The following is a 57,671-nucleotide window of genomic DNA, read 5'->3' on the forward strand; positions in this document are numbered from 1 at the left end:
CCGGCGTGGGAGTGTGAGGTGTACAAGGTAAACGAAATCAGCACCGGCATCGAGCGCGCCGCAAAGCTGTTTTTCCCCCAACGCAACGTGCGCAACAAGGCGGCGCGGGTGTACGCGCGCAAATTGCACAAACTCCGCCGATGCTCCATCCTCATCCAGTACCACACCAAGGAGATCATCACCTACCGGCGCATTCCCGTCACCGCACTCATATCCGATTACGTCGAGGGTATCCTGCTCTCCGAGTTTTTGCAGAAGTTGCCCGGCAAGCGCCTGCCGCCGTACCAGGCGACCCACCTGCTGTACGCGCTGGCCAAGGGTATCGAGGAAATCCACCTGCTGAACGAGTACCACGGGGACCTTCACAGCGACAACATCATCGTCAATAAATTCGGTCTGAGCTTTGAAATCAAACTGCTCGATCTGTACAACTCCACCGATGCCAAGCTGGCCAACATGCGCGACGATATCTGCAGCCTGGTGCAGATTTACCACGAGTGCATGGGAGGCCGGAAGCATTACCGCAAATTGCCGCCAACGGTGAAGAAAATCTGTTGTGGTCTCAAGCGGTCCCTGATCATGAAAAAATTCCGCACGGTCTCCCAACTGCGGGAACACCTGGAACTGCTGGAATGGGAGTACGATTGGTGAGGTGGAGCGGATGGATGTGCCTCGGAGTGTATTTGGTGCTGGGCCTTTGGACGGAGCCCGCGCAGGCGCAGCGGCAGGAATTCGATCCGGATAAAGCACGGCAGGAATGTTCCAACGGGGTCACCATCTACTGCCTGGCCCTGGGCATGGAAGCGGAACGGGCGGGCGACCGCGACCTCGCCCTCGAGTATTACCGCATCGCCTGCACCAGCCACCCGACGCCCGGCCACCTGCGCGCCTGCACCCCTCTACTGCACCTGTCTCGCCAGATGGAGCGCTTGCAGGAGGAGGTGCGGCCCCTGGAGAAGCGCTGCCAGGACGGGAACAAGCAAACCTGTTTTTACCTCGGCAAGGAGTACCTCAAGATCGGGGAATTGAACCGGGGAAGCGACCTGCTTCTGCCCCTCTGCCGGGAAGGGTACCCCTCTCCCGATCCCAATGATTACGGCGCGTGTTACCATATGGCGCGCGGTTATGAGCGGTCCCAGCACTATGGCCGGGCGCAGGAGTTGTTCGAACTCGATTGCAATCGCAACCCGGGCAAGGCCCGTGCCAGTTGCGAGGCGCTTTTGCGCATGGTGTACGTTCGCAAGGAAAGTGAGAAGGTGGCCTGGAGCCAGGTGCAGGAGTTCCGGTGGCTGGAAATCGCGCTTGGAGTTCTCGCCGTGATGCCGCTGGTGGGCACGTGGTTGTGGTACCGTCAAAAACCGTGGGCCTGGCAGTGCCTGCGGGCGGGACCCGTTATCGCCGGAATCTGCCTGGTGTTGTGGGAACTGTCGCCGAAGGAAGGGGACCTGCCTCCTGCCGACCGCATCGTGGGCGTTCTATCGTTTCTCGCGGTGGTGGGGCTGGCGGCGATGGCGCACCAGAAACTGCAGGAGCATCAGGACATCTCCCCTCCCAATCCCCCGGAGCCGCCGACTCCCGATTCTAAGGTATGAAATTTTTTAACCCCCGGCTTTTTATTCCATTGGATGCGTTGATACAAAAAAGCCCGGCCTTCAAAAGGCCGGGCTTGTTGCGTTATCCGGTAATGCGAAAAAAGCAGGTTACTGGATGCTGACCAGCTTGATGTCGAAGATCAGGGTTTTCCCGGCCAACATGTGGTTTGCATCCAGTGTGGCCATTTCGCCCTGTATGTCCTTGACGGTCACGATGTTGCCTTGTCCGTCCATCAACTGGGAACCGGATTGCACCTGCGGCGGCAATTTGCTTTTCTCGATCTGGAACACCAGTTTGTCGTTATAGGGACCGTAGGCTTCGTCCGGCACCATTGTGACGGTTTTGGATTCGCCCACCTTCATGCCCATCACCGCCTTGTTCATTCCGGAAATGATCTGTTCGGTGCCGACGGTGAACTTCAGGGGGTCGCGGCCTTCCGATTTGTCAAACACCGTGTCGTCCTTCAGTTTTCCGGTGTAATGGATCTCGATCACGTCGCCTTCCTTTACGGTCCGATCTTCCGCCCACACCGGGGACGTCACCAGCAACACCGCAATGAGCGCGAGAAACCATACCGACCGGGTCATGCTTGCTTTTTTCATAAATCACCTGATTTTTAGAGTGAGGGTTGACAGACCGGGATGCCGCCATCCCAATCTGCGCCAAAGAAAGTGGAAGCCGCACGGTCCCCCGCCTTCTTGAAAAAACTATATCCATTCAACCAAAAGGGGAAACAAGGAAATGAAGGGGAGAGTCCGCCTTCAATACCGCCTGCGCGGTTTCCCAAAATGAGGTCGATTTAGGTGAATTTAGGGTAGGGTCGGTGCAGCGAAGGGTGGCTAAAGGGTTCGAGTTCCGGATACCCTACCGGGTGCTCCAATGAATCCAATCTTTTATGATTACTTTGACAGCAATGATATCCGATTTCAAGCGAATTTCAGGTGGTGAAAGGCTGTTTTATCTCACGTTAAACGTGATATCGATCGTTATTTCCAACATTTAGGCGCCCATGGCGGATCTCAGGTCTGTGGCGGATCCTCTATGTGTTTTTCCAGTTCCGGCTGGTGCGGGAAATCGGCGAGCGGCCCCAAAAGGTCACGGTCGCGGGTGAACGTCGGTGGACTCTGAATGTACATCGACAACAGGTCGGCCAGCGACATCAGGGATTGGATGTGCGTGCGTTCGTACCCGTGCGATGCATCCAGGCCGAAACAAAGAAGCGCGGTGCGGATGTCGTTTCCCGCTTCCATGGCGGCGGCCGCATCGCTCCGGTAATGGTTGAATACGTCACGCGCGTGCTCGATCTTGTATTTTTGACAGATTTCAATGACCTTTGAGGTCAGGTGGCGGTCGAAGGGGCCGCTGGAATCCTGCATGGATATGGTGACCCCGAATTCGCTGGTGTTCTGTCCCGGGGCCAGGGTACCGTTGTCCACGGAAACCAGCTCGGCCACGTCTCCATGAAGGACATGTGAGGCGCCGACGCCGACTTCTTCCGAGATGGTGAACAGCAGGTGGCAGTCAAGATCCAGGGGCACCTTGGCTTCCACAATGGCCTTGGCTGCGGTGAGAATGGCGGCGACCCCTGCCTTGTCGTCCAGGTGACGGGAAACAATGTAGCCGCTGTCGGTGAACTCGGGATCGGCATCGATGGCGATGAAATCGCCGACGTTGAACCCCGCTTCTTCAAGGTCCTTGCGGGAATTGCTTTCCATGTCCACCCGCACTTCCAGGTTGGACCACGCGGTGGGCTGGGTGTCGACCTCCTCGTTATAGGTGTGCCCCGAGGCCTTGAGCGGCAGGATCGTGCCGCGGCAGGAGCGGTCGTCATCCATGTACACCGTCACGCGCGCGCCTTCGGCGAAGCGCGGTGACCAGGTGCCGATGGGCACGACCTCCAGCCTTCCGTTTTCACGCAAATTTTTCACCATCGCACCCAATGTATCCAAGTGGGCGACAATGGCCCGGTCGGGGCTTTGAACCTTTCCGGACATGTTGGCGCGAATGGCGCCGCGGCGCGTCAGTTCGAAGGGAATGCCTAGTTTTTTAAGCTCGTGACACAAAACGTGCACGATCGTATCGGTCAGTCCGGTCGGGCTGGGAATTTCCAGCAGACGGAAGAGGATGCGCATCAGGTAACTTTGATCGAGATTGAGACGCTTCATATATTTAAATTCTTTCGGTCAGGATAAGGTTGTGTGGATGGCCGGCCCCTCGCCGTGCGTATCGATGCGGGTTTGGGGAAACAGGAGATCGATGAATTTCTCCGCCGTCGGTTGCGGTTCGTGATTGGCCAAACCGGGCCGTTCATTGGCTTCGATGATTTTGAACTGTTCGCCGTTCACCGTAGGCACCATGAAATCGAAACCGACCACGGGAATGTGAATTGCCTTGGCGGCCCGTATCGCGGCTTCCGCCAGCTTCGGATTCAGGTCCGTGGTGACGTCGAAGATGGTGCCGCCGGTGTGCAGGTTCGCGGTTTTGCGCACGGGGATCACCGTTCCGGATTCCGGTACGGAGTCGAAGGTGTATCCTGCGTCACGAATGCATTGTTCCGTTTCCGCATCGAGGGGAATCTTGGCCTCGCCGCCGGTTGCGGCGGCGCGTCTTCGACTTTGCTTTACGGTGAGCTGTTTTACCGTGGACCGTCCGTCGCCTATGATCTGTGCCGGGTGCCGCACCGCGGCGGCCACGACTTCAAAATTGATGACAATGATGCGCAGGTCGATGCCTTCCACGAACTCTTCCAGAAGAACGTGGTCGGAGACCCGCTGGGCTTTTTCAATGGCGGCCCTGAGCTCGGTGTCGTTTGCGGGTTTGATGGTGATGCCCGTGCCCTGCTCGCCGTCGGCGGGTTTCACTACGATGTCACCATATTTCTTTAAAAATTCGCGATTCTTTTTCGCGCTGCCTGCGGGCATTTGGTCGGGCGTGGGCAACCCCTGCCGTTTCAAAAAGCGGCGCGTCACCGCCTTGTCCGCGCACAGGCTCATGGCGATGGAGCTGGTCAACTCGCTCAAGGATTCACGGCAGATGATGGTGCGCCCGCCAAAGGTGAGAGAAAAGTAACCGGCCTTTTCGTCCATCACGTGCACGCCGATGCCCCGCCGCCGGGCCTCGTTGATGATGATGCGGGCGTAGGGATTGAGGTTGTTTTCCGGCAATGAGCCGATGAAAAGCTTTTCGTTGATCGGGTTTTTCTTTTTAATGAAAAACAGCCGTGCCACTTCGAAGCCCAGTTTTTCATACAGGGCCATGGCCTGTTCGTTGTCGTGGATCACAGAAAGGTCCATGTAGCTGCGGCCCTGTTGCTTGAAATATTCCGCCACGCTGCGCACCAGTGCTTCGCCGATGCCGGGATGTTCCGCATGCGGGTCCACGGCAAGCGACCACAGGCTGGAACCGTTGTCGGGGTCGCCGAACGCTTCTTTGTGGTCCACGCCCTGTACCATCGCCAGTATTTTTCCGGAACGGTTGTCCTCTACCACGCGAAAGATCAGGTGCGGTGAATCCTTGTGCTTCATGGTGAAGCTCACCGGAATTTGCACCATGTGATGGGCTTTGTAAATGCGGTTGGCTTCCTGGATATCGCGTCGGCTTTGAAGGGGCCGTACGGTGAAGCCGCGCGGGGAAAGGCCGCCCTCCTCGTACTTGTTCAGCCAGAGGCGAAGGGTGTGCGATGGATCGAGAAACAATTCCTGCGGTGCCAGTGACAACGCAACCTGGGGGTCGTGAATGTACAGGGCGATGTCGCGCTTGCCCTGGCGTTCCTGGCAGATGGTATGAACGAGTTCGTGGCTGTCCATAAAGGTGTTGGCGAAAACCAAACGCCCCCACCCGCAATCGAGCGCAACATTGCGCGAGGCTTCTGAATCCGAAACCTTCTTATGGACGTCCCGAAACTCGCTGATGGGTAAGAAACGCCGCGGAGATTTTTCCGAGGTTCTCATCATGGACGAATAAAACGTTCCTTATTTATTATAACGCACGTGCGTTACTCATTTCTGGTGAACCTGAAGCCACATCTCCAACAATGCCATCTGCCACAGTTTGGAGCCTTGCAGGGGGGTGATGTGAGCTTCCGGATTTTCGAACAGTTGGTCAAGATACGGTTTTTTGAACAGGGCGCGTTGCTGTGCCGCCGTTTGTGAAAACACTTCGCGAACAAAATCCAGGTACTCCCCCTGGATGTATTTGAGCGCCGGCACGGGAAAGTATCCCTTTGGCCGGTCGATGACTTTGTGCGGAAGGATGTCGCGTCCCACGTCTTTCAGGATGCCTTTTCCCCCATCCTTGATTTTCAATGCAGGTGGGATGCGTGCCGCCAGTTCCACCAGTTCGTGATCGAGGAACGGTACGCGGGCTTCCAGGCCCCACGCCATGGTCATGTTGTCCACACGCTTGACCGGATCGTCGACGAGCATGACGGTAGTGTCCATCCAGAGCGCCTTGTCGGTGCCGCACACCGCGTCGGTTTCGCCGAATCGTTTTTGCAAAAAGGCGAGACTGTGGTCTTCCGTTACGTACTTGTGATGAACGGCGGTGCCGTATTCTTCATGCGTCCGGTCGAAGAACAGTTTCGAATAATCGGCAACAGGGTCCTCCGTGTCGAGAAGCGGTGGATACCAGAAATAACCGCCAAACACCTCGTCCGCTCCCTGGCCGCTCTGCACCACCTTCAAACTCTTGGCCACCTCGCGTGACAGAAGAAAAAAACCGATGTTGTCATGACTGACCATGGGTTCGGACATCGCCTCGACGCAACGCATGAGATTGGGGAGAACCTCTTCCGTCTGAACGAAAATCTTGTGGTGATCGGTGGAGAAGGTTTTGGCGATCAGGTCGGAGTATTCGAACTCGTCGCCCAGTTCTCCTCCCGCGGCTTCGAACCCGACGGAGAATGTGTTGAGCCCGCTTTGCCCCAGTTCACTCAGCAGGGAAACGATGAGGCTGGAGTCGAGACCGCCCGACAAGAGCACCCCGACTGGAACATCCGCCACCAGGCGGCGGCGTACCGCGGTCTTGAGCGCCTCCATCACGCGTTCCTTCCATTCGACCTCGTCGCAGACTTCGTCTTCTTTGGTGCGTGCGTAGGACAGCGACCAGTACGGTTCCATTTTTTGGGAGCCGTCGGGATAGATTTCCATCAGGTGACCGGGAGGCAGTTTGCGGACTCCCTGGAAGATGGTGTGAGGCGGCGGTACCACGGCGTGAAAGGTCATGTAGTGATGCAAGGCGACGGGATCGATGGAGGTGTCTACCTGCCCTCCGGCGACCAAAGCCGGAAGGCTGGATGCGAAACGGAATCGGCCGCCGGAACTGGAAAAGTAAAGCGGCTTGATGCCCAGGCGGTCGCGACCGAGAATCATTCTGCCGCTGTCGCGTTCCCAGAGGGCGAACGCAAACATACCGTGGAACCGCTTGACGCAATCCTTGCCCCACGCGTGGTACGCTTTCAACAGCACTTCGGTGTCGCCGTGCGAGAAAAAGGAATACCCCTTGTCCTGCAGTTCTTTCCTCAGTTCCTTGTAGTTGTACAAAATTCCGTTGTACACGACCACGAGACCAAGGGCGGAGTCGATCATGGGCTGGTGCGAGGCTTCGGACAGGTCGATGATTTTGAGACGCCGGTGGGCGAACGCAACATTCCTCTGTGAAAAATTTCCATTACCATCAGGCCCCCGCGGCGCCAAAGCTTCTGCCATGGCCCCAACCGCACGCGTGTCGGGAAGGGTCCCGTCCGTCCGGTACTCACCACAAATGCCGCACATGCATGACTCCCGTATTGAAAAGAAATGAAACGAAACCCTGGATGGCTGAAACGAAATAAAACTCCCTGGAGGAGCCGCCCGACATGCGGAGGGGACCGATGGGTTCGGCCCGATCCACGGCGATTTCACGGGTAAAACAGCCGGTTTCGTTGAGATTTAAGTCAAATGAACTGGTTGTTCGTTAATTTTGGCTTTTATTATGCATCATCATATGGATAATAAAAACTGAATAAACTGGAAGGTATACATCATAATTTTCTGATGTATTGAAAAGAGCTTTAAAATAGGGAGTTTCGAGTATGCGGGAGCTGCCCAATTTCCGGCACTTGTACCATTTCTGGACGATCGCCCAGGAGGGATCGATCAAGAAGGCGAGTGAGAAGCTGAATGTCAGCCCCTCCGGGATGAGTACCCAATTGAAGGAGGTTGAAGAATTTTTCGGTAAAAAGCTGTTTGAGCGCAGAGTGCGCCGGTTGGAATTAAACGAGGCTGGAAAGATGGTGGCTGATTACTGCACGACGATCTTCCGCCAGTGCGATGAAATGATCGAGTCTGTCCGCCAGGCCCGCCCGCGAAAACGCCAGCACATCCGGGTCGGGGCGCTGCCTTCGTTGTCATCAATGAACGTGCACGAATTCACGCTTCCTTTATGGAAAGAACGCGACATATCGCTGAGTGTGATCGAAGGATTTCTGGATGAGTTGATGTACCAGCTGAACAACGGCGGTTTGGAGATCGTGCTGAGCGACCGGAATGTCGAACGGCGTGAAAAAAACGTGGTCAGTTACCGTTTGAAGCCGCAAAAGATCATTGCCGTGGGTGCCGAAAAGTACGGCTGGGCAAAAAAAGGATTTCCTTTTTCTCTGAGTGCTGTACCCCTGATGCACCTGACCGGAAAGAGCCAGTTGCGGATGGAAGTGGACCGGTACCTGGCGCGGCACGAAATCCGCCCGCATACCGTCGGCGAGGCGGACGACATCACCTTTCTGCGCCTCGGCGCGGAACGCGGTTTGTGCGTGGTCATCCTGCCACAGAACAGTGTGCAGGATTCCATACAGAAAAAGCGCCTTCTCAAGCTGGGGGAACTGAAAAATGTAACCTCTGAAATGTGGGCCCTGGTGAGGCGCGACACCAGCCGCCTTCCTGTCATCAAAAACACAATCTACCGTTTTCAGAATCGCAGTTGACCGCAACCCTGCCAAACGTCCCCGGAAGGCCGGCCGAACGAGGCCGCCCACCCCCACATTCCACATCCATCAAACCTGCCTGGCAAAAGAGGTGCTCGGCACGCGTCCTTTTTCCCGGATTCCGTTGCGGTTCCGTCCTGGAGCCCCCATATTGAAGGCATATGGGTGGAGATAACGTTTTTGCACGGAACCGTTGAAGCTCTTTCTCTTTTGAAATTATTCCTATCCAACCTGCGCGCTCTACGGAATTGCCTCCCCCGATACTTTCCAATCAAACGCTAAGGGAGGTATTCCCATGAGATCGATATTACTGGCAGGAATTGCGGGTCTGGTTTTTCTGATGAGTGTCGGACTGGAAACCGGACCGGCGGCGGAATCGGAGTCAGTGAAGAACAACGAAGGGGTGCGTGCTCGAATAGCGGCGGATTATATTTATGCGGTCATCGAAGCAGGCAGAATGGCGTATTCCCGCTACATTGTGGATCGTTTCAACCAGGACGGCACCTTCAAAGTGACGGAAAACTGGAAGGCTGAAAAAGGACTGTTACTGCCGGCGCAGTTTTTAAAGCTTTCCTCCAGCGAAACCAATTCAAAAGGCATTGGGATGCGCTACCGGTTGAGTAGCGTGTGGCCGTTGAATACCGACAACCTGCCCAGATCGGAAACCGAAAAGTCCGGTTTGCTGGAGGTTCTCCGTAACCCCGATGAACCCTTTACCTGGATCGTGCAGAAAAACGGATTGTGGTATTACCAGGCGATTTATCCGGATAAAGCGGTTTCGCAGACCTGCGTGGAATGCCATAACCAGCATCCGGCAAGCCCCAAGCGTGATTTTAAAATAGGGGATGTGATGGGCGGCATTGTGATCGATTTGCCTCTGGGAAGCCGGTTCCGGAAAAAACCGGATGAAAGCATTGCCCTCCCTCCGGAAGTGGTGGCCGACTACGTGCATGCGGTGCTGGAGTCGGACCGGACGGTTTACGCCAATCATGTTGTCCAGCATCTGGAAAATGGAGAACTTTTGAAAACCAGCGGCCCGGTTAAAACGGGCCCCCAACTGATGTTACCCGCCCAATTTCTTAAAAAGGTTTCCCAGATTGCGGCCCGGAAAAGCATCGGTCTGGAAATGAATTTATTGAGCTTGTGGCCGATCAATCCGCAGAATGCCCCGAGCAATGAATTCGAGCGCGATGCCCTGGAGTGGGTATCGATTCATCCCGTCCGTCCCTTTGTCCGCTGGACCCGGGCGGGGAATGTACGTTACTTCAATGCGGTGTATCCGGATTATGCGATTTCCACGGCTTGCGTCGAGTGCCACAATCAGCACCCCACCAGCCCCCGCAATGATTTCAAACTGAATGATGTGATGGGAGGATTGCGGGTGAGTTTTCCGGTAAAGTGAAGCGGGATTCAAAATAAAACCCACCGGGAAAACCCGGTGGGTTTTTTTGCAGAAACCGAATCCGGTCTTTGCATTACTGCGGTGTGGTCAAATGGGTCTGCAGGACAGGGGAGTTGAGGATCAACTGGTTGCCCCTGGCGTGTTCCTTCGCCTGCTCGAACCTCAAGGTGGCCTCACGGTGCCGGTCCAGTTTAACCAGCGTAATGGCTTCGTTGTAAAGCAGGATCCCGTTATCCGGATCCAACTGGGCGGCCATCTCGAAATGGTCCAAGGCATCGCGGAACTTGCGCGTCAGAAAGGTATCGATTCCCTTCTCGTTGTGCAGACGAACGTCTTCAGGAATCTTGCCGAAGTTGTTTGACGGAAGCGGCAAAGGACCTTCACCCGGTTTGAACCAATAGGGCGAGCTTTCCTTGCTGACCTTATGCGGGTCCTCCCCCGCATTGGCCATCATGGGCACTCCCAGAGTCATAAGGGATATCAAAAAAAATCCGAGGATCTTCGAAAGCTGTCTCATAAAAAAACCTCCTTTTTTGTGAGCGCCCCGTATTTCCCAACGGGGCACTCAACAGTATGGAAGCACATGAATGAAATCCATATGCCATCCAAAGATGCCTGCAAGTTTTGGCCTCTTTAGTATTTGAGATGCGGCGACCCCTGCCCGGGTTTTAAAAAACGTTTTATAAAAAAACTCACAACAGCCAAAATGTGCTTAAAAACTTTAAGGCCCTAATGGGCATTATTATAAATATGAGGTATTTGGGAATTTAGGAGGTGGCGGAAAATCGCCGGTCAAATGGGAAAACCTGGAAAAAATGGTTAGAGAACCCAAACCCTGCAAGTTGATTTAATTTTCATTTTCAACCAGGCGGGGTCCCCGGCAGTGTTGGTCAGGATATGCGTGGATCTTAAGCTTTGGAAACGGTGTGCGCCCGTTCCTGGATTCTGGAGGCTTCCTTCACCAATGCGGAAAATAGTTTCTGCTGGCGGTGCAGTTGTGGCAAATATTCCGGGTGCCACTGCACGCCGATGCAGAACGGCTGGTCGGACACCTCGATGGCCTGCACGATTTGATTATGGTCTTCCCGGGCAACGATTCTGATTCCTCGGCCAAGACGATCGATGGCCTGGTGGTGAAGGGAGTTTACTTTTGCCGTGGTGGTGTTCAGCACCACGCCGAGATGGCTGTCCGGCTCGATCTTGATTTCCTTTTTGGGAAGCAGGGTCCACACGTGTGGTTTGTCCACGTAAAAGTTGCGTATGTCCCGGTGCAGGGTACCGCCGAGCGTGGTATTGAGGATTTGGGCCCCTCGGCAGATACCGAGGAGGGGCAGGTTGCGATCCAGTGCGGCGCGAATGAGGTCACGTTCCATCTGGTCCCGGTCGGAATCGGAGCTGACGGTGGATGCGGCGGTGAACCAGCGGAACAGGAAGATGAGCGGCGCCAACAGAAAGTCCCGCCACCGGAGACCGCGTTCTTTTTTCAACTCGCCCGGTTGCGGCATGTCTTCGATGGGCAGGGGATCGGTCTTGTCCGGAGCGACGTCCGCACCGCCACCAATGATCAATCCATCCAGCCGTTCGATCGAAACGGGTTGCCGCGTGTGAATGCGCCGGGCCCTGGCGCCGGCCCTCCATAAAGCGAGCCGGGTGAACACCCACGCTGCCGTGCCACCCTGCGTTGGGCCCGTCACTCCAATCACGGGTTTGCGTTGCATGAAACCCACCTCCTCAGGAAATGGTTCGTAAAGGCAACACTCGAATGCCGCGATATGGTCATGAACACTTATTCTATTTCAGAACAATGAATGAAGGCAACCGAACTCCGTGGGGTCAGATTTTATCTATTCCTTATATATAGGGAAAAAGGATGCCGTCGTGACAAATGAAAACAGCGAACAGAAAAAATCATGCGGAATCTTGGGACCATTTTTGAATCAGTTGATGAATTTGGGTGACGCCGTCCGTCAGCGCCGCGGGGCCGGGTTGGAGGATATTGGCGGACTTGATTTCGTAAACATGCGATTGTTGCACGGCGGGGATGGCGTCCCATCCCGGACGCTCTTCCAACTTTTCCGGGCGGAACCGCTTGCCGCACCAGGAACCGATGATGATATCCGGTGCGCGGCGAACGACCTCTTCGGGGTCGTGAATGGTGCGTTCCGCCGCGAAGGAACAGGATGCAAGCTCCGGAAAACAGTCGTCGCCTCCTGCGATGTGAATCAGTTCCGACACCCACCCAATGCCCGAAATCAACGGATCGTTCCATTCCTCGAAATAAACGCGCGGACGGCGTGGGAGTTGCGCGGCGGAGTGTTTGATGCGGTCCAACCCTTCTTTCAACTCCACCATCAACGAATCGGTTTTGGCCGATTCACCGATCATCGCGCCCAGCATGCGGATCATGTCAAAAATCCCGGCAACAGTGCGCTGGTTGAACACGTGCACTGGAATGCCTGCCCGTACCAGTTGCGTCATGATGTCCGCCTGCAAGTTGGAAAAACCAAGGACCAAGTCAGGTTTAAGGTCGAGGATCTTGTCGATTTTGGCGTTGAGGAAGGCCGACACCTTGGGTTTTTCTTTTCGTGCCTGCGGCGGGCGCACGGTATAGCCGGAGATGCCGACGATGCGGTCCTGCTCCCCGATGCAGTAGAGGGTTTCGGTGGTTTCCTCCGTCAGGCAAACGATGCGTTGCGGGGTTTTTCCCAAGTCAATATTCATGGTTCGGCCTTTATGGTTTTATTGAATGAATCGGATTTGGAAGCAACGCCCGCCTGTTCGACCGTGGTCATCTCGTTATAAATTTTAACGGCCGCTTCGATGGCGTGCATTGCGAGCACCGAACCCGTGCCTTCTCCCAGACGCATTTTGAAATCGAGCAAAGGGTCGAGAGAAAGAAGATCAAACCCGACCCGGCATCCGGGCTCAATGGAGTTGTGCGATGCAAACAGGTAGTCGCCAATGTTTGGGTTCATACGATGGGCAATCGCCGCGCCCGCTATGGAAATCACTCCATCCAGAACCACCGGCAGATTCTGCGAGGCGGCGCCAATACAGAGCCCGGCGATGCCTGCAATCTCGAATCCACCCACCTTGGCCAGCACGTCCACGGGGTCCGCGGGGTCGGGTTGGTTGATGCGAAGAGCGTCTTCGATGACAGCGATTTTATGTTGAAGAACAGCGTTGTCGATGCCGGTGCCGTGCCCCGTGGTCTGGGCCGGTGGCCGTCCGCTTAATACGGACAGGATTGCGGCGCTGGGGGTGGTGTTGCCGATGCCCATGTCGCCGGTGCCGAGTAGGTCGAATCCATCTTTCTTCGCTTGCGCCGCCAATTCGACGCCTGCCATCAAAGCGCGTTCGGCCTGGTCGCACGTCATGGCAGGACCGCACCGTATGTTACCGGTGCCATTGGCGATCTTTTTAGCCACCAATGCGAGGTCGGAGGCGAAGTCGTGGTTCACTCCCATGTCGATCACGGTCACCCCCGCACCGCCATGCCGCGACAGCACATTGATGGCCGCTCCCCCATTCAGGAAATTGCAAACCATCTGCGCTGTGACTGCCTGCGGATAAGCGCTGATGCCTTCCGCCACCACGCCGTGGTCGGCGGCAAACAAAAACACTCCGCGTTTATGAATGCGGGGTTTGCCCGCTGGATGCATCGCCGCTAGGCGGGCGGCGATTTCTTCCAGCCTGCCCAGACTGCCTTGCGGTTTGGTCAACGAATCCAGGTGGGCCTGCGCCTTTTGAATGCGTTCGTTGGGTACCGGCGTGACTGCGCTCAGTGTTTCGGTCAAAATATTTGCGGGTTGCGTCATTAAAACTCGATGCCTTTCTGCGCCGGAATCTTTTGCTCTTTGAACGGATGTTTCACACATTTCATCTCCGTTACCAGGTCCGCCAACTCGATCAGCGCCGGCGGCGCGTTGCGTCCGGTGCATATGACGTGGACCGATTCCGGCTTGTTACGGAGTGTGTCCAGCACTTCGTCTTCATCCAGGAATCGGTAGTTCAACACGTAATTGATTTCATCGAGGATGACGACCGGATAATCGCCGCTCAGGATTTTGGGCTTCACGATCTCCCACGCTTTGCTGGCGGTTTGCCGGTCCTGCTCCGGATTGTTGGTGTCCCAGGTGAACCCGTCCCCCATTGCCTCGAATTCGACCATGGGTTCCATTTGGCTGAACATCTTCCGCTCGCCGGCCTTCCACTGTCCTTTCATGAACTGAAGGATGAACACTTTCATTTTATTTCCGGCGGCGCGCAGGGCCAGTCCAAAGGCCGCAGTGGATTTGCCTTTTCCGTCCCCGGTGTGGACGATGGTCAATCCCTTGCGTTTACGCGGATCGGAGGCGGCCCGTTTTTTCATGAGACGGGTCTCCTGCTGTTTTTGAAAGGAAGAATGCAATGATGCAACAGGTAATCCCACCAGCGGAGGGAACTGCGCCAGTGAATATGGGAATACAGGGCAAATGCGTTTTTCTTACGATACCCATCGTGGATTTCCTGTCCGGTCTCCGGGTGACGATGGATCATTAAAGCCTTTTCATTGTTATCCTCGAATAAGGAAAAATGAAATTCATGGCCTCTCAATTCAATGACAGATTCCGGAGTTTCCTCAGGGGAATACTCCAGATTGCGATACCCGATGATCCGTTTGTTTCCTTGGAAGGAAGTGGTGAAATCGAAAACCCCCGTCATGGTGTGGGATGTTTTATTAACATCCACGATGACTTTGCCCAGCAGCATCAGTCCACCGCACTCCCCCACAACGGGGCCTCCCCCATTAACAAACTCGCGGAGGGAACTCAAAAACCCGGTATTGGCGCTCAACCGTTCCGCGTGAAGCTCGGGGTAGCCGCCGGGAAGATAAACCCAGTCCACGCCGGATGGGAGGGCCGGACTATCCAGCGGTGAAAAATAATGAATGGTGCCGCCGTAGTGCCCGATCAGATCCAGCGTATCCTGGTAAATAAAGTGAAGGGCGGCGTCTTTGGCGATGGCAACCGAGAAGGGCTTGGTGGAGGAGACTTGGGGAAAACGCCGGGCCTTTGCTCTGGAAGCGTGGACGCAGTTTCGATCTGGAAGCGCATCCATAAATGCGGCAATGTCCAGATGCTCCTCCAAATGCGTCGCCCATTGCTCATAAATGTCGCTGTCCTGTTCCTGCGCCAGATGGAGACCCAAATGGCGGCTCGGCATTTTCAATTCCTCCTTTGTTGGGAGGGTACCTAAAAACCGCGCCGGGGTGGCGTGCTCGATGGCGTCTTTCAAAATCTTGGCGTGACCGGGCGAGTTCACCCGGTTGGCGATCATACCAAAGACGTTCACCCGTTCGTCGAATTCCATGTAGCCCTTCACCAGTGCGGCGGCGGAACGGGCCAGCATGGAGCCGTCGATGACCAGCACGACAGGCACATCCAGCAAGTGCGCCACTTCCGCCGTCGATCCGGCCGCTTTCGTGGCGTGCGCGCCGTCGTGCAGACCCATCACCCCCTCGACCACGAAGCGGTCGCCGGGTTCCACAATGTCCTCAAACAGGTTTCGGACGTACTCGGCCCCGCCCATCCAGGAGTCAAGATTGTAGCTGGGATTCCCGGAAGCGAGGGCGTGGTGGCCGGGATCGATGTAATCCGGTCCCACCTTGAAGGGTTTCACGTTGAATCCCCGGTTGCGGAAACAACGCATGAGCCCTATTGCGATGGATGATTTCCCCACCGATGTGTGCGTGCCCGCTATGAGAAGACCGCGGGCGTTATGATTTTGGATTGACATAAATTCTTCTTTCCTGGTTTTGATCTTTGTCTGACACGATGCCCCCTTTCCAGACAATTTAAAAGTTATAAACCAATCCCGCGTAACCGGAAATTCCGGCCGTGCCGAATCCGGGAATTTCTTCATAATCTTCATCGAACAGGTTCTCAGCGCGTGCGGTCAGCTTCCATTGATCGTTGACGGTGTAATCCATCGCCGCGCGCACGACGATGTAAGGATCGGTTCCCGTTGCGCCGTCCAGGGTTTTGCTTTTGTGCGTGACGCCAATGAGCGAGTGCAGGCGGCTCCGCCACCAGTGATGGATGTTGGCGTGAAACTTGTGCTCCGCCCGGCGGCGCAGTTGTGTGCGCGTTGAGGCATCGAACGCCTGGTTCCATGTGTAATTGGCCGATAATTCCAAATCCCAGGGCAGACGAACGGCCAGCGTGTTTTCCAAGCCGCGTGAAGTGGCGCGGGCCACGTTCTCCGGCCGGAAGGTGGCCAGATTGAACTGAATCAGGTTTTCAAAACGGGCGTCAAAGTACACGGAGGTGAAGGTGATGTCGCCGTTGAGGAAGGACTGGTCGAAACCAACCTCCCAGCTGGTATTTTCTTCCGGTTGCAGGTTGGGATTGGAAAAGCCAGGGAAGAACAGATCGTTTATGGTTGGGGCACGAAAACCCGTGCCATACGCGCCGCGCAAGCGGGTGCCGGTTTGTTTGAAACGGTAGGCGGCTTCAAATTTGTACGTGGTGACGTCGTCGAAGGAGTCGTTGACATCGTGACGGAACCCGGCGGTGATAACAATGGTGTCCTCGTAATCGAAGATGCCCTGCAGGTAGGCGCTCTTGTTGTCCAGCCTGCGGTCCATGCCGTTGGATATGTTTTCTCCCGCGCGCACCTGGTATTCGCCGCCGACCAGCACATTGTAATAATCGCCTGCCGTGAAATTGTTTTGCAGATCCAGCGTGCTCGTGCGGCTGATGATGGTGGAATCGCCCGAAGGCTGGTTGCGGGACTTCACCTGATCGAATGCGAAATTGGGATTGAGGCGGACTTCCCAGAATGGCAGGATCTTGTAGGATACGGGAGCGGTCAGGTAGTACAAATCCTGCGAAGTGTGCGGCGGACCGTCCACTTGACCGACGCCAAATACAAAACTGTCGAAATCGATGCGCGCGTCGATGTACTGGCCGATGAAATCGGCGCGGCCGCGTTTTTCGGCGAAGTCGAGTCCGGTCCGCAGGGAAAACGAATTGTTGTTGTAACCGTCGTTTTCCGTGTTGCCGTTTCTCTCGTTGGCGGAGGAAAACCCTTCGACGTCGGTGCGTGAAGCGCTGAAGGCGTAGTCGAACTGATCGAACGCGCCCTGGGTGCTGAATGTTTCCTTGAACGTGGCGAAGCTCCCGCCTTCGAACGAGAAACGGTGTGAAGGAGTTCCCTTCCCCTTGCGGGTGACGATGTTGATGACACCGCCCACCGCATCGCCGCCCCACAGGGTGCTTTGCGGCCCGCGCAGGATCTCGATGCGCTCCACGTTGTCCGGCTGGATGTGGGCGAAGTTGTAACTGCCGAGCGTATTGGAGTTCACCTGGACGCCGTCAATCAAAACCAGGGTGGAAGAAGATCCCCCGCCACGCATGAAGACGGTGGTACTGGATCCCAGCGTGCCGTTTTGAAGAACGTCGAGTCCCAGTTCTTCTCTCAGCATGTCTTCGACATTGATGTACTTTTTTTCTTCGATGTCCTGACGCGTGATCACCGTGGCGGAGGTCGGGAGTTTCTCCAGTTCCAAAATGTCGCGCGCCGCATTGACCGAGATGGGTTCCATGACTTCCGCCTTTTCGGTTTCGGCGGACAAGGCCGAAACGGGGGTACAGGTAAAAAGCAAACAGCAAAAAACAGAAATGCAAAAACGGTTCAGCATCTTCTTTCCTTTCTCTCGAAGGACGAATGCATTTCTCGGCCAGATATCCTGACTCAGGGTGTCAAACCGCCGCGCCTTCCCATCCCAAAAGACAGTGGCTTCTTGCGGCGTCTTCTCCCATTACAGTTGCGGGACAGTGCCGGATTCGCACCGGGCTTCCCTGACAGAGAAATTGGTTGAAGGGGAAATGAATTTAACTATGGATTAAAGGGTTTGTTATTGATGAATCTCCTTATTGAATAGAAAACAGGGCGTCCCAGATTAAGCGGATGGAAACAAACGCAATGAGAGCGAACGCCGATGCGGCAAACAACAGGTGATGGGCGCGCGGCTGTCTTCATCCGCCAACCCCTTCCTGCCGGGAAAACCGGAATGGCTGAGGTGATGATTTAAAACCGCTTTTCCACGGTTTGTCCCCAGTGGTTGAAAAAAACCACTTCCTCCAAAGGAATGCGTTTCGCCCATCCCTCTTCTTCCAGCATGGGCTTCGCATAGCCGGCGGCGGGGTACCCCATGCACAGGTAAGCCACGGGCTCGACGAATTCTGGCAACGCGAGATCGACCTTCAATTGATCCATTGACAGAATGCTCACCCAGCCGACGCCCACACCTTCTGCACGCGCGGCGAGCCACAGGTTCTGCACGGCACAGCAGGTGCTGAACAGATCCGTTTCGAGCACCGTGTTGCGCCCGAGGACGTGGGGTCCGGCGCGTTCGCGGTCGCAGGTGACGAGCACATTGACCGGCGCTTCGCGGATGCCTTCCAGTTTGAGCGAGGAATACAGTTCCCGTTTTGCACCGGAATAATTTTTCTCCGCATCGCCGTTGGCATGGATGAAATTCTGGAACATTTTCTCCTTCGTCGCCGGATCGTCGATGACAAGAAAATTCCACGGCTGACTGAATCCTACAGAACCCGCGTGATGCGCGGCGCGCAGAATTCGTTTCAACGCGTGCGGAGGAATTGGTTTTGATTGAAAATGTCGCACGTCACGCCGTTCGAAGATGGCCCGGTACAGCCCCGCCTTGTCCTCTACCGAGAACGGGTTGTTAAAACCTTTTCCATTTTCGAGCGGAGAGTTTTCCTTTCGGTTGGACTTGAGAACTGTGGCGATGCCGGACACGGTATGAATGACTTCGTCGAGGCGGGCGGCGACGCGCTGATTGATTTCTCCCGCCAGATCGCGGAACTCGCGGCCCAGCGCCGAACCCGGAACGATGCCCGCGCCGACTTCATTGGTGATGAGGATGACGGTGCCGTCGAACCTCTGACAAACGTCCAGCAATTCATCCACGCGTCTCAGGATGTTTTCTCGCGTGATGGAGGCCATCAACAGGTTGCTCAGCCATAAGGTGATGCAATCCAGTATAACCAGCGAACCGGGCGCACAAGTTCCGTCTCTCAGGATGGACCCGGGGTCCAAAGGTTCTTCATGAGTGATCCAACCGGGCCCACGTTCTTCTTTGTGCTTCTCAATTCGCTCGCTCATTTCATCGTCAAGAGCCTGTGCCGTGGCGAGAAACACTTTCGGGCCGGTGTGACGTGCGGCGAGTTCCAGCGCGTGGCGGCTCTTTCCGCTTCGGCATCCGCCGGTGATCAGAACGGAATGGGTCATGGGGATACAGCCTTTCCAAAAAAGAATCCTGCGGAGGAGACGGAAGCATGGTGGAACGCCGCCCCGGCAACCAGAAGTGCGGTTTCCACCAGTTCCGAGAGCGCGCCGAAGGTATCGCCGGTCATGCCACCGATCCGGCGATGAAAATAAACCAATGCGAGTGACGTGACGGCGGCAAACACCAAAACCGCACACACCCCGATACGGAGATCGAAAAAAAACGGCAGTGCCAGTGGCAGAATGCAGACAAGGCAGGCCAGCGTTTTTGATGATGCGTAAAGCGGAGCGCCCATGCCCGCACCGCCGCGTGCGTCCGGCATCGTGGCCAGCGCGATTACCTGAGTCGAACGCGCGAAGGCGGGAGCGATCACCAGCCACAACCACGTCGATGGACCGGACAGCCCGTGCACTGCGGCGACCTTGAGAGCCAGACAGAGAACCAGCGCCACCGCACCCATCACGCCGATGCGCGGGTCCTTCATGATGGCTAGAGCTTCCTCGCATGGCCGGTGCGAGAACAGGCCGTCGGCGCTGTCGGCCAATCCGTCCAGGTGCAGCGCTCCGGTGATGATTGCGAGGAACGCAACGTCCACCACCGCACGCAGAAACGGAGGGAACAACCAGGAAGCGATCATGTCCACGGCAACGAGAAGTCCGCCGATCAGCAATCCCACCACCGGAAAATGCGATACCATGCGCGTGTCGAAGGTGCGGCGGGAGGGTCCGGGAAGAATGGACAGAAACGACAGGGCGGAGAAAAACGCACTCATCGCGGCAATGCCTCCGCGAACCCGAATTTTAATTTGGAAAAAGAAGCCGAGGACCGGAGGAAAACGATACTCGCGCGGCGGACAGGGAACGGGCGTCCCCAAGCTGGGCGAATGGTGTACGAATGGGATGCAACGCAACAAGCTTCCACCGGAATTCCTTGCTTCCAGTGAGAAGTCGGGCATAAAAAAAATCCCAGCCTAAAAAAGGATGGGATAGTCGTTCTACCCTCAACCTCTCAGTCCACGAAGAGTTTGAAAATCGTTCGTTCAACAAGGTCTTCTGGCTTCCGGATCGATCTACTCGCCTCCCCCTTCCCATTCGCAGGAACAGTGGTGTGGGAGGGTTTCGTCCCCGGTTACAGCGGCGGGCCCGCGACGGATTCGCACCGTCTTCCCTTTTTTGAACAAATCAGATATTCGAATGTGAGCCCATAAATATCAAATCACCCCCTTTTGTCAAACAAAAATTCTTGGTTTCGTCTTTGGAGAATCTTCGGAAACCTCGTTCAAAAGAAAAACAGCAAGCTTTCTTGACAAAAAAATATAAGTAAAAAGAGGTGCTCGTTAAGGAAGAAGGTGAGAAGTTGGAATAGGCATGACAATAAAAGGCGGCCCACTGCCTTCCGAAATTTATTTAATGCTAGTTCCGATTGGTATAAAAAATTTGGGTCTAATAAAAAAATAATTAAAACCTTTCATATCTATTCAATAGATTGAAATTAAATGATATGGGCTGTGGAAAACATCACTTGCAGTCCTTAAAGGGGAACCGGAAGGGTTGACGTGAATTGAGTGCATGGGGTATGTTTCGGGTGCCTCATGATCGAAAATCCGAACAAGCCTCTTCAATTGCCCGAGTGAACCTTGAATTGATTGTGAACTGGTTCCCTGTATCAAAAGTAATGGAGGACAGGCAATGACCCTGGCGACGGGCAAAAACGGCGCGTCCCCCTCGCGTCCACCCGCTCCTCCTCAGGCTTATGATCCGCTGGATGAGATTGGCCTCATCGGGCATTCCCGCGAGTTCCAGCATGTCCGCGACCTGATTCAGAAATTGTCGCAGTTCGACGCCCCGCTTCTTGTGCTTGGCGAAACCGGGACTGGTAAGGAAAGGGCGGCCCGCGCCATTCATTATCTCGGTACAAGGCAGAACCATCCATTTATTCCTGTCAATTGCGGCGCGCTACCCGACACGTTGGTGGAAAACGAATTGTTCGGTCACGCCAGCGGCGCGTTCACCGACGCCAAAGGCGAACAACCGGGACTCATCGCGCAGGCCGACGGCGGCACGTTGTTTCTGGATGAGGTGGACACGCTGTCGCCGCGCGCGCAGGTGACATTACTGCGGTTTTTGCAGGACCAGAATTACCGTCCCCTTGGCGGTAAAAAATTCATTCGTGCCGATGTGCGGGTGATGGCGGCGAGCAACCGCGATCTGCACGCGCTGGTGAGAAAAGGTTCGTTTCGGCAGGATTTGTTGTTCCGCCTGGACATCCTCGACCTGGTCCTCCCTCCTCTTCGCCAGCGCGAACATGATATTGAAACATTAAGCCTCCATTTTCTGGAACGGTATCGTCTCCGTTACAATCTCCCCACGCGCAGTCTGCATCCCGAAACGCTGGAATGGATGCGAACTTACCACTGGCCTGGCAACATCCGCGAACTGGAAAACTTTCTGCATCGCGCCTGCCTGCTTGCCGATGGCGACCAGATTCGCGTTGCGCCCCTATCGTGCAGTGTGGAAACAGGTTGCGTTTCCGAAGGAACAACACCCGGCCCTATCACCAATGTTTCCTTTCAAGAGGCAAAGGCGCAGGCGATCGAGGAATTCGAAGTGAGTTACCTGAGCGCACTGATTATTGAGACCGGCGGCAACATCACCGAAGCCGCCCGCCGTTCCGGCAAGGAGCGCCGCTCTCTCGCCCGCCTGCTCAAAAAACACGGCATCGACCGCACGCAATTCTGAAACTTCCCCCACATTAAATTTCATTCAAAGCGTTTCCTTGATTTGAGGACACCTCTGTTTATTTTTTTGCGAGCGGGTCTTTTTTGCCCCATCTGGTGTTGCGCTCTCGATCAGAATAAACAGATTGATAACAAATAGGTTGTTTTCACTTCCCGTTTTTCGGGTGGGTCAAAAAAATCCCATCGGAAAATTCCGAGTCCGTGCAAACGCCTTTTAAATCAACCTCCCTCATCATTGTGATTTCTGGCATGGGCTTTGCTGTCTGATATCCATTGCCAACTCTGGAAGGCTAATGTGGATCCCTACTCTGCAAACGAACTTTCGAGGATCATCCTGGACATCCAGGGTTATTTGGAGAAGCATCCGCGTGCCTCCGACACGGCAGAAGGCGTGATGCACTGGCTGGCGCGCCAACGTTACGAAAACATGCTGGAGCTGGTAGGGCTGGCTCTCGAGCGGTTGGTCCAGGAAGGCGTGATGGAAAAAAGAAAAATGCCGGACGGCAGGTGGGTTTACAGCCTGGGGCACGAGGGCCCGAGACCGGCGAAGTGACAAACCGGCGCGGGCCGGGTTCCCGTGTCCGCAACATTTCGTTTACAGCGCAAGGAGCGGTTTATTATGCCTACATATCTGCACCCCGGTGTTTATGTTGAGGAAATCCCCAGTGGGTCCCGCCCGATAGAGGGTGTGTCCACGTCCAATGCGGCGTTCGTCGGCGCCGCCTATCGCGGCCCGGTGGGCAAGGCGGAACTGGTTCACAGTTTCGACGAGTTTAAGGAAATTTACGGCGGCATCGAAAAGAAAGCCGCCGGCGATGCTCTGGGCGAGCAGGAAAACGCCATGGTTCTCGCGGTGCGTTCCTTTTATATGAACGGCGGCAAAAACGCCTACATCTGCCGTCTCGCCAAGGGCGGCACTTCGGTGGCGGCTTTCAAGGAAGTGGCAGGGGAGCACAGCGGTGGAAACGTTTTAAAGATTGAAGCCAGCTCCGTCGGGGCCTGGGGCAACAAGTTGTACATCCGTATTCTCAAGCCGGATGTGGACCAGGCGGGATTCGACGTTGAAATCGGTCATCACGATGGTGACGGTAAGTTCGTGATGGACGAAGAGTTCACAGGGGTCACGCTGAATTCGCAGGACGACGACTACATCCTCACCCGCATAAACGATGTGTCCGGGCTGATCAAGGTGAGTCTTCTCGATGCGGCCGATCCGGAACACGCCAGCAACCAGTACGAGAAAGCCACGCTGACCGGCGGGCAAATGGACACGAGCGCGAATTTTTTCAACACCAGCGTCGCCGACAGCATGTCGATGCGTATCGACATCGACCGCCGCGGTCCGAAGCTGATCACAATCAAGAAAGCGGATCTGGAAGCGGAAGGCGACTGGAACAGCAACAACGAAAAAGAAGGCAAGGTCGTTGCCGCACATGTGCAGAAGGTGGTGCGCGATCTCGGCGGCTACACGGGTTATCTCGACTTCACCTGCGAGTACAAGGATGTCGGCGGCCTTTCGAAGTTTGTGCTGACTTCCGGCATGGACGCGGATATCTCTTCCGTACAGGTGCTGGACGGTGACGAGTCGTCGAACGACCTGGCCCAATTTCTCCGACTCGACTCGGCGCAAAAAGCCACCCACACCGGTGGGGCGGTGGCAGCGGGGACGAACGTCCGCACCCAGTTTCAAACGGAGATGGTGCTGACCATGAACCTTGATGGCAAGGGCGAACAAAAGATCACCATCAAGAAGGAAGACATCGACTTCACCGACAACGATGTTTCCAACCGGGTAAAGATCGCCGACGCCATTCAGGCCGCGGTGCAGCAGCACCAGCCGAAGATCCCGTCTTTCGCCGAGTTCACCTGCGAATACGACGACACGGCGCGCAAGTTCACTTTCACTTCCGGCAGCAGTGCGTCGCGGACGTCGTCGATCACCATCAACGGTGCAAGCCCCGCGGGCAACACCAACTTTGCCTCGCTGTTGAAGCTCACCACGAACCCGGTTGCCTTTTCCGGACGGACCCTGCAGGACGGGACGTGGAAGGTGATCCCGAAAGCCGCGTCCGGCATCGGAGATAATGGCGAGCAGTTGACGAGCGGCAGTGCCGAAGCTCCGGAAGCACCGGACTACGGATCGTTCTTCACCAATGTTCTGCGCAAGGTGCGCGACGTCAGCATCCTCCTGCTTCCCGGCATGTACTGGAACAAGGAACTCGGCAACATAAAGATCAGCCACGCGCTGGCACATTGCGAAAGCACCAAAAGCCGTGTGCTCATCGTGGACCCGCCGAAGGATGTGGAACTGGAGCAGGGCGCGCAGGTGCAGGCCCTGGGTCTTCCCACCTCCACGTATTCGGTCCTTTATTACCCGTGGGTGGAAGTGCCCAATCCGCTTTACAACGCCGACACCGCGCCCAACGAACCGAAGACGCTCAAGGTCGGCCCGGGCGGATTCGCCGCGGGCATGTGGGCGAAGATCGACGGCACGCGCGGCGTGTGGAAGGCGCCTGCCGGAACCGAAGCCCAGATCATCGGTTTGGCCGGATTGCAGTACCAGGTGGAAGACGGTGAGCAGGATCAGTTGAACCCGCTCGGTGTCAACTGCTTCCGCAAGCAACCGGGATACGGCAACGTCATCTGGGGAAGCCGGACCCTGTCCACCAAGGCGAACCCCGAATGGCGCTACGTTCCGGTGCGCCGCACAGCAATCTATATCGAGCAGAGCATTTACAACGGCATCCAGTGGGCGGTGTTCGAGCCCAACGACGAGCCGCTGTGGTCGTCGCTTCGCGGCAACATCGGCGATTTCATGAACGGCATGTTCCGCAGCGGCGCGTTCCAGGGAACGAAGGCGTCGGATGCCTACTTCGTCCGTTGCGGCAAGGGTGACACCATGACCCAGGGCGACATCGACCGCGGTCAAGTGATCGTGCTGGTCGGGTTCGCGCCGTTGAAGCCGGCGGAATTCGTCATCGTTCGCATTCAGCAGAAAGTTCAACAATAACCCCCGTAAGAGGAGGCGCTGGTTATGGCAGCACCGATGTTTCCCGTCAACGCGCACCGGCACGATCCGTACCGCACGTTCAAGTTCCGCGTCATCATCGACGGCAAGCCCGTTGCGGGCATGCGCAAAATGACGGCCTTGAAAAAGAAAACCGAACCCGTGAAATGGCGCACGGCAGGCGACCCGTCGCACGAACGCATCATGCCCGGCGGCACGAGCTACGAACCGGTCACGCTGGAACAGGGGTTGACTCACGATCCGGTGTTCGAGGAGTGGGCGAACCTCATCAACAACATCGAAGGCGACTCCGCCATGTCTCTGAAGAATTTCCGCAAGGAAGTCATCATCAGCCTGCTCAACCTGCAGGGCCAGGTCGCCATCAACTACGTTCTGCATCGCGCGTGGGTGTCGGACTACCAGGCCATGCCGGATCTCGACGCGGGAAGCATGAACGCGGTCGGCATTCAGAGCATCACGCTTCAGCACGAAGGGTGGGAGCGGGATACCGCAGTGAACGAGCCGACGGAATCGTAAGGAGCGCATCATGGTTTTGCCCGGCGGTGTGTGGAACGGCGGGGATCTGGATCGCGGTTTCCGTTTTCATGAAGTCACGGGTGCGCTGGAACTGGGGTTCGAGGAGGCGGTTCAGCAGGAACGGTCTGTACCAGCCCGCGTCACGCGCGCACTCGCGGTGGCGCTGGAATCCGTGGGCGGATGCGATGCGGATGAGTTGTCCGTGCGTGAATTGAGCGTGGCGGATCGACAGTTCCTCATGCGGCACCTGGCGTGTCACCTTCATTCGGAACGCGAATGGCATTCCGCGCTCTGCCCTTCGTGCAAGGCGGTGTTCGATGTGCGTCTGCGTCCATCGGAGCTGCCGATCAAACCGCCGGGTGAAGGTTATCCGTTTGTAACCGTGCCTACGCGGTTTGGGCAGTTGCGCTTTCGCGTTCCAACCGGCGCCGACCAGGAATGTATCGCTGGATTGGAGGACGAAACGCGGGCCGTGCCGGTGTTGTTGCAACGCCTCTTGGTCGATTATCAGGACAATCCCACTGCTTTGGAGTTTTCAGGAGAAGATGTGGCCGCGATCGAGTCGGCCATCGAGTCCGTCGCTCCGGAGCTGGTGGTGTGGGTACCGACGGAATGTCCGGAATGCAAAACCGAAATGCGAGTGGAAATCGATCCTTACGCCTGCCTGCAGAGTGGTCGGCAAGGCCTCCTGCGTGAGGTGCACCGGCTGGCCAGTGCTTACCACTGGAGCGAACGCGACATCATGGAAATGCCCCGGGACCGCAGGCGTCGATACCTGGCGTTGGTGGAGGAAGCCCGCGGCATGATGCATTGAAGAGTTGGTTGAGGAGCAGGCTCGAGGATCAGCCTGAAAACGACGATGGGTTACTTTTCTGAAATCATACGCGACAGCCGTTCGACTCGGAAACAGGATGGTGTGCGTCCGCAGTCAATGCCACCGGGCGAAGTTTCGGATGCATTGCCCAAAGGTGAAGTTCAGGAATCCCCCGTGCGCGCGCAGGTGCGTGATGCAGTTGAAGTCACCCGTCCATCGAACGAGTCCACGGCACCCCCTACACCCACGCCTTCCGGTGATGAAATTCCAAAACATTCTTTGAAGGCAACGCAGGAAACAGTTCATGAAGTGAATGCGGGCGGGGTCGAATCGAGTGTAGAACCGAGTCGCGAAGAGAATAAAGTGAAATGGCTCGAACCCAATGAGGGCGCAACTTTTGCGAATGAGCCGCTCCCTGCGCTCGATCCTCCCTTCCGCTCTCAGGAGGAGGCGCCACCTGCATCGATCCCGGATTCCTCCGGCTCGCACGATGAAGCATCCTTGCCGGGGGATTCCAATCCGGTTTCCGATGCGCAGGACGGGAAGGTTCCGCCCGGAATACCAGGTAAACCGGAGTTTGTCGGAGAATCGCCTGAATCTCATCAAAACAAACGGCAGCCAAGCGATCCTGAAAGCGGGGAACCCCTTTCGATTGAAAAGCCCGTTTCGGATTTAACTCCTGAGGCAGGGGACGAGCCGCCTGAAAGCAGGGAATCGGCTTTGCCGTATTCCTACAAAGAAATTTTAAATGAACCAGTGAAGTCGGAAGAAGCTCCTTCGAAAAATGTCCAGAAGGTCGGACCAGACTCAACCCGCGGTGAGAAAGAAAAAGTCGTGCGCGACCCAAAAGAGCCCGTTCCGGAAGCGTCTGCATACAACTATGAACAGCCGATGCCTCCTGCGGACTCGTTCACTCCACCTTTTCCGCGCACCGAACCCGCTCGCGTGCCGGAGACCAACATTCGCATCGGGCAAATCGACATCGTCGTGCAGGCTCCGCAAAAAGGGGCGAAACCGCAACCCACCGCGCCCTCCAGCAATTGGTCGAGCCGTCTGTACTTGAGGAGGGTGTGAGTCATGGAAGTTCCGTCTTCGTTGTCCATCCTCTGTAAGTCGGTCCTGGAATTTGTCAACACCGGCTTGAAAGACCTCGACGACAACGTCGAGGTGGTGATGGGTGCGCCGGCGGAAGCGATGAAAGGAGACAAAAACCGCGTGAACCTGTTTTTCCATCGGTTCGAGCCGTCCGGCTTTCAAAGCGACCTGCAACCGGACGAGCCGTGGTGGATTCGTCTGCACTGCCTGGTCACCGCGTTCGGCGTCACCGAGTCGAACGTGAATGGCGACGGTGTCTCCGCAGGGGAATTCGAACTGCGCCTCATCGGTCACGTCATGCGGTTGTTTCACGAAACGCCGGTTCTGGAGACGGTCAACGTGAATGGCGAGTCGGTACGCCTGCAAACCATCTACCAACCCCTGACCAACGAAGACCTGAATCATGTGTGGGCAACACAAAGTGAAGTCAGCCTGCGCCCGACCATAGGTTACGAAATGGCGCTCGGTCCCATTGTGCCCTCCAAACGGAGTCCCGGCAAACAGATGACCGGCGACTTCCGTACCGTGGTCACGCCGGGCGTCGGTGGCACGGGCGATATGCCCTCCGCGCCGGGATCTGCCACCTGGGGCGCGCGTGGTGGTGAGGTGGATACAAACCAACTCGATTGGGCGCCGCGCTTGTGTTTTGTACTTGGAGCAGAATCGCAACCGCGTTGCGTGGAAAGTCTAAGCTTCGAAGCCGACAGCGACGCGCTCAAAAACTTCACCCCGGATATCTGGGTTGCGGGCGACACGACGGAGACCGTTTCGTTGCAGTGGGAAGTGTGGGACCCCACGTCGGGCTGGCGGCGCAAGGGGACATCGCAGGACGTGCAACCGGCGACGACGGGAATCGATCCCGACAACCCGCCGGATGGGGGTGACCTCGTAGCGTTCGCCCTGCCGTTCGATCCGGAAGGCGGTCCGGTTACCAATACGCCGGAATTTTCGTCCAAAGTTCGCGGGCAGGCGGCCGTGTATGCGGAGCGGCAGTACACGCGCCCGTCCGATGGCGCGGTGCTCACCGTGCGCAGTCAACCGTTATTGATCAGCATTTATGAAGCCGCAGGTTGATGTGATGGAAACGCAGACGGATTCTATGGAAAACGCAATCGACGTGGCGACTCTCGCTGACGAATGGGAACGCATCGAACTGTTGGTGCAGGGATTGAAATCTTCCAGGCAGGGACAGGACTTCGACCGCGAACTGCTCAATCGACTTACAGCGCTCAGTGCACGTGTGCACGCAGGGCGAGGAGCAAATCCTTATTGGAATCAACTTGGCGCGGTGGAATTGAGTGAACTCGAGCACGATGTGCTCGCCTGCGTGGCGGCGGCGGAGTTACATCCGCGCCTCGGCTGGCAGTACATGGAGCTGCAACCCGGCGTGTCGCAGCCGTATCCCACGCCAGCCCTGCTTCACGAGCTGCTGGTGCTCGATCACGATGAAATCCCGATGTTCCACATGGCATTGAGTGTGGACGGCGTCCTGCGGCGCGAAGGGTTGATCCGTGTCGAAGGGGACGATCCCTATTCTCCCGTCAAGCCCGCCCCCGGGCTCACTGCAAAGCTTCTCAGTCTGCAATTGCCGCCACCTCCGCCACCGGGCGCGATTGCGGTGCGGCAGCAGGCAACGTGGACCGACCTCGTTCTGCCTGCCCATCAGGTAACGCATCTGCGTGAGTTCCTGATGTGGTTGCGTCACCGCGAAACGGTGGAGGGAGAGTGGGGCGGACGCATGGGCGGCGGTCCGGTGGCGTTGTTCTCCGGTCCGTCGGGAACGGGCAAGACGCTGGCAGCTTCCGTTATCGCGCACGAGTTGGGTTGGCCCTTGTACCGCATCGATCTCGGCAAACTGGTGAGCAAATACATCGGCGAGACGGAAAAGAATCTGAACCAATTGTTCGACGCGGCTCATGGACGCCCGATGGTGTTGCAGTTCGATGAAGCGGACAGCCTGTTCGGCAAGCGTGGCGAGGTGAAGGACGCGCGCGACCGGTACGCCAATATGGAAGTGAGTCATCTGCTAGCGCGCATTGAGGAACACCGCGGACCGTGCATTCTCACCACCAACCTGCACGAGCATCTGGACACTGCGTTCGTGCGGCGGTTTCACGTGGTTGTCGGGTTTCCACGGCCGGACAAGGAAGCGCGTGTGCAGTTGTGGAAACGGTTACTGCCGCCGCATGCGCCACGGCGCGAAGATGTCGATCCGCAATTCCTCGGACAGGCGGTGAACCTGACCGGCGGTGGCATTCGCAACGCCGCATTGTACGCCGCGTGTCTGGCGGCCGAAGAGGGAGGCGCGATCGAACTTCGCCACGTTGCGCTCGGTGTGTGGCGCGAGATGGCAAAAGACGCCTCGCCGAGATCCCGCTCGGATCTTGGTGTGCTCGCGTCGTACCTTCCCGAGTCGAATGCTGTGCTGGCCGCTTCAACGCAGGGAAACGGAAACGGCAATGGTCACGGAGGTGGGGAATGAAGGAACCGGGGAAGCGCAATATTCATATTGGACAGATGCGCCTCATGCTTCCCTCCGGGTACGAACACCGCGCGCAGGGTCTGGCGCGGCGTGTGGTGGACCGGCTGGGCACGTATGTGTGGGACCGGCCCATCCATGTGGAACGGGTGGCGGTGCCGCCGATCCAAACCGTTCCCGGCGAAAGCGAAGCGGCACTGGCGGTGCGCATTGCCGATGCGGTGTACCGCCAACTGCGGTGAGTTTTGAATTGAACGCAATCATTTAAGGAGTCGCTATGTACAACGTCACGCGGGGCATTTTGGTGGAATATGCATTGAGCGTTCCGCCTCTGACGCTGGTATTCGATTTCAACCCGGAATCGTTGTCGCGGACCCGCGCGGTGACGTTGAAAGAACAGACCGCCCCCGGCACGGCGGGCGGTTACGACTTCGCCACGCCCACCGAAACACCGCGTGTGTCGCAGGGGGTGGAGGTGAAGGCGGAGGAGTTTTCCATCGACATCCTGCTCGACGCCACCGACCGCATGAACGACGACGAACCGATTGCGAAGGCGTTCGGCATCGCACCGGAACTCGACACCCTGAGAACCATGGTGGAACCGAAAGCGCAGGGACCCGGCGGCCTGCAGGTGCTGGCCAGCCTGGGGCATGGCGGCGGCCGTGCGTTTCAACGCAACTCCAGCGCCTCGGTTCTGCTCTTCATATGGGGCACCCATGTCCTGCCGGTGTTTCTGACCAGCGTGAAAGTGGATGAAAAAGCGCATCTGCCGAACCTCGTTCCGTACCGCGCACAGGCGACGTTGAGTTTCCAGGTCATCGAGGGCAACAACCCGTTTTACGAAGCGGAAAAAGTGCGGCAAGTGATCGGGGCGGGACTCAACACAGCGCGCACGGTGTCTTCCGCCATCGGAGGGTTGTTCTGATGTTTCTCAAAAACTCGCGCTACCTGAAGGCGAAAGCGTTTGTTCCCGATGAAACCGGACAGCAGGTGTTTCAGGGGTACCGCCCGCGCGCCATAGGTTCCGTGCCCGGCGTCATCGAGCACGTGATTCAGGAAGGCGACCGGCTGGATTTGCTGGCGCGGCATTATTACAACGATGACCGTCTCTGGTACCGCATCGTCGATGCCAACCCGGAAGTGCTGTTCTCGCAGAATTTGTCCGGAGACATCGGCAAGGGGCGCGTCATCCTCATTCCCCGCGCGAGGGAGTGACGCATGTTGCTCGATTGGCTGGAACAGGATTTTCGAAGTCCGGCGGAATGCATTGTGAAAGTGGGGGAAGGCCGGACACCCATTGAAGACCTGTATCCGTTTCTGAAAGAAGTGGTGGTGGAGACGAGCCGCGACAAACCGTTTGTCGCCACGCTCACTTTCGATACGCGCCGCGACGAATTCGGCAAGTGGGTGGTGCAGGATTCGCCGGAGATTTTCACGTGGCAACGCATCTGGATTGAAGTCGCTTTCGGGGAGCACGAGGAGGAAGTCATGCGCGGTTACGTTCGCGAGGTCAAGGCGGATTACCCGGAAGACGCGGCGACGACCACCGTCAAGCTGGAATGCCAGGACGACTCCATCTTTCTCGACCGCACGCAGGTGCGCAAGGAGTGGGGCGCGGAACAACCTACGGCGGACGGGTTGATCGTCGATGAAATCGTGCGCGGTTATCCGGGTCTCGCCATGCACATGGAAAGTGGCATGGGACTCGACGGCCTCGTCGTCCTGCAGGACAAGACCGATGCGGGATTCCTGCACGACCGCGCAGAGGCCAACGGCTACGAATTGATCTTCGAAAACGGAGAGGTGTACTTCGGGCCCATGAGGCTGGAATCCGATCCGCAGAAAACGGTGATGGTGTACGCGGGAGCCGACACGCACTGCTATCGATTTTCCATTCAGGACGACGGGCACAAGCCGGACATGGTGGCGTTCGACAAGGCGGCGGAGGACAGCGACCAGACCGAACGCGAAGTGGTGGAGCCGGACCTCCATCTTCTTGGACTGGAACCGGCGCGCAGTGTCGGGCAGGGGCCGGACTTCGTCTGGGTGATGGAAGGGCAGGGTGGCAAAACACCGGAGGAAATGCGCACTCTCGCCCAACGCAAAGCCAACGAGCGTTCGATGAAAGTCACCGCCGAAGGCGAACTCGACGGCAGTCTGTACGGACGCGTTCTGCGCGTCGGCCGTCCGGTGGGCATCGACGGCGTCGGCGAAAAATACAACGGCACCTATTACGTGGACACGGTGCGGCATGTGTTCAATCACGAAGGATACCGGCAGGCGTTCACGTTGATGCGCAACGCCTACGGCGACAACCTGGAATCCAGCGTGGACACCCTGCTGGGCGTATTGTGATCTGAAGAGGAAACCGGATAAATGGAACAGAGCCTGGTCGATCTCACGAAGCAGATCCAGAACAAGTATTACGGCAAGTATCGCGGGTTCGTGAATGACAACAACGATCCCGAAAAGCGCGGCCGCCTGCGCCTCACCGTACCTTCGGCTTTAGGCGAGGCCGTCACCGGCTGGGCGTTGCCGTGCCTTCCGTTCGGCGGCTTGCAGAACCAGGGTTGGTTTGCGATGCCGGAAGTGGGCGCCCAGGTTTGGGTTGAATTTGAGGAAGGAGAACTGTCGAATCCGATCTGGACCGGAACCTTCTGGCAACAGCCGGAACACATTCCGGAAGAAGCGGCGGAACCGTCGGAGCCGACCACGCGTGTGTTCAAAACACCGTCGGGTCACGTCCTGCAATTCGATGATGAGGAAGGGGAAGAACGCTTCCGCCTGTTTCATCCCAGCGAAGCGGAATGGATCATCGACCCGCAGGGATCAATCACCTTTACTGATGCGGCGGAGAACGTGATCACTCTCGACGCGGAAAACAACAGTATGAAACTGGAGGACGCGAACGGCAACACGCTCACCATGGACAGTGGCGGCACCGTGGTCGAAGACGCCAACGGCAACAAGATCGAGATGGCCGCATCCGGCATCACCGTCGAGGGCCAGCAGGTGGTGGTGAAAGGCACGCAGGTGATGCTGGGAGGGCAGGGCGGTGAACCTTTGATCAAGGGCCAAACGTTTCTTTCATTGTTTGCGACGCACATGCATCCCACAGGGGTGGGGCCTTCGGGACCTCCCATTCCTCAGGGAGAAATGAGTTCTTTATCCACCACCAGCACGACGACGTGAGGCGATTATGGCATTCATGGGCGACACGCCTTATATGAAGTTTCCCTTCCGCGTCGGCGAATCCGGCGTCGAGGTCAGTGACCGCATCCGTCACGTGCGCGAGCAGGTCGAGCAGGTGTTGTACACCGATCCCGGCGAACGGGTCTTCCGTCCGGAGTTCGGTGCGGGACTGCGCGCGCTGGTGTTCGAACCGAACAACTCTGCCCTGCGCGAGCTCAGCCGCAAGCGCCTCACGCACTCGTTGACGGAAGCGTTGCGCGGCGAGGTCGATCCGCGCAGTCTCAACATCGAAGTGCAACCGCGAAACGGCGCGGGCAGCGAACTCGTCATCGTCATCAGCTACACGCTGACGGCGGTACGGCATGAAGAACGGCAGGAATTCGAAGTCAGTTTTTAGGACAGGTCATGGCCGATACTCCACAATCCGAACTGAAATTTGAAAAAGGGTGCCCGGACTGCGCCCGGCGTGAGGCGGATCTCCCGGACCCGTTGCCGCCGTTGGGCGATGACTTCGACTGGGCGGTGCGCGACTACGACGGTTTCCGCATGTTCATGATGGAGGAACTCGCGGCGCGCTTTCCGGATCGTTCGCGCTGGACTCCCGCCGACATGGAAGTGGTGATCGTCGAAGTGCTCGCGGCCACGCTCGACCAGTTGTCCGACACGCTCGACCGAATCACGCTCGAAGGCTATCTCGAGACGGCGCGCAGGCCGGAGTCGGTGCGCCGCCTGTTGAAACTCATCGGTTACGACGCGGTGGCGCTGGCATGGGACAAGCTGGAGCCGCAGGACACGACCGGAATGGCGCCACAGGAAATCGAGTTGGCCAAAACGCGAAACCTTGAGAGAAGTTGGCGCGAGCGGCCGCAGTTGATGGAGTGGGCCCGGCAGGCGGGTCCGCCCTCACTGCACACGCAACACCGCATGGTGACACTGGAAGACTATGCCGTGCGGCTGGAAGCGCATCCGCTGGTTCTTCGCGCGCACGCGTGGGCGCAGTGGGGCGGCTCGTGGAACGTGGTTCACGTCGCGGTCATCGGCTGGGACAACCGCCAGCTCGACGACTCCATCGGCGACCTGCTGTACGGTCCTCCGGGTGAGGAGTTGTTCACCGATCTCGGCCGCGAAGTGGAACGCTTTCACACCCAGCGCGCACGCGATGGATTGCCTGGCGCAGCGGCGGCGGACATCACCCTGCGCACGATCCTGCACCGGTTTGTCGAGGCCTACCGCATGGCCGGGCAGGAGGTGATCCTGCAGGATATCCAGCCCATCGGAATCAGCATGGCGTTTTCCATTACCGTGCGCCCGGAGTTTTTCCAGTCGGAGGTGCGGCGTGCCGTCGAGCAGGCGCTGGGCCGCGGACCGCAGGGATTATTCCGTCCCGGCCGCTTGAGTTTCGGGGAAGACCTGCACGCGAGTGACGTGGTACAGGCGGTGATGAAGGTGGAAGGCGTGGAGAACGTTTGCCTCAACCGGTTCAAGCGCGTGGGCGGCGGTTTTCCAGATCAGTCCACTTCCGGCCACATCATTTTGTCCGGATTGCAGATCGCCGTATGCGATAACGACGCTGCGCATCCCGAACGTGGGTATTACACGATGAAGTTGTATGGAGGGCGCAAGGGATGAGCGAGCGTCACGATCTCACACGCTGGAACCGCGCGGGCCTCAGCCGCTTTCGTTATGTGGACGGAAACGCCATAACGTTTCTCGAAACCCTGCGCGAACAGTTGTGGCAACGATTCCGCGATCCGGCAGGAGAAAAGGACCAGTGGCCGGACCTCAACCGGCAAACCATTCCGCAGGAAGGACAGGAGAACGAGTACCGATGGGACCTCCTGCCACGCCGCCAGCCCATCCCGGAGAACGAATCCTCTGTGGATCGGCAGGAGCGAACCATACGGCAATACCGCGAACAGCGGCCGGATTACGGATGGGAAGTCACCCGCGCGCTGGCGCGTTCGGTTCACGTGTTGACCGAGCACATCGACGCGTATGCCAACGAAGGGTACCTGCAAACGGCGACGCAATGGGAAAACGTCCGGCGGCTGGTGAACCTGCTGAATTACCATCCGGCGCCGCCCGCCTCCGCACAGACCACGCTGGTCCTGCTTGCGAAGGAAGGCAAAAACGGGGTTGTCCCTGCGGGATTCCAGGTGAAGAACCTGCCGACCGAAACCAATCCGATGGTGATCTTCGAAAACGCGGAAGCATTGGAAATCGATTCCGTTTTGAACGCGATGAAGCTGAAGGACTGGGACGTCTCCATCGACACCTTCCGCGATCTCGGCACTACGGGAGTGGCCCGCCTTTCGGACCGGCGGGCGGATGCGGTGCAGGGCATGGGGCCGGCGTATTACGACGAGCTCAAACAGCGTGCGTATCCTCCAGCGGAGTTTCCCGAGCCCGATCCCAATAACGAACAGTATCCATTGACGCTGGAGCGGCTGGCGCAGATGGAAGTGGACAACGATGAAATTCGTTTTCGCGAACTCATCACCAAGGCGCGCATGCTGACGCAGTTTGAACTGGATACGGAAATGTGGTCGGCCCTTTTGACTCGCACACTGCTCGATCTGGTAAACGCAAAGGAATCGGACCTGGCGGAGCTTTCAGGTCAGTCGAAATATGCGGTGGCGATATTGCAGGAGGAATTGCGCCGCGTGCAGATCGCGCTCGACGAACCGGTATTCGCCGCACTCACATTGTCGGAACTGGGCGGAGCGGGTCTGGCTGCAGCCGAACCGGTGGCGGTGTGGATCGCGGACAAAACACAGAACGTGGAGGCGGGCCAATGGGCTTTGATCGTATCCAACACCCAGCCATTCTACGCCGCTGTGGTTCGAGTCGATTCGATAGATGAAACTACGCGGGCGGTCGAACTGCAACCGGTGGCCCACCAGAAGGACTGGCGCGACTGGGTGATCGCCGAAACGGTCCTCCACATCCGTCCGAAGTTCCGCCGTGCGGCGTGGCTGAACGGACCCGGCGTCCTGCGTCTCGGTTCGGGGCACGGTTTGTCGGTGGATGACGTGGTGGCGTGGGAAGCTGGCGGTGAGTGGCGGTTTGCAAGGGTGCTGGACGCCGATGCGCAATCTGTGCGCCTGTCGGGAGATCTCTTTCCGGTTGAAGGTGAGGAGGTGTACCACGCCGTGTCGATCCAGCGCGACGGGGAGCTCCGGTTTCCGGTAGGTCATCGCATTGCGCTTTACATCGATACCAATAAAATTTACCGACCGCTCCAACACATACTTGATACGTTTAATAAGTCCTGGGCCGACATGCTGGTGGAATCCGAGGAAGGGGATCAGTATTACGAACTAATCTTCTCCTGGATTGATGAACTGTTTGTGGTGATGGATTCCGCTTCCCCGGCAGGGACGGTTCAAAACGTATCTGCGGGTGAGTTTGTGTTCAACGGCAACGGAGAGGGTTTTGAAATCGGCGACTGGCTGATCGGGGAGTATGAAGGCAGTGGTGGCGGTCCGCGTTTTTATCCCGTGCAGGTTCTACAGAAAGAGGATGCGGCGGGTCACTTCACCCTGCGCCTCACCCCGGCGCACCATTCCGGCCTCACGTTTCCGGCTCAGGCTCCCCTGCGTGCCGTGCGGGGTCCGTTCCGTGGCGTCATCCTGCCGACGGGGTACGGACCCAATCCCAATCCCGTCTCCGGCGCAACGATCCGGCTCGATGCGCGCACGGCAGATTCGTTTCCCGAACTGCTGATCAAGGGACGGCGGGTGATGTTGAAGATGGAGCGGGATGAAAACCAGAGTCCGGTGGTGCACGCGGCCACGATTTTAAAAGTCGATCCCGTTCTTTACGAACTCACGCTCGACCCTCCCGTCGATGGCGCGTCGGGGTTCACCGTCGGACGCACCGAGGTGCATGGCAACGTCGGTGTGTGGTCGCACGGCGAAACCAAACCGGAACGCGTATTGGGCAGCGGCAACGCCACGGTCACGCACCAGCAGTTTGAATTGAAAGTGACTGATGTGACCTTTGTTCCGGACGCGACGCATCCCTTCGGCGTGCGGGCCGATGTGGAGGTGAAGGTGGGCAACCAAAGTTGGCAACAGCAGGCGACGCTCACCGCTTCTCATCCCGAAGATCCACATTACAGCGTGCGCACTACCGAGGACGGCCATTTATTGATCGGGTTCGGCGACGGCATCAAGGGACGCCGTCTGCCTACCGGAACCAACAACGTGCGCGTCCGGTTTCGCCAGGGCACGGGATCGAACGGCAACCAGGCGGCGGGCTCGGTCGTCAAGCCGGTCAAACCGCATCCCGCGTTGAAGCAGGTTCAACAACCCCAAGCGGCGAGCGGCGGCAACGAACGTGAGAGCATCGAGTCGCTCCGCAGCAACGCGCCGTCGAGTGTGCTGACATTGGAACGCGCGGTGTCGGAAACCGATTTCTCGCATTTGGCCATGCGTCACAGCAGTGTATGGCAGGCGCGGGCGTGGTTCCGCACCACGGGATACCGCCGGCAGGAAACCGTCGAAGTGGTGGTGGTCCCGGCAAATGGAATTCGCTCCCCGCAGGTCGAGCGTGATATTGCGGAGTTCATCAAGTCGCACACCCTGCCCGGGGTGCGCATCGAGTTGCGCCACTTTGAGCCGGTATTGTTTCCACTCACCGTCACCCTGCGCGTCAAAACCGACCAGTTTGACAAAGACCAGGTCATGAAGTCGGTGCGGAACGCACTGGAGCAGGCATTGACTCTGAAGCAACGCCGTCTGGGAGAACCTCTTTACCGGAGCGCGGTATTCCAGATCGTGGAGGCGGTGGAGGGGGTGGAGAACTCGACTGTCGAAATGGGTGAACCGGTATACGCGGAAGATGCAACGAGCACCGTGCGGCAGGTGGCGCGCGCGGCGGATGGATCCATCCGCGTCATCCGTCCCGCCCTCAACCAAGTATTGCACATGGAAGGAACGAGCACCTTGTTGACCCTGCGCGTGGAGGATTACCTCGCATGACCACGACAACCCGAAAAGAAAATGGACGGCGACTGTTCGACCTTCTGCCTGCGGTGTACCGCACCAACGACAACAGCGATCACAACCGGAATCAGGGACGGCGGGAGCGGTACAACGGCGACCTAGGATTGTATCTCGACGCATGCGGCGAACTGCTCGACCAGGTGCAGCACACGCTGGAACAACGCCTGGCCGACTTGTTTCCCGACAATCCGCTGGAAGCCGACCGCCTGGCGTGTCAGGAATGGTTGCTTCCCTACTTTGCGAAACTACTTGATGTCAGGCTGGTGTCACCGCATGCGCGCGGTATGCGGGAAGAGGTCGCCAACGCGGTGAGCTGGCGTCAGCGCAAAGGCACGTTGCGGGTTGCGGAATTGCTTGCCGAGGCGGTCGGGCAAATGGAAGTCGAACTGCACGAAGGCTGGAAGCGCGTCGCCGCCACCCCGCGCATCGACAAACCGCACCTGCGCGCCACCGCTCTCGGTTACAGTAGCGCTTTGGACGAAGAACGTTACGAGAACTTTCCGCAAGTCATCAGCCGTCATCCCGCATTGCCTGCGGTGACGGTGGACTTCCGTCATCCATCGGGTGGAAGGCAGACGAAAGCGCACAACCCCGCCGCGCGGGTGAGTAAATTCAGCGATCAGTCCGTTGCGTGGCGTCCGGTCAGCCTGCACGGCGCACCGTGTCACGCCGATTCTTATGAAGACGTATCGCGACGTACCGTGGACATGCGGTCTCCCGATTGGAAACGCGGGCACTATCATCCCAAACGAATGTTGTTTTATTATCCGCCGCCGGCGGGGTTTTTCGACAAGCCGGTTCAGTCCTTCAAATGGGCGGACCACGCAAACTTTCTGGAAATCACCGAGTATTACGAAAGAGGTAATAAAGTCATTGAATTCGCGCGAAAGGAAGTGGAGGGCGTTGAGTCGGATGTGTGGCAGGTGGAGGATGCGGTCACCCTGACCGAGCCTTCCGTGTACCGTTTTTCCGGTCTGCAATTTCTCGATGCACTTACCATCGAAAACGGATTTCTTGAAATGGAACGCTGTACGGTGAAGGAATTAACGGGTGAACGGGAAGACTTCATGAACCCCGTGCTCACCGTCCGCGACGGATTGTTGGAAAGCATCACCGCGGACAAGGGGCTGGTGCAATTGGAATACTCCACTGTATTGAAAACGGCATCGGTTGGAAAGCTCCAGGCCAGTGATTGCATTTTCATGCAATCCATTCAATTCGCAATTCCCGCAGCGTCCGTGCCCGGCAAACACTGCATCCGGTTCAGCCGGTTGCAACCGGGACAGTCAATGAACGGCGTGACCGCATTCAAGAACACCCGCGACACGGTTCACCTGTTCTCCAGTGCTTATGGTGAGCGCGGATGCGGGGTTTTACACCCAGCGACGTCCGACACCGTCACCACAGGTGCGGAGGAGGGTGGAGAGATGGGTGCGTACCATCATCAATTCCTTGTCCGGCAGAGGCAGGCCATGCTGGACAAGTTGCAGGATTACATTCCGGTTGGAATGCAGGCGGCGTTGGTTCCCGATCCGCGTCTGCTTGTGGTGCCGCCGGACGACACCAACGGAGACGAGACCGAATCATGAAGACCCAGATTTCCCGAAACTCGCGAGTGCCTTCGAGCCGGTATTCCGGGGTGTATCAACAGCAGGGCCGCATGCTCACTGATGCCGACTGGAACGAATTAAGCGACCTGGTGAAGGAACGCCTGCACCAGGCGTTGACCGACGTACTAGGCAGTGGAGTGCCCAAAGACCGCGGCATGATCGAACTGAAGGACAAAGACCGCGAGGTGAATTCCCTGCGCTGGGGCCGTGTATTTGTGGACGGCATTCCCGCGGAAGTACGTCCACGCGTGGAGGAGGATGAAGCCCCGCCGGAGTCGTTTGAATTCGACAAACAGGCAGACCTGCCACCCGGCAACAACGACGCGTTGATCACCCCCCCTGCTACCGGCGAATACTGGCTGTACGTGGATGTGTGGGACCGGACAGTCACATCATTGGAAGATGATCAATTGCGCGATCCCGCCTTGCAGGGGGCGGACACCTGCACGCGCACGCAAACCATGGCGCAGGTCAAGTGGGCGGAAAGCGGTGATGACATCGACGCCCTTCCGCAAAAAGGCAACGCACCGCTGTCGCTCATCCTGCGGCAGGGCCGGACAGAGCCGGACCCCTGTGATCCGTGTGCGGAAGAGGTCAACCTGGGCATGGAAATCGGCAACTACCTGTTCCGCGTAGAGGTGCACGATGCCGAATACAACAGCGCGGGACGACTGCTGAAACTGACGCTCAAATGGTCCAGCGAAAACGGAGCGGAGCAGTATGAAGTGCAGGAAGCCGACACCGATTATCCGCCCGAGTTCCTCGATTATGGGAAATGGACGTACGAATTTTTCAGCGGCGCGGATGCGTTGTTCGCGAGCGAAAAACATCTCGGCGTGTTTCTGCAGAGAAACAATAATTATCCGTTGCGCGGACCGTTGGTACACGGCAGCGCGCCGGAAGGCGAGGAGGATCCGTTCTCGCTGATCCGCCGCTGGGATGGCTACTGCACGCTCAGCCGATCCAACCCGTCACAGAACTGGACGATAGAAGGTGCCGACCGCATCTCCCCGCTTTCCACTACAAGCGGCGAGGATGCACCGGGTCACGTGGATGTGGACGACTCCCTGATGATCGGACTCAGCGCTCTGGATCTCGAAGTCGCATTGCGGGTGCAGGACGAAGGCGGTACGGAACGCGATGCGGTTTTTGTCCCCGGGGATTTCTGGTACGCGCCGGTGCGCGAGCGGGTGCACATGGCGGGCGATGTCATCCTGCCCGCTCAGGAGCCGGAGGGAATACGACATCATTATTTGAAACTCGCTAAAATCGTGGATGGAAATGTGGTGACCGAGGACACGGTGTGGAACGGACCCGGTGCCGATGGCGAGCATCCGCGCAAGTTCCCCTTTCCACGTCTGTCCGAACTCGATGCGCAGGATGTCGGCTATACCCCCGCATGCGACGACAACGAAGTGACGCCGGACCTGAAATCGTTCCTGCAAAATGAATTGGGTGCGGACTGGCCGGGATTGAACGGCCGCGAGGCCTCGGTACGGGATGTGCTCGACGCGCTGCTTTGCGATATGAACGCGGCGCATCTGCCGCTGGATTTGGACGACACCGAAAACTGCCTGCTCACGCGAGATGAAAACCTGGAGACGGTGCAGCAGGCGCTCAACCGCCTGTGCGAACGCATCCGCGATCTGACAGCCGGGGATATTGCGTTCACCTTGCCGGAATGCGCGGAGCCCAGTCTCAAGACCTGCCTTGAGGACCTGGTCGAACCCAAGTGGAAACCGGAAAATCCGGGTGAGCCCACGGATGTGGCGAAGGTGCTGGAGACATTACTCTGCCAGCTTAATGCCCGGCATCTGCCTATGGACCCCACCGACAGCCAGTTGTGCCATGAGTTGCAGGAAGATAAAACGGTGCAGGACGCGTTGAACACACTTTGCCTCATGCGGCGTCAGGGATGCGTCACCCTGTCGCTCGATCCCGCCGATGGCGACATCGCACAGGTGATCGAAACCCAGGTTCAAAACGATCCTGCCATCACTGACGTGAACCTGTGCCTCCGCAGCGGCGAATTTCGCATTTCCAAGCCGGTATTGTTGAAGAATAAGGGCCACATCAAAATCAGCGGCGCGGGCAAGGGGACCCGCATCGTTTTGGGTCAGGGCGAGAAGGTTTGGGAGTTTGAAGGATGTAAGAGCGTGGTCCTCGAAGACGTGCATCTGGAAAGTGAAACGCTGTCCACGGGGTTTCACGGCCGTAATGGCCTGCTACATGCATTGAACTGCGGCCCGGTGCAGGCGGAGCGGGTTTCATTCAAGACCGCCGCGGGTGTGCGCACCAAGGCGACGGGAATCACCGTGCGCATGGATGATACCGCAACAGCAGCTCAAATGAAAAATGCTAGAGCGCGTATTCGGGAATGCGAGTTCAACGTGGGCCACCTGCAACAAGGCATCCTGCTGGTCAACATGAAGCGGTCGATGGTTGAAGACAATGTCCTGCGTGTGGTCCCGAAACCGAAAAACCTCACCTTCGATACTCTGGTGAACAACAAGGCGCGGCGGAATAAACTGGTGAAACGGTTGATCTCGAATTTTCAGATCGACAAGACCGGCGTGAGCGGTTCCTCCAAGGGTGACGAAAAACGTTTAACATTACCAAGGGCGGCAAGACGTATAAGATCACCATGAAGTCCTCGGTTCCAGAAGATCAGTGGACCGCCTACTTCAAAAACAATCCACCCAAGGACGCAGACATGAAGGATGAGGCGTCCTTTGAGGCCTACATAGAGGAGCAGATCAACCATGTTGTTGAGAATCCGGACAAACTGCCTTCCTACAAATCGCAGTCTAACCGCATGAGGTCCATCTTCGAAGCACAGGGCACCATGGACATGTACAACGGTCCGGCAATGAAAGCTGCGCGCCGCAACATGCTGGCAGGAGAGACGAAAGTCGAGACAGCGGAATCCAGGGAAACCACGTCTTACCAGGTGACATTGAAAGTGGGAAGCCTGGAGGTGCGTTTTGATTCCGAGTTGCCCACCGACGTCTGGAAGCGGGTGGTGCAGGATGTGCCTTTCGCGCAGAGAACCGAATCCAAGCTGGAAGGCGCGTTGCGCGTGCAGGCGGAAAAGATGATCGTCGATGCGGCTTACCGGAACAAGTTCGCGGAGGTCAAGGCATGGTGGGAACGTTTGCGCACAGAGAGCAATCCGGCGGTTGCCGTGCAAGGCATTGTTTGCGCCGGGCATCATGCGGAAGAAGTGCGCATTCACAACAATTCGCTGGAAGGTGTCAATGAAGGCATTCATGTCGGCACCAGCGCCAACCAGATGAACCCGAACCGGGTTTACCACAGCGGCACTGTTTACATTTCAGGAAATGTCATGAGCCTGCGCCGCCCGGTGGAGCAGGCGGTGGGCGTCTCCGGGATTTTTGTCGGCAACTGCCGTCACCTGACGATCGAGAACAACCGCATCAAGGTCCCCACGTTCAAGAAAACAAAATCGCAGCCGTTTCACCACAACTGGGGCGTTCTGATTCACGGTTACCTGGGCCGTATGGTGGTGGTGCGCCAGAACCGTACGCAACACTGCCAGACCGGCATCGGCGTGTTCGCCCTGCCGCAATCCGAGTCGGGGAACATGTGGGTGGCGGAGTACAACCTGGCAGAAGGTGCGAGCACTGTGATCAACGCACCGGACTTCATCAAGTCGAACAATATTTCTTGAATGGCGGTCATGGTTTGCTATAATTCGTTTTGCCACGTTGATAATTTGGTGGGTCATCCGGAATTAATTAAAGAGCCGGCGATCCGGGGTTCGAGTCCCCAGTGGCGAATTAGGACAATATTGGAAGCGGGGCTATTGAAGGCCCGCTTCTTTTTTTTGTCCTGGACCCGGCGAGTCTTGGCTCCTTCCTTCCCTTATCCATTCCCTGCGGGTCTTATTTGTACTTCGACCGATCTTCCGTTTACGCACTCTTTTAAGGAAGGTGCGTGATGGAAACGACGAAAGCCCCGGTCCGTAAAAAATCGACCGCGTCCTCCTCGAAGAAAAACGCCTCTATCGAGTACAACCCCGCTGCTGCGGTACAGAAAAAAAGTCTGCACCGTGCCCTGAAAGGCGATGCCGGAGGCAACGCCGTTCCTGTTGGCCCCGTATCCGACAAGTACGAACAGGAAGCCGATCGCGTGGCCGACTCGGTCATGCGCATGCCTGATCCGGCGGTGCGTTCCATGAACCCGGCCGTGGGATCTAATTCCCAGGTACAGCGCAGCGAAACGCCCTCCGCATCTCCTGAAGAAATGAAAGAAGAGCTGCAACCGGAGGCTGCCCAACCCGAAGAGAAAAAGAAAGACCCCGAGGTTCTGAAGAAAAGCCTTCTCCAGCGCACAACACCAGAAGATGCCTCCATTCCCGACGAAAAGCAGGAAGACAAGGAGATGGAGGAGGCCGAGGCCCGCGTCCAAAGGCAGGAAGCGGAGGGCGGCGGGGGTCAGGGAAGAAGTTGGTGGCGGGGAAGGGGCGGGCAGTGAAGAGGAGATCGCGCAACAGGAAGCGGAAGCGCAGGGGGAAGCCGGAGAACCGGTGAGCGAGGAGGAGCCGGAAACCTGGCCGGAGCCGGAGCCGGGCGAGGTGGAATCGATCGAAAAGGTGCAGCGCAAAAGCAACGGCGGCGGCATGACGCATGTGGCCGATCCGGGCACCAACGCGAGAATTCAATCACCCAGCGGCGGCCGGCCGCTGTCCTCCGGCCTGCGATCGTTTGTCGAACCGCGGCTCAACCAGGATTTTTCCAACGTCCGTGTGCACGACGCGCAACAGGACCGGGAAGATGCAACGTCCCTGCAGGCGCGTGCTTTCACTTACGGCAACCACATCTGGGTCGGCAAAAACGAAAGTGCTGATGACCGCCGGTTGATGACACACGAACTGGTGCACGTGGTTCAGCAGGGTGGCGGGGTGAAACGCAAACCGGCTCCTGAAATTTCGAAAGCTCCGAAACGGGTGCAGGGGGGCTGGTGGGACGATGTCAAAGCCGCCGGCAGCGCGTTCGTGGAAGCCGTGGCCGATCCCGCCGAAGCTTTGCGCAAAGCCAAGGATGCGTTGTTGAGCAAGGCGTCGGAGTTCGTGCAGGAAGTTCCCGGATTCAAACTGCTCACCGTCATCCTTGGCAAGAACCCGATCACCGACAAAACAGTGGACCGCAACGCCAACAACCTGATCGAAGGTTTTCTCGAGTTCGTGCCCGGCGGCACGAAGATGTTCCAGAACCTGAAGGAATCCGGCGCCCTGCAAAAAGCGTACGACTGGTTGCAGGAGCAGTTGAAAAAACTCAATCTCGGCTGGTCCGTAATCAAGGGACTGTTCCGCAAGGCATGGGACGCCGTCAGCCTGTCCGATATCGCCAATCCTTTCGGCATATTCGATAAATTGAAACGGATCTTCATGCCGCCGCTGATCCGTATCAAGAACTTCGCGGTGGCGGTGGGCGAAAAGATCATCGAATTCGTATTTGAAGGGGCGATGAAACTGGCAGGGCCGCTGGCGCAGAAAGTCGTTGGGGTTTTCAAGCAGGGCAAGGATGTGTTTTCCACCATCATCAACGACCCCGTGCAGTTCCTGAAAAACCTGCTCTCCTCAGTAAAAGGCGGTTTTGGCCAGTTCAAGGACAACATAGTCGAGCATCTTAAAAAGGGCTTGTTCGGCTGGTTGTTCGGCGCGCTGGAAGGTGCGGGTCTGACCCTTCCCAAAAAGTTCGACCTCAAGGGAATCCTGTCCATCACCCTGCAGGTTTTGGGCCTGACGTACGCACGCGTGCGCACCAAGCTGGTGAAGGTGATCGGCGAAAAACGGGTGACCTACATCGAAAAGGCCATCGAGGTGGTGAAGATCCTGGTCACCGAAGGCCTCGCGGGGGTGTGGAAAAAAACTGCTGGGCTGGATCGGGTCGTTGAAGGAAATCGTCATCGCCCAGATCCGCAACTGGGTCATCACGCAGATTGTCAAGGCCGCGGTCAAAAAACTGGTCTCGCTGTTCAGTCCCGTCGGCGCCATCATCCAGGCCATCCTCACCACGTACGACGTGATCGTGTTTTTCATCGAGCGCATAAAACAGATCATCGCCGTGGTGGAATCGATATTCCAGTCCATCGGCAAAATCGCCCGCGGCCAGTTGGGCGAGGCCAAAAACTTTGTGGAGCAGACTCTGAGCCGAACCGTGCCGGTGGTGATCAGTTTTCTCGCCAGCTTTGCCGGACTGGGCGGCATCTCGAAAAAGATCAAGGCCATCATCAAGTCCATTCAGAAGAAAGTGGACACGGCCATCAGCAAACTGGTCAACTTCATCGTGGGCAAGGCGAAGGCCCTGTTCGGCAAGGCCAAGGCGGCAGCGGGAAAAGTGAAGCAGTGGTGGAGCGAGCGCAAGACCTTCACCGTGGGCAAGAAAAAGCATTCCATGTTTTTTGAAGGCGCGGACATCATGGTGCAGAGCGAGAAAAAGTCGCTCGGCAAATTCCTCAAGGATGCGAAAACCCAGTTGGATCAGTTGCAGGCCGGTCAGAAGGGGGCGGACAAGGACGATTTGGGCCGCCTTTCCAAAATCTACGGCAAGGCCGATCTCCTGTACGCGCAGTTGAAGAGCGCCCGCGACAAAACCATGAGCGCGGCGCGCAAGGGAGAGGGTGACGCGCCCACCAAGGATGAAGAGAAGAAATACACGGAATTGCGTGATGCCGTGGCCACACTCATGGGAACCCTGAGCAGTGAGGGCGGTTCCACCGCCGAACCGACGAAAGTCAGTTACGGTGGCCTCGAACACGGACAGCTCGGAAAAAGTGCCACGGCCAACCCGCTCAGCATCAAGGGGGAAGCGGGAAGCGAACCTTCCTCGGCTGTCAACACCGACATCTGGAATGCGGTCAGCCAGCGCAAGGAGAGCGGGCGGAGTTTTTACATTCGCGGTCACTTGTTGAACGCGCGCCTGCACGGACCCGGCGACAAAAAGGAAAACATCACCCCGATCACCGAGCCAGCCAACAAGCAGCATTCCCGGGAAGCCGAGGAAAAAGTGAAGGACGTGGTGTGGAACCGCAAAGGGGATAAGGGGAAGGACGAAAATTCCGAGGGTGTGGCCGTGTATTACAAGGTGACGGCGGTGTACGACGGAGGCAACAAAACCACCGCCGACAAGCTGATCAAGGAGGTGGACACCACCGACAAATACGATTCGCAGACTGGCCGCGACACGGCGAAACACATTCTGGAGAACGAAAAGAAACTGCCCACCGCACTCAAGGTGGAAGCCTACCGTCTGGACGACAACAAGACCCCGATCAAAGTCACCGCCAGCATTCCGAGCAAAATGCCCGACGCACTTCCCGGGGTCGAAAGCGCCCGCCCCACGCCGGTGAACCTGAGCGTCGATGATGCCGCCACCATCCACGCCAATACCGACATCGGCATGGCCAAGGCGAAACTGATCGCGGCGTCGCGCGCCGCGGACGGGTATTTGTGGTGGGAATCCAAATCCGCCGCCGACGGAGGTGCGACGGACGGGAAACACACCGCCATAGAATCCATTCCCGGTATCGGATCCAAGACCATCGAAAAGCTCAAGAGCATGCCGTGGGTCAAACTGCGGAAATGAACCTTTGCCTCCCGGCGGTTAGGCCAGCGTTTTTCCTTTTCCGGACCGCCTTCTGTTTTTAAACGCCACCTTCCCTTTAGCGGCTGCAAAATATTCCCTGAAAAATCGTAAATTATGAAATGAAGTTTGACGTGCGGACCCAAAACGCAGGGCCTATATTGAACAATGTAGGCAGGAGGCTTTGCGTATGGACCGGTATGAAGATCAAATCACCCGGTACGTAACCGGGCTGACCTACGACCGCCTCTCGGAGCACGCTCTCTCTTGTGCCAAGGAGCGCTGGCTGGATAGCCTGGCCACCGCGTGGGCGGCGTACGGTTCGCCTCCCGCCGTGGGCATGCGCCGCTTCGCCACCTCGGCCTCCGCCACCCCCGGGGCGACGGTGATGGGAACGGATCATAAAGCGCCGATGGATTACGCGTCGCTTTATCTCGCGACGTTGATCCGCGCGCTCGACTGGAACGACACCTACCTCAATCGCGAACCCGCTCACCCCAGCGATAACCTGGGCGCGGTGCTGGCCGTGGCAGAAGCGGAAGGACGCACCGGACGGGACCTTCTGCTCGCCACCATTCTTACCTACGAACTGCATTGCCGGCTGTGTGACGCCGCGGCGCTACGTAGAAAAGGATGGGACCATGTCACCTACGGCTCCATTTCTTCCACCGCCGCCGCCGCGAAACTGCTTGGCCTGACAGCGGAACAGACCCGCGACGCCATCGCCATCGCCATCACCACTGGGAACTATTTGAGGCAGACGCGTATCGGCACCATCTCGCAATGGAAAGCTGCGGCGTTCGCGCAGGCGTCGCAGAACGGTGTGCGTGCGGCGTTGTACGTGAAGCATGGACTCACCGGGCCCAGCGATATTTTTACCGGCAAGCACGGATTCATCAACCAGATCACCCAGGGCGAATTCGACCTGGCACCGTGTTTTGGCGGAGAAAACCGGGAAGAGTTCAAAATTGTGGACACTTACATCAAATATTTTCCCGCCGAGTACCATTCGCAAAGCGCCATCTGGGCGGCCCTGGAACTGCGCGAGAACCTCGGTGCGGACAACGTACACAGCATCGAACGGATTCACGTCGAGACCAGTTTTCATTCGTACGAAATCATCGGCAAGGAACCGGAGAAGTGGACACCGGAAACGAAGGAGACCGCCGACCACAGCCTGCCGTACATCGTGGCGGTGGCGCTCATGGATGGCGACATCACGCTCGAACAGTTCGACTCCACGCATCTTGGCGATATGGCTCTGCAGTCATTAGTGCAAAAGGTAACGGTTTCGGAAAACAAACATTATACGGAAATGTATGGGAATTCGTTCCCCAACAAAGTCATGGTCACCATGAAAGACGGCAAGGTGTTCCAGAAGGAGGTGCTCGATCCAAAAGGACATCCCCTCAATCCGCTCAAACCGAAGGAACTTGAGAAAAAGTTCCGCGACGCGGCCCGGCCGTGGCTGAGCGTTGAGCAGCAGGACCGTGTGGTGGAGATGGTGTGGCGCATGGACAAGCTGGAAAGCCTGGAACCGCTGATGCAAGCCATGGTGTTGCCATGAAATCCCGCGCTTCGTTTCGAAACCTGCTGGCCGGCACCAAAAAACCGTTGATCCTGCCCGGTGTCTACAACGCCTTCACCGCCAAGCAGGCGGAGGCCATGAATTTTTCCGGGGTGTACCTGTCCGGAGCTGCGCTCTCCAACAGTCTGGGGGTGCCGGACGATGGGACTCTCGGTCTCGAGGAGTTCACCTGGCTGGGTCGATGGATCGTGCAGGCGGTGGACCTGCCGGTGTTGTGCGATGCCGACACGGGGTTTGACGACATCGAGGTGACGGTACGACGTTACATCGAAACCGGGTTTGCGGGCATCCAGATCGAGGACCAGGTGTTTCCAAAGCGCTGCGGTCACCTTCAGGGCAAAGAAGTGGTTCCAATCGATGAAATGGTATTCAGGTTGAAACAGGCGGTGGCGGCGCGCAATGGACTGGCGCCCGAATTCCTCATTGTGGCCCGCACGGACGCACGCGGTGCAGACAATATGGACATCGCCTGTCAACTTGACGAATGCATCGAACGCGGCAACCGATACCGCGAAGCTGGAGCGGATGTGGTCTTCCCTGAAGCGTTGAAGGATGAAGTTGAGTTTGCCCGCGTTCGAAAGGAAGTGGCGGGATCGCTTCTTGCCAACATGACCGAATTCGGTCAGACGCCGCTCATGGGTGCCCCCGAGTTCGCAAAGTTGGGATACGACCTCGTCATTTTTCCGGTGTCGCTGTTCCGTATTCATGCCGGGTGCACCAGAGGTTTTTTCTCGACCTTATCCAAAGAGGGCAGTCAGAAAAACAGGCTGTCCGAAATGATGAACCGGAAAGAAATAAACGGAATCTTGAACTATGAGCCCTAATACCGAAGTGCTGAATACAGTTGACACCGGATTGGATGGGGTGCCGGTGTGCACCTCCGACATTTCCCTGACCACGGTTGACAAGAACGGCAACCCCATTCTCCTTTACCGGGGATACAGTATTTACGATCTCATCAAGGGTCCGTTCGAGGAAACCGTGTATCTGCTCCTTTACGGAGCCCTGCCCAGTAGGGACGAGTTGCATGCGTTCAGGTACGAGTTGAATGGATATGGGCGCCTGAACCAAAAAATATTGGAGCACCTCAGGTCGTATCCGGAAAACGTGCACATGATGGACATGCTCATGACCTCCCTGTCTTTTGCGCGCATGTGGGATGCCGATTATACCAACTCCTTGTGGCAGACTCCGAAAATGGATGAAGAACTGGCTCGCCTGCTATTGAACGCGGGCGTCCGGTTGGGGGCGAAAATCCCCATGCTCATGACGGCGGGCTGGCGCATCCGAAACGGTCTGGAACCAATCGCGCCGGATCCGCATGGGTCGTTCGCAGCAAACATCCTCCGCATGCTGGGAATTCGCGAGGACCCGGAACTGGAAATGGCCCTCAACACCATCCTGATCCTGTACCTGGATCACACTATCAACTGCTCGACGTTCACGGCGCTCGTGGTCGAATCTTCAATGACCGATCCCTACACCCCACTGATCGCCGCGGGCGCACCGCTCAAGGGGGTCCGGCACGGCGGCGCAAACGAACTGGCGGCGATGATGTTTGAGGAGATCGGCACACCGGATCGCGCGGCGCACTACGTCAGGAATAAACTGAAGAGTGGGGAGCTTGTATTTGGTTTTGGCCACCGCCTCCCGCATTACAAGCACAAGAAAGAATCGCGGGTCACCATTGCGGAGCGGATCGGCCGTCCTCTGGCACAAAAAAAGGGAATGGGTCATCTGTTTGAAATTTACGACATCATAAGCCGCATCATGCTGAAGGAAAAAGACCGCGCACCCAATGCGGACCTTCCCATCTGCATTCTGCTCAAACTTTTGGGCATTCCGCGGGAACTCAACACACCGATTTTCCAGGCCAGCCGCCACTTCGGATGGCTCGCCAATATCCTCCGCCAACGCCGGGCAAAGGGACCGCTGTTTCGTCCCACGCAGGAATACACGGGCCCCGATATTGATGAAATGCGTGCCTATGTGCCTCTGGATATGCGGTGACTCGGTTGGCTTTTCTACCAGAAGGATCGATGACGATGTCATTGCCCCGCCACATGATTCGCGGATTCCTTGGGGTCAAAAGCAACGACGGCCATGACGCCCCCCTGTTGATTGTTGCCGATGCGCTGAAGCAGGGCGGCATTGAAGTCATTCTTGGCGGTTATGATCTCACAGTGGACAAGTTCGTCCAGGCGATTGTTCAGGAAGGCGTGCAGTTTGCGGGCATCAGTTCCTACAACGGCGGGCACATTCCCTTTTTCCGTGCGGTGCGCGACAGGTTGCAAGCAATTGGGCATCCACACGTTCATCTGGTGGGCGGCGGAGGGGCCACATTTCTCGATCGCGACATCAAGCTGCTGGAGAAGGAAAAAGGAATAGACAAAATTTTTCGAACAGGTGAAGGGACCAAAAGCGCGGAATTCATCCGTACTCATTACGGGTATTCCACTGTTCCGGAACGGTTGGACGACCTGCCCAAACTTGTTCAGGATGGAGAAATTTCGGCCGTTGCCCGGATTTTGAATGTGGCGGAAGAAAAAGCGTGGCTGGAGACGCTGATGGAAAAGGGTATGCGTTCCGGAAGTGAAGACCCCCTGGCGACGGATTTGGAAATTTCCGACTGGCAGGAACGAATCCGCTATTTCGGCGATTGCCTGAGTTCATTGAATGGAGCTTCATTGCAGGGCCGGGTTATCGGCATTGCAGGCCGGGGCGGGTGCGGGAAAAGCACGCTGCTCGATGAGTTGCTTCTGCGCTGGTTTTCGGACAAACGCAACGAAGAACGAAAAGTGGCGGTGATTGCCATCGACCCTTCATCGCAAAGTTCGGGGGGAGCCCTTTTGGCCGACCGCATTGCGTACATGTATGCCACCGATAAAAACTGGGTGGACACCGACCGTATTTTTATCCGAAGTGTGGCGTCGCGGGGATACGGTGAGGGACTGGCACGAGCATTGCCGGACATGATTCGGATCTTTCAATCCGCCGGATATGATGTGTTCGTCGAAACCTACGGCATCGGTCAGCCGGATGCGGGAATCGTGGACCTGGTGGACCAGTCGGTTCTGGTGACCACGCCGGACCTGGGTGGACCGTACCAGTTGATGAAGGAAGAGATGCTGAACCGTCCAGACGTGCTGGTGGTGCTGAATAAAAGCGAACTGCCCGGAGCCCGTCGCGCGCAAAGCCTGCTCCGTTCGCGCGTTTCGGAGGGCAACCTGTTTATGACTACGGCTACCGAACATCGCAATCCCGGCGTCGATGATCTGTACCGCGCCCTGGTGGAATGACATGAACGATAGTTTTCTGGAAAAGATCATTTCGGCTAATAAAAGGTATCAGGAGCGTGTTGAAGACTCCGTGCACTGCGCAAAGTCGGATCCGGAATACCAGCAGGAACTGCTCAAGCTCTGGAATGACAAGGCCGGTCGCGTTCAAAACCACGTTCTCCCAAACGGAACCTCAATTCCTCTCATCGCCCTACCGGAGATCGACCACCCGGTGCAGGTAGCACGCTACCAGGGGGAATGGGGATTTCCCGGAGAGTTTCCCTTTGGCCTTTCCATTTACCCGCAGGCCTTTTTAATTGTCGAAGGAAAGCGTGGTCATGAGGAACCCACCCGTCTGTTCGCAGGACTGGGCTCGCCGGAGATGACCAACGAGCGCTTTCATTATATTGTCAGTGGTCAGCAATCAAAGCGCCTGAGCACCGCTTTCGACACGAACACCCTGCTTGGTCGAGGCTCCGACGACCCGGACTATTTTTACGACATCGGTGAAGGGGGAGTGTCGGTTTGCACCTATGAAGATGTAAAAACCCTGTACCAGGGATTTCTCAAGGAAGATGTCAGCATTTCCATGACCATCAACGGACCGTCGCTATGGGTGACCGCGGCGCGGTTGAAGGCGGCGCAGGAAGCAGGGCTGGATTTGAAACAGGTTCGTGGAACGTCTCAGACCGACCCCTGCAAGGAAGATGACGCCCAGAACGAGCTTTTGTTTCCTCTGGATAAGTCCATTTGTCTGGCCATGGACATGTTCGAGTGGTGCCTGGAGAACGCACCGATGTATTACCCGATCAATGTCAGTGGATACCATATCGAGCAGAAGGGGGCGACGCCGATCCAGCAGGCGGCGTTCACACTGGCAAACGGATTTGTGTATGTGGAGGAGGCATTGAAACGGGGCCTCGACATCAATCATGTCGGAAGGCGTCTCCCGTTTTTCTTCACCTCCGGGACGGATTTCGAATACATTGCTTTGCTGAGCGCCGCGCGGCGGTTCTGGGCTGTGGCCATGCGGGACGTGTACGGAGCAAAAGATCCTTCCGCCCAGAAACTCAAGGCCCATATTCAAACGTCCGGGCGCAGTCTGCACGAAAGGGAATACCTGAACAACATCACCCGAACCGCACTGGAATTGTTTTACGCATTGTTGAATTATCCTCAAGCCCTTCACAGCAACTCTTACGACGAACCGTTCACCATTCCCACGGAGAAGAGCGTGCGCATTGCTTCCGATGCGCAGGCGATTCTTTTGGAAGAGATGGGAGGATTCAAGGACATGATGGGATTTTTGAGTGACAGCTCCGGTCGCTATCAAGCATACCGGACGGTTCTTGGTGGAATTCTGGATTATTTTAGGCAAATTAACGATCTGGGAGGGGTCCTGGAGGCCAAGGCGGAAGGGTTTTTTCGTGACGAGATCTCACGTTCATCTGCGCGTTACGAAGAACAGCTGGAAAGCGGACGGCGTAGAATTGTTGCCGTCAACTGTTATCCAAGAAGTGAGGAGGAGAGGCCGAACGTGGAACGCACGGAAATATCGAATGCCCTGAAACGCGAACGCGCTCAGAAAGTGAAACGGTTCAAGAAAAATCGCAACCCGCTCCATGTGCGGGAAAGCCTTCGCCGACTGAAGGAAACCGCAAGCAAAGGTGGGAATGTGTTTGCGGTTACCCTGGACACCGTGAAGGAAGTCACGCTTGACGAGTGGACCCGCGCTTTGCAGGAAGTGTACGGTCTGTACCGCCGAAAGCTTTGATACCAGTTCAAGCCACCCTTTCGATACCGAGAGCCACCGCCTCCCCTCCACCCAGGCAGATGGCGGCCACACCTTTTTTAAGATTGCGGGCCTGTAGCGCATACAGCAGAGTGACCAGCAGGCGGGCACCGGAAGCCCCAATAGGATGCCCCAGCCCCACCGCGCCGCCGTTCACATTCACTTTTTCCCGGTCCAGGTGAAGGGCATCGCAGACGGCAAGCATGGCAACGGAAAATGCCTCATTGATCTCGAACAGGTCGATGTCCTCGATGCGGGCCGGCCACCCTTTCAGTAACTGTGTGATGGCTTCAATGGGAGCGACAGGAAAATGAACCGGATCGGTGGAAAACGTTGCCTGACCCGTGATCCGCGCCAGGGGTTGAAGTTTGGGGTCCTCGCTTCCGATTATGAGGGCCGCTGCACCATCGTTGATTTTCGAAGCGTTGCCCGCAGTGATGCACCCGGTGTCCTTCTTAAACGCAGGTGGTAAATTGGGCAAACGTTCCAGGTCGTTGGCGAAAGGCTGTTCGTCCTTGTCGATTACTACTGTACCGTTTTTGCTTTCGATGGGAATGCCGACGATTTCGTGAGAAAACCGGCAGTTCTCCTGCGCTTCCCGCGCCCGGCGGTAGCTTTCGAGCGCGTAGTCGTCCTGGGCTTTTCTGCTGTACCTTTGAGAGAGTTGTTCCGCAATCTCCCCCATATGGCATTGGCCGAAGCTGTCCCATAGCCCGTCGAGGATGAGACTGTCCAGCACCTGAATGTGGCCGAGCTTGTGCCCCTGCCTGGAATTCGGAAGCAGGTGCGGAGCCAGGCTCATGTTTTCCATACCGCCCGCGACGATGAAATCGGCGCGGCCGAGGCGGATGGCGTCGTCCGCCAGCATCACGGCCTTCAATCCCGAGCCGCACACCTTGTTGATGGTGATCGCACCGACCTTGGAAGGCAAGCCGGCATGGATTGCCGCCTGCCGGGCCGGGGCCTGTCCAAGTCCCGCGGAAACCACGTTGCCCATAATGACCTCACCGATCGCTTCCGGCTTCACACCACTTCGTGCCACGGCTTCCCGGATTGCCGCTGCACCCAATCGAGTTGCGGGTACCTTGCTTAGCGCGCCACCCACTTTTCCAATCGGGGTACGCGCCGCTCCATAAATGTAAGTGTTATCGGATTTCATGAGTCGCTCGCTTTATGCGTCCAAATTTACTGGCGCATCGGGGTTTCATCCCGGGGTGTGGAATGCTTCCGCGGTTCTTTTCTCCGTCCATGCTTCGGTGCTTTTCAGCGGTGCCGCGGAGAAGGTTTGGAGCATTATTTGGTACTTCTCACGCCACATGGATTCCGCCTGCTCGGTATGGATCTCCTTGACCAGTTCATAACCGCTGGCTTTTGCTGGGTAGGCTGCCGCTTCGCAGGCGGTGTGGTAGTTCTTTTCATTCAAAAGAGGAATGAGTGACAGCATGCGGCGTCGATATAGACCAATAGCCTTGCGCTCGTGCTTTCTCAGGTCGCTGAACAGATGAAACACATCCAGCTTCGTTCCACGCAAGAACTTGAAGTATCGAAGGAGTTTTAGCGACCACGGCGGGAATTCCCATTTCCCGTCTTCCTCAAATCGTTTCCGGATGTAACTCCAGTCGCGAAGAAGTGGAATTTGTTCGAAAATCGGCGGTCTCAACTGGAAACGGATGCGCTCTATTTCACCGGGGGCATACATGCAGAAGATCCGTTCCAGTTCCTCAGGCCGCGTCAGGAGATCCGCAACCCGGTACTCGTCTTTGTATGTCATCAATTGATAAAGATGGTCGGCGACGGACCGTGTGAAACTCAGGTTGCGGTCCGGAAAGCAGGCCGAATCGAAGCGGTAAATTTCTTCGGCAAAGTCAACGAATTGTTGCGCGTAATTTCCATTCTGAAAGCGAAACAGTTCGTACACCTCCCGTGCAAACTTGGATCGGAATTCACTTTCAAAGGGGAACTTGCGCGCCAGGGTTTCGAAATGAACTCGTTGCCAGAAGGGAAGGTTCCTTTTGAATCCGCGAATTCGTTCTTCCAGGGTTTGGGGCTTGGAAAAGGCCAGGGAAAAAACCCGTTCCGGATCGATGGCGTACAGGCGGCCAAAACGGAATGCAAGCAGATTGATCTCCACTTGCACATTGTTTTTTCGGATGCCTTCCTCAATGCTTTCCGGATCGTCCACCGGAAAATTTTCAATACTCTGGAACGCGATCCCCAGCAGGAACAGGTTGGTGGGCTTGTGGTCCATGAACAGGGATTCCACGATATCCGTGGCATTGACATAAATATTCCGATCCGCATCGGTGAAGGAATCGATTATGCCGCGCAGGGATTCCACAGAAGGATACTCCGTCTTTCCGACAATCATGGGCATGGTCGGTACCTTGGCGGTATTGATGATGGCCCGGGTTTTGTCCGGGGAAGCCGCATTCAGGTTTTCCGGATTGACGGCCCCGATCAGGTCCGAACAGATATACAGGTCGGCTCCTCCCGCCTCGATTTTAAATCCTTCGCGTAAATCCTGCCCTGGGTAGGCGATCTTCAGGTTGTTGCGAACCTCACCGCCTTTCTGGGAAAGGCCGGTATCGTCTTCTTTCACGATATTCCTCCCTTCCCGGGTGGCGGCGCGGGCGAGAATTTCATAAGCCGTCATCAATCCCCAGCCGCCAATTCCCACCGAAAACACCTCGTACACTTTTCCGGTGGCGGCCCGGCGGAAGGGTTTGGGAAGATCGGAGACGGGCTTTTGCAGTTTTCCCAGACCCGGTGTTTTGAAGGGTATCCCGGAACGTGTGTACACTTTCACGTAAGATGGACAGTCTCCCTTGGTGCAGGCCATGTCCTGAATGCAGGAAAATTGGTGGATTCTGACTTTAGGCCCAAACTCGGTATCAACCTTCCACACCGAACTGCACTTCGCCTCGACACCGCAGTCGCCGCAGTCTTCGCAGACTTCCGGATTGACGTGCACCCGGTAACGCGGCGCCAGCTCTTCATTTCGCCGGCGCTCCCGGATTTTCTCAATGCCACATTTTTGCACGTACCAGATCACGCTCAGACCCGGCTTTTTGGAAAACTCTTCTTTCACGCGAAGCGTTTCAGATTTTGGGTACACGTCGATGCCGTACCGTTTTTGAAATGGCGGAACTCTTCCGGCGCTTCCGCCACAACTGCGATGTGCTCGATGCCTTCGCGTTGAATGTTGACAATCGCCGTTTCTGGATCGTCCTGCCCGACGGGACGCTGGCCGCCCGTCATGGCGACGACGCTGTTGTCCACGTAAAGAAGGGTCTGGTTGGTGTCGTCGATGCCGTAATGCTTTTTAAGATGCCGGATGGCGTCGCGGATGAAATTGATGTTGAGCCGCGCTGAGTGGAAATAGGTTCCGTCACCACAACCCTGGTCGGCGTGGACCCGGTAGCTGAAGGCCGAAGCGCCCATCCAGAGCAGGCCTTCACTTTCCATCGGACCCACCACCACCGAGCGGTTGCTGGCCAGCGAGTCGATGATCGACATGGTGGAACAGCCGATGCCGATGCCCATGAGGTGTTTGGGTGAAATTTCAATGGTGACGGAATTGCCGTCGAGGTCGTGTGAATGAACCGTGGTTTTGTCAACCGTGCCCTCCCGCAGGTGGTGTCCCGCTATTTCCAGTGCGGTTCGGTGCTGGCAACC

At 57.1% G+C, this 57,671-nt stretch carries 47 protein-coding genes and 2 riboswitches (1 of these 49 only partly in view); of the genes, 31 read left to right on the forward strand and 16 right to left on the reverse strand.

Annotation, left to right across the window (positions count from 1 at the left end; translation table 11 throughout):
- Together TX82_RS05420 and TX82_RS05425 are read left to right on the forward strand one after the other, a co-directional pair.
- A partial coding sequence (locus tag TX82_RS05420; protein WP_144079223.1) for a serine/threonine-protein kinase occupies positions 1-651 on the forward strand: 651 nt, incomplete at its 5' end.
- Entirely contained in the window at positions 633-1,592 is a 960-nt protein-coding gene (locus TX82_RS05425; RefSeq protein WP_144079092.1) for a tetratricopeptide repeat protein, read from the forward strand. The genes TX82_RS05420 and TX82_RS05425, both read left to right, overlap by 19 nt.
- Before the next feature lie 108 nt (positions 1,593-1,700).
- On the opposite strand, the gene TX82_RS05430 is transcribed toward TX82_RS05425, so the two are convergent.
- The 4 genes from TX82_RS05430 to TX82_RS05445 all read right to left on the reverse strand — a co-directional run bounded on the left by TX82_RS05430 (position 1,701) and on the right by TX82_RS05445 (position 7,364).
- Positions 1,701-2,195 (reverse strand): FKBP-type peptidyl-prolyl cis-trans isomerase, encoded by a 495-nt coding sequence (locus TX82_RS05430; RefSeq protein WP_005007849.1) that lies wholly within the window; start codon positions 2,193-2,195, stop codon positions 1,701-1,703.
- A 417-nt stretch (positions 2,196-2,612) separates the two neighbouring features.
- The gene (locus TX82_RS05435; RefSeq protein WP_005007851.1) at positions 2,613-3,758 is read right to left on the reverse strand and encodes an osmoprotectant NAGGN system M42 family peptidase; all 1,146 of its coding nucleotides are present in this window, start codon (positions 3,756-3,758) and stop codon (positions 2,613-2,615) included.
- Positions 3,759-3,776: 18 nt separating this feature from the next.
- The gene (ngg, locus tag TX82_RS05440; protein WP_005007853.1) at positions 3,777-5,546 is read right to left on the reverse strand and encodes an N-acetylglutaminylglutamine synthetase; all 1,770 of its coding nucleotides are present in this window, start codon (positions 5,544-5,546) and stop codon (positions 3,777-3,779) included.
- A 45-nt stretch (positions 5,547-5,591) separates the two neighbouring features.
- Entirely contained in the window at positions 5,592-7,364 is a 1,773-nt protein-coding gene (locus tag TX82_RS05445) for an N-acetylglutaminylglutamine amidotransferase (protein WP_005007854.1), read from the reverse strand.
- A 299-nt stretch (positions 7,365-7,663) separates the two neighbouring features.
- Between TX82_RS05445 and TX82_RS05450 the strand changes: the two genes are divergently transcribed.
- Positions 7,664-8,551, forward strand: coding sequence for a LysR family transcriptional regulator (locus tag TX82_RS05450; RefSeq protein WP_005007858.1), 888 nt, complete (start codon positions 7,664-7,666; stop codon positions 8,549-8,551).
- 295 nt (positions 8,552-8,846) lie between these two features.
- A complete protein-coding gene (locus TX82_RS15080) occupies positions 8,847-9,953 on the forward strand; it encodes a c-type heme family protein (protein WP_005007861.1) in 1,107 nt (368 codons plus the stop codon).
- Between the two features lie 73 nt (positions 9,954-10,026).
- Here the strand turns inward: TX82_RS15080 and TX82_RS15085 are convergent, their stop codons facing one another.
- The 9 genes from TX82_RS15085 to cobS form a co-directional block, all read right to left on the reverse strand.
- The gene (locus TX82_RS15085; protein ID WP_005007866.1) at positions 10,027-10,470 is read right to left on the reverse strand and encodes a tetratricopeptide repeat protein; all 444 of its coding nucleotides are present in this window, start codon (positions 10,468-10,470) and stop codon (positions 10,027-10,029) included.
- A 391-nt stretch (positions 10,471-10,861) separates the two neighbouring features.
- Positions 10,862-11,671 carry a gamma-glutamyl-gamma-aminobutyrate hydrolase family protein gene (locus TX82_RS05470; RefSeq protein WP_005007868.1) on the reverse strand — a complete coding sequence of 270 codons (810 nt, stop codon included), beginning with the start codon at positions 11,669-11,671 and terminating at the stop codon, positions 10,862-10,864.
- 190 nt (positions 11,672-11,861) lie between these two features.
- A complete protein-coding gene (locus TX82_RS05475; protein WP_005007870.1) occupies positions 11,862-12,674 on the reverse strand; it encodes a cobalamin-binding protein in 813 nt (270 codons plus the stop codon).
- On the reverse strand, positions 12,671-13,771 hold the full coding sequence (gene cobT / locus TX82_RS05480; RefSeq protein WP_005007872.1) for a nicotinate-nucleotide--dimethylbenzimidazole phosphoribosyltransferase: 1,101 nt from the start codon (positions 13,769-13,771) through the stop codon (positions 12,671-12,673). Before cobT ends, TX82_RS05475 begins: the two co-directional genes overlap by 4 nt.
- Complete coding sequence (gene cobO, locus TX82_RS05485; protein ID WP_005007874.1) at positions 13,771-14,325, reverse strand: cob(I)yrinic acid a,c-diamide adenosyltransferase; 555 nt, start codon at positions 14,323-14,325, stop codon at positions 13,771-13,773. The genes cobT and cobO overlap by 1 nt, the downstream gene beginning before the upstream one ends.
- Complete coding sequence (locus TX82_RS05490; protein WP_005007876.1) at positions 14,322-15,731, reverse strand: cobyrinic acid a,c-diamide synthase CobB; 1,410 nt, start codon at positions 15,729-15,731, stop codon at positions 14,322-14,324. Before TX82_RS05490 ends, cobO begins: the two co-directional genes overlap by 4 nt.
- Positions 15,732-15,789: 58 nt before the next feature.
- Entirely contained in the window at positions 15,790-17,541 is a 1,752-nt protein-coding gene (locus TX82_RS05495) for a TonB-dependent receptor plug domain-containing protein (protein WP_187291915.1), read from the reverse strand.
- Positions 17,542-17,658: 117 nt separating this feature from the next.
- A riboswitch (cobalamin riboswitch) is annotated at positions 17,659-17,820 on the reverse strand.
- A gap of 206 nt (positions 17,821-18,026) precedes the next feature.
- Positions 18,027-19,253 (reverse strand): 5,6-dimethylbenzimidazole synthase, encoded by a 1,227-nt coding sequence (bluB, locus tag TX82_RS16185; protein ID WP_005007878.1) that lies wholly within the window; start codon positions 19,251-19,253, stop codon positions 18,027-18,029.
- On the reverse strand, positions 19,250-20,023 hold the full coding sequence (gene cobS / locus TX82_RS05505) for an adenosylcobinamide-GDP ribazoletransferase (RefSeq protein ID WP_005007883.1): 774 nt from the start codon (positions 20,021-20,023) through the stop codon (positions 19,250-19,252). The genes bluB and cobS overlap by 4 nt, the downstream gene beginning before the upstream one ends.
- Before the next feature lie 258 nt (positions 20,024-20,281).
- Positions 20,282-20,461: riboswitch (cobalamin riboswitch) on the reverse strand.
- 478 nt (positions 20,462-20,939) lie between these two features.
- On the opposite strand from cobS, the gene TX82_RS05510 reads away from it, so the two are divergent.
- The 27 genes from TX82_RS05510 (at position 20,940) to TX82_RS05645 (ending at position 53,978) form a co-directional block, all read left to right on the forward strand.
- Positions 20,940-21,989, forward strand: coding sequence for a sigma-54 interaction domain-containing protein (locus tag TX82_RS05510; protein ID WP_005007885.1), 1,050 nt, complete (start codon positions 20,940-20,942; stop codon positions 21,987-21,989).
- Between the two features lie 294 nt (positions 21,990-22,283).
- Positions 22,284-22,541 carry a hypothetical protein gene (locus tag TX82_RS05515; RefSeq protein WP_005007887.1) on the forward strand — a complete coding sequence of 86 codons (258 nt, stop codon included), beginning with the start codon at positions 22,284-22,286 and terminating at the stop codon, positions 22,539-22,541.
- Positions 22,542-22,607: 66 nt separating this feature from the next.
- A complete protein-coding gene (locus tag TX82_RS16495) occupies positions 22,608-24,998 on the forward strand; it encodes a phage tail sheath family protein (RefSeq protein ID WP_005007890.1) in 2,391 nt (796 codons plus the stop codon).
- Positions 24,999-25,022: 24 nt separating this feature from the next.
- Positions 25,023-25,532 carry a phage tail protein gene (locus TX82_RS05530; protein ID WP_005007892.1) on the forward strand — a complete coding sequence of 170 codons (510 nt, stop codon included), beginning with the start codon at positions 25,023-25,025 and terminating at the stop codon, positions 25,530-25,532.
- Between the two features lie 10 nt (positions 25,533-25,542).
- A complete protein-coding gene (locus tag TX82_RS05535; RefSeq protein WP_005007893.1) occupies positions 25,543-26,346 on the forward strand; it encodes a hypothetical protein in 804 nt (267 codons plus the stop codon).
- Positions 26,347-26,391: 45 nt separating this feature from the next.
- Positions 26,392-27,420 carry a hypothetical protein gene (locus TX82_RS05540; protein ID WP_005007895.1) on the forward strand — a complete coding sequence of 343 codons (1,029 nt, stop codon included), beginning with the start codon at positions 26,392-26,394 and terminating at the stop codon, positions 27,418-27,420.
- Between the two features lie 3 nt (positions 27,421-27,423).
- Positions 27,424-28,515 (forward strand): Pvc16 family protein, encoded by a 1,092-nt coding sequence (locus TX82_RS05545; protein ID WP_005007897.1) that lies wholly within the window; start codon positions 27,424-27,426, stop codon positions 28,513-28,515.
- On the forward strand, positions 28,499-29,923 hold the full coding sequence (locus tag TX82_RS05550; RefSeq protein WP_222822972.1) for an ATP-binding protein: 1,425 nt from the start codon (positions 28,499-28,501) through the stop codon (positions 29,921-29,923). Before TX82_RS05545 ends, TX82_RS05550 begins: the two co-directional genes overlap by 17 nt.
- Positions 29,920-30,162: a hypothetical protein gene (locus tag TX82_RS05555; protein ID WP_005007903.1), complete on the forward strand. Its 243-nt coding sequence runs from the start codon at positions 29,920-29,922 to the stop codon at positions 30,160-30,162. Before TX82_RS05550 ends, TX82_RS05555 begins: the two co-directional genes overlap by 4 nt.
- 35 nt (positions 30,163-30,197) lie before the next feature.
- A complete protein-coding gene (locus TX82_RS05560) occupies positions 30,198-30,845 on the forward strand; it encodes a CIS tube protein (protein WP_005007905.1) in 648 nt (215 codons plus the stop codon).
- Positions 30,845-31,135, forward strand: coding sequence for a hypothetical protein (locus tag TX82_RS05565; protein WP_005007907.1), 291 nt, complete (start codon positions 30,845-30,847; stop codon positions 31,133-31,135). Before TX82_RS05560 ends, TX82_RS05565 begins: the two co-directional genes overlap by 1 nt.
- 3 nt (positions 31,136-31,138) lie before the next feature.
- A complete protein-coding gene (locus tag TX82_RS05570; protein ID WP_005007908.1) occupies positions 31,139-32,275 on the forward strand; it encodes a phage late control D family protein in 1,137 nt (378 codons plus the stop codon).
- Between the two features lie 21 nt (positions 32,276-32,296).
- Positions 32,297-33,112, forward strand: coding sequence for a phage baseplate assembly protein V (locus tag TX82_RS05575; protein ID WP_005007910.1), 816 nt, complete (start codon positions 32,297-32,299; stop codon positions 33,110-33,112).
- 7 nt (positions 33,113-33,119) lie between these two features.
- Positions 33,120-33,509, forward strand: coding sequence for a GPW/gp25 family protein (locus tag TX82_RS05580; RefSeq protein ID WP_005007911.1), 390 nt, complete (start codon positions 33,120-33,122; stop codon positions 33,507-33,509).
- Positions 33,510-33,517: 8 nt separating this feature from the next.
- Positions 33,518-34,741, forward strand: coding sequence for a baseplate J/gp47 family protein (locus TX82_RS05585; RefSeq protein ID WP_005007912.1), 1,224 nt, complete (start codon positions 33,518-33,520; stop codon positions 34,739-34,741).
- The gene (locus TX82_RS05590; protein WP_005007913.1) at positions 34,738-38,097 is read left to right on the forward strand and encodes a baseplate J/gp47 family protein; all 3,360 of its coding nucleotides are present in this window, start codon (positions 34,738-34,740) and stop codon (positions 38,095-38,097) included. The genes TX82_RS05585 and TX82_RS05590 overlap by 4 nt, the downstream gene beginning before the upstream one ends.
- Positions 38,094-39,710, forward strand: coding sequence for a phage tail protein (locus tag TX82_RS05595; RefSeq protein WP_005007914.1), 1,617 nt, complete (start codon positions 38,094-38,096; stop codon positions 39,708-39,710). Before TX82_RS05590 ends, TX82_RS05595 begins: the two co-directional genes overlap by 4 nt.
- Positions 39,707-42,379 carry a DUF6519 domain-containing protein gene (locus TX82_RS15090; RefSeq protein WP_005007916.1) on the forward strand — a complete coding sequence of 891 codons (2,673 nt, stop codon included), beginning with the start codon at positions 39,707-39,709 and terminating at the stop codon, positions 42,377-42,379. Before TX82_RS05595 ends, TX82_RS15090 begins: the two co-directional genes overlap by 4 nt.
- Complete coding sequence (locus TX82_RS05605; protein ID WP_005007917.1) at positions 42,376-43,422, forward strand: right-handed parallel beta-helix repeat-containing protein; 1,047 nt, start codon at positions 42,376-42,378, stop codon at positions 43,420-43,422. The genes TX82_RS15090 and TX82_RS05605 overlap by 4 nt, the downstream gene beginning before the upstream one ends.
- 269 nt (positions 43,423-43,691) lie before the next feature.
- On the forward strand, positions 43,692-44,228 hold the full coding sequence (locus TX82_RS16195; RefSeq protein WP_005007918.1) for a hypothetical protein: 537 nt from the start codon (positions 43,692-43,694) through the stop codon (positions 44,226-44,228).
- Between the two features lie 100 nt (positions 44,229-44,328).
- A complete protein-coding gene (locus TX82_RS05615; protein ID WP_187291916.1) occupies positions 44,329-46,161 on the forward strand; it encodes an eCIS core domain-containing protein in 1,833 nt (610 codons plus the stop codon).
- Between the two features lie 280 nt (positions 46,162-46,441).
- The gene (locus TX82_RS16655; RefSeq protein WP_244875052.1) at positions 46,442-47,341 is read left to right on the forward strand and encodes a DNA/RNA non-specific endonuclease; all 900 of its coding nucleotides are present in this window, start codon (positions 46,442-46,444) and stop codon (positions 47,339-47,341) included.
- Positions 47,342-47,528: 187 nt separating this feature from the next.
- Complete coding sequence (locus TX82_RS05625; protein ID WP_005007930.1) at positions 47,529-48,905, forward strand: MmgE/PrpD family protein; 1,377 nt, start codon at positions 47,529-47,531, stop codon at positions 48,903-48,905.
- A complete protein-coding gene (locus TX82_RS05630; protein WP_005007932.1) occupies positions 48,902-49,750 on the forward strand; it encodes an isocitrate lyase/PEP mutase family protein in 849 nt (282 codons plus the stop codon). Before TX82_RS05625 ends, TX82_RS05630 begins: the two co-directional genes overlap by 4 nt.
- Entirely contained in the window at positions 49,740-50,936 is a 1,197-nt protein-coding gene (locus tag TX82_RS05635; protein WP_005007933.1) for a citrate/2-methylcitrate synthase, read from the forward strand. Before TX82_RS05630 ends, TX82_RS05635 begins: the two co-directional genes overlap by 11 nt.
- Positions 50,937-50,971: 35 nt before the next feature.
- Positions 50,972-52,225, forward strand: a complete 1,254-nt coding sequence (locus TX82_RS05640; RefSeq protein WP_187291917.1) for a cobalamin-dependent protein — start codon at positions 50,972-50,974, stop codon at positions 52,223-52,225.
- Position 52,226: 1 nt separating this feature from the next.
- A complete protein-coding gene (locus TX82_RS05645; protein WP_005007938.1) occupies positions 52,227-53,978 on the forward strand; it encodes a methylmalonyl-CoA mutase family protein in 1,752 nt (583 codons plus the stop codon).
- A gap of 7 nt (positions 53,979-53,985) precedes the next feature.
- Here TX82_RS05645 and TX82_RS05650 read toward each other — a convergent pair whose 3' ends face one another.
- The 3 genes in view from TX82_RS05650 to TX82_RS05660 are tightly spaced (at most 45 nt apart) and all read right to left on the reverse strand, a layout consistent with a single transcriptional unit that may run on beyond the window.
- On the reverse strand, positions 53,986-55,155 hold the full coding sequence (locus TX82_RS05650; RefSeq protein WP_005007942.1) for a thiolase family protein: 1,170 nt from the start codon (positions 55,153-55,155) through the stop codon (positions 53,986-53,988).
- 45 nt (positions 55,156-55,200) lie between these two features.
- The gene (locus TX82_RS05655) at positions 55,201-57,111 is read right to left on the reverse strand and encodes a DUF6537 domain-containing protein (RefSeq protein WP_144079094.1); all 1,911 of its coding nucleotides are present in this window, start codon (positions 57,109-57,111) and stop codon (positions 55,201-55,203) included.
- On the reverse strand, positions 57,081-57,671 hold the 3' end of the coding sequence (locus tag TX82_RS05660) for a hypothetical protein (protein ID WP_144079095.1). The gene runs 1,335 nt beyond the window's last position; the window shows 591 of its 1,926 coding nt (coding positions 1,336-1,926); the start codon falls outside the window, past its right edge; its stop codon occupies positions 57,081-57,083. The genes TX82_RS05655 and TX82_RS05660 overlap by 31 nt, the downstream gene beginning before the upstream one ends.

Origin of the sequence: Nitrospina gracilis 3/211 (genome assembly GCF_000341545.2) — a bacterium.
Classification (GTDB): Bacteria; Nitrospinota; Nitrospinia; order Nitrospinales; family Nitrospinaceae; genus Nitrospina; species Nitrospina gracilis.

Coding starts and splice junctions, on each gene's coding strand:
- TX82_RS05475 (WP_005007870.1), bottom strand. CDS start 12,674: ATGAATATTGACTTGGGAAAAACCCCGCAACGCATCGTTTGCCTGACG.
- TX82_RS05605 (WP_005007917.1), top strand. CDS start 42,376: ATGAAGTCCTCGGTTCCAGAAGATCAGTGGACCGCCTACTTCAAAAAC.
- TX82_RS05565 (WP_005007907.1), top strand. CDS start 30,845: ATGTTTCTCAAAAACTCGCGCTACCTGAAGGCGAAAGCGTTTGTTCCC.
- TX82_RS05445 (WP_005007854.1), bottom strand. CDS start 7,364: ATGTGCGGCATTTGTGGTGAGTACCGGACGGACGGGACCCTTCCCGAC.
- TX82_RS05625 (WP_005007930.1), top strand. CDS start 47,529: ATGGACCGGTATGAAGATCAAATCACCCGGTACGTAACCGGGCTGACC.
- cobT (WP_005007872.1), bottom strand. CDS start 13,771: ATGACGCAACCCGCAAATATTTTGACCGAAACACTGAGCGCAGTCACG.
- TX82_RS05645 (WP_005007938.1), top strand. CDS start 52,227: ATGAACGATAGTTTTCTGGAAAAGATCATTTCGGCTAATAAAAGGTAT.
- TX82_RS05530 (WP_005007892.1), top strand. CDS start 25,023: ATGGCAGCACCGATGTTTCCCGTCAACGCGCACCGGCACGATCCGTAC.
- TX82_RS05540 (WP_005007895.1), top strand. CDS start 26,392: ATGGGTTACTTTTCTGAAATCATACGCGACAGCCGTTCGACTCGGAAA.
- TX82_RS05650 (WP_005007942.1), bottom strand. CDS start 55,155: ATGAAATCCGATAACACTTACATTTATGGAGCGGCGCGTACCCCGATT.
- TX82_RS05585 (WP_005007912.1), top strand. CDS start 33,518: ATGGCCGATACTCCACAATCCGAACTGAAATTTGAAAAAGGGTGCCCG.
- TX82_RS15085 (WP_005007866.1), bottom strand. CDS start 10,470: ATGAGACAGCTTTCGAAGATCCTCGGATTTTTTTTGATATCCCTTATG.
- TX82_RS05430 (WP_005007849.1), bottom strand. CDS start 2,195: ATGAAAAAAGCAAGCATGACCCGGTCGGTATGGTTTCTCGCGCTCATT.
- TX82_RS05555 (WP_005007903.1), top strand. CDS start 29,920: ATGAAGGAACCGGGGAAGCGCAATATTCATATTGGACAGATGCGCCTC.
- bluB (WP_005007878.1), bottom strand. CDS start 19,253: ATGACCCATTCCGTTCTGATCACCGGCGGATGCCGAAGCGGAAAGAGC.
- TX82_RS05640 (WP_187291917.1), top strand. CDS start 50,972: ATGTCATTGCCCCGCCACATGATTCGCGGATTCCTTGGGGTCAAAAGC.
- TX82_RS05490 (WP_005007876.1), bottom strand. CDS start 15,731: ATGTCAATCCAAAATCATAACGCCCGCGGTCTTCTCATAGCGGGCACG.
- TX82_RS05580 (WP_005007911.1), top strand. CDS start 33,120: ATGGCATTCATGGGCGACACGCCTTATATGAAGTTTCCCTTCCGCGTC.
- TX82_RS05495 (WP_187291915.1), bottom strand. CDS start 17,541: ATGGAACCCATCTCGGTCAATGCGGCGCGCGACATTTTGGAACTGGAG.
- TX82_RS05470 (WP_005007868.1), bottom strand. CDS start 11,671: ATGCAACGCAAACCCGTGATTGGAGTGACGGGCCCAACGCAGGGTGGC.
- TX82_RS05435 (WP_005007851.1), bottom strand. CDS start 3,758: ATGAAGCGTCTCAATCTCGATCAAAGTTACCTGATGCGCATCCTCTTC.
- TX82_RS05635 (WP_005007933.1), top strand. CDS start 49,740: ATGAGCCCTAATACCGAAGTGCTGAATACAGTTGACACCGGATTGGAT.
- TX82_RS05535 (WP_005007893.1), top strand. CDS start 25,543: ATGGTTTTGCCCGGCGGTGTGTGGAACGGCGGGGATCTGGATCGCGGT.
- TX82_RS05590 (WP_005007913.1), top strand. CDS start 34,738: ATGAGCGAGCGTCACGATCTCACACGCTGGAACCGCGCGGGCCTCAGC.
- TX82_RS05550 (WP_222822972.1), top strand. CDS start 28,499: ATGAAGCCGCAGGTTGATGTGATGGAAACGCAGACGGATTCTATGGAA.
- ngg (WP_005007853.1), bottom strand. CDS start 5,546: ATGATGAGAACCTCGGAAAAATCTCCGCGGCGTTTCTTACCCATCAGC.
- TX82_RS05575 (WP_005007910.1), top strand. CDS start 32,297: ATGGAACAGAGCCTGGTCGATCTCACGAAGCAGATCCAGAACAAGTAT.
- TX82_RS16195 (WP_005007918.1), top strand. CDS start 43,692: ATGGAAACGACGAAAGCCCCGGTCCGTAAAAAATCGACCGCGTCCTCC.
- cobS (WP_005007883.1), bottom strand. CDS start 20,023: ATGAGTGCGTTTTTCTCCGCCCTGTCGTTTCTGTCCATTCTTCCCGGA.
- TX82_RS16495 (WP_005007890.1), top strand. CDS start 22,608: ATGCCTACATATCTGCACCCCGGTGTTTATGTTGAGGAAATCCCCAGT.
- TX82_RS05425 (WP_144079092.1), top strand. CDS start 633: ATGGGAGTACGATTGGTGAGGTGGAGCGGATGGATGTGCCTCGGAGTG.
- cobO (WP_005007874.1), bottom strand. CDS start 14,325: ATGAAAAAACGGGCCGCCTCCGATCCGCGTAAACGCAAGGGATTGACC.
- TX82_RS15080 (WP_005007861.1), top strand. CDS start 8,847: ATGAGATCGATATTACTGGCAGGAATTGCGGGTCTGGTTTTTCTGATG.
- TX82_RS05595 (WP_005007914.1), top strand. CDS start 38,094: ATGACCACGACAACCCGAAAAGAAAATGGACGGCGACTGTTCGACCTT.
- TX82_RS05570 (WP_005007908.1), top strand. CDS start 31,139: ATGTTGCTCGATTGGCTGGAACAGGATTTTCGAAGTCCGGCGGAATGC.
- TX82_RS15090 (WP_005007916.1), top strand. CDS start 39,707: ATGAAGACCCAGATTTCCCGAAACTCGCGAGTGCCTTCGAGCCGGTAT.
- TX82_RS05560 (WP_005007905.1), top strand. CDS start 30,198: ATGTACAACGTCACGCGGGGCATTTTGGTGGAATATGCATTGAGCGTT.
- TX82_RS05510 (WP_005007885.1), top strand. CDS start 20,940: ATGACCCTGGCGACGGGCAAAAACGGCGCGTCCCCCTCGCGTCCACCC.
- TX82_RS05630 (WP_005007932.1), top strand. CDS start 48,902: ATGAAATCCCGCGCTTCGTTTCGAAACCTGCTGGCCGGCACCAAAAAA.
- TX82_RS05545 (WP_005007897.1), top strand. CDS start 27,424: ATGGAAGTTCCGTCTTCGTTGTCCATCCTCTGTAAGTCGGTCCTGGAA.
- TX82_RS16655 (WP_244875052.1), top strand. CDS start 46,442: ATGGGAACCCTGAGCAGTGAGGGCGGTTCCACCGCCGAACCGACGAAA.
- TX82_RS05450 (WP_005007858.1), top strand. CDS start 7,664: ATGCGGGAGCTGCCCAATTTCCGGCACTTGTACCATTTCTGGACGATC.